Below are 56,361 nucleotides of genomic sequence, written 5' to 3' on the forward strand. Positions count from 1 at the left end.
AATTTCTTCTGCAGTAGTGAAGCCAGTAATGGTTTTATCTGCAATCAAATAATTTCCTGACGCATCTTTGACATTTAAAAGACCAGCAATTCCGTGACAAACAGAAGTTAGGTACTTGCCCTGTTCGTAAAGGCTACGAGTGATTGCTTGCAACTGAGGATTATCAGGAAAGTCCCACATAACGCCATGGCCTCCTGTAAAGTAAATCGCTGCGTATTCATCTGGCTCAATTTCTTCAAGAGAGAGGGAATGCGCTAGCGCTCGTTCTTGAAAATCGGCACTTTCATAAACCGCCATAATGGATGAATCTACATATTTCATACTCCGGGGATCCAAAGGGACATAGCCTCCTTGGGGACTAATATAGTCAACTGAAAATCCTGCTTTGGTTACTTCTTCCACGAACTCCGTGGCTTCACCTAGCCAGAGGCCCGTTGGTTCTTCGGTGCCGTGATAACGGGAGACGTTTGTGAGGACCACGAGAATTTTTTTCATGCTTGCTTCCTCCCTGGCATAATCGACGTAATGTGGGTCAATAGTTGTTGGAGTTGCTCAATTTTGGTGGTATCGTGAGAAAGTGAGTAATAATTTTTAGTTCCTTCACTGCGACAATCAATTAATTTGGCTTGTTTCAAAATTTTTAAGTGGTGAGAAACAGCGGGACGTGAGAGTTGTGTCGCCTCTGTTAACTCAGTGACACGACGGCCAACACAGGCCTGGTCTTCTAACAGTGCAATAATAATTGCTTGGCGTTTTTCATCACCCAATGCGATTAAAAAATCACTAAGCGCAGTAAATTCTGTTTGAATTTCTTCTAATTCTTTCATATTTTTTCGCCTCTTTGGTTCGTATTTTTAAACGATTAAACCATTTTTCGTGTTTTTTGTCAATAAAATACGCTGAGGGCTGAAACTTGACGTGAATCCCATTTTTCGTTAAGATACTAATTGATTAAAGGTTTAAACTTTTAAACCAACAAAGGGATAGAAAGAGAGGAAAGATTCAATGATGAAAGCCGCTTTAATTCATAAATACGGACAAAAAGAATTAGCAATCGAGGAGGTGCCCTTACCCACCATTCATGACAATGATGTTTTGGTCAAAATTATCGCTGCCAGTATCAACCCTATTGATTTAAAAACAAAAGATGGCAAAGTAAAGATGCTTTTAAATTATCAAATGCCACTGATTTTAGGCAGTGATTTTGCTGGGATTGTTGTTTCTGTTGGAAAAAATGTTCAAAATTTTAGGCTGGGCGATGCAGTTTACGGGCGAGTACCAAAAAATCGCGTGGGAACTTTTGCTGAATATATTGCAGTGGATCAAGCGTCTGTAGCTATGAAGCCGAAAAATTTAACGTTTGAAGAAGCTGCGGCCATTCCGTTAGTCGGTTTGACAAGTTATCAAGCGCTACATGATATTATGAATGTACAGCCAGGCCAGAAAGTCCTGATTCAAGCAGGTTCAGGAGGGATTGGAACCATTGCGATTCAATTAGCAAAACTAGCGGGCGCTTACGTTGCCACCACCACGAGTAGTAAAAATAAAGAATGGGTTCAAGCGTTGGGAGCAGATGAAGTGATTGACTATCGGACACAAAATTTTGAAGAAGTTTTATCCGACTACGATTATGTGTTTGATACAATGGGGGGTACAATCTTAGAAAAAGCTTTCTCAGTGGTTAAACCTCAGGGAAAAGTCGTTACATTGTCAGGCATTCCCAACGAACGTTTTGCTAAAGAGTATGGCTTGCCGCTTTGGAAACAATGGGCCTTTAAAATAGCCACTCGCAAGATTCATCGCTTGGAGCAAGCCACAGATGTTAGTTATCATTTTTTGTTTATGCGTCCAGATGGCGATCAATTAGCTTTACTCACTGAGTTCATTGAACAGGGAAAATTACAGCCGATAATTGACCGAGTCGTTCCTTTTAGCCAAATTCAAGAAGCGGTAGATTATTCACTGACAGGACGAGCACAAGGGAAAATTGTTGTGAAAATCGCCGATGTTGATCACGACTAAGTAAAGGAGACTTGCAAGAAAAACAGGCCTATTTTTCTTGCAAGTCTCAAAGTTTACCATTTAAACGCCGTCTAACAAAAGTGATTTTAGGCGGGAAAAGATTTTTATAGAAAATCCTCATTTTTCCAGTTTCTATTTTGCAAATTCGTTATTTTTTGTTATTCTATTGATGGTTGTGTATGCGCTTTCTTTTTAGGTGGATACACCAAAATGAACGGAGTGCAGAAAGGAATGGTGTTCAAAGTGGGGAACAATTTATCGACAAGAAGAGGAGAAAACAGAGAAACAATTGTCAGTTGGCTAGGTCTTTCGTTATTGGTTGGCTTGGCGTTTATCTTATTTAGTCTGTTTCATCAACCAATGGTCAGCCAAGCCAATGAACCGGACCAAGAGAAACATTTTATGGTTTACTATCGGGCTTGGCGTGACAAAACGATGCAAGGAGTTAATACAACATTGCCAGATGAAAATTGGCTAACGATGCACGATATTCCTTATGGTATTGACATTGTGAATGTCTTTAGTTATGTGCCAAAAGGACAAGAAGCACTTGCACAGCCATTTTATGATACGTTAAAAAATGAGTATGCGCCAGCATTACATGCACGAGGTGTTCGTTTAGTTCGTGGGATTGATTACAGCGAGCTATTAAAAGTTCCTTACGCAGGAACAACGCCTACAGAAGCAGAATTTGATGCTTATGCGAAAGAGCTGTTAACCAAATTTGTCGATGATTTAGGAATTGATGGGTTAGATATTGACATGGAAACTCGTCCAAGTGAAAAAGATATTGTTCTATCTAATGGTGTCATTCGTGCATTATCAAAATACATTGGACCGAAGTCGGGAACGGATCGTCCATTTTTGTATGATACCAATGCAGAATATTTACCACCTTTACAAGATGTCAGTGACTGTTTCGATTTTCTCGCTTATCAACAGTATGGCAGCGATGACCAACGCACGCAACGAGCATTAAATAATTTAAGTCCGGTTCTCAATGGGGAACGATTTGTTCCAGGATTAACTTTCCCAGAAGAGCAAGATCGCAACCGCTGGTATGACACAAAAGAGCCGTATATGGAAAGTAACATGTATAAAGTAGCTCGTTATTCTTATGAAAATAATTTAGGGGGCATGTTCCTCTATGCCTTAGATCGCGATGGTCGCACCTATAATGAAGACGATTTAAATCAGATAAAACCTTCTAATTTACTTTGGACAAAAACGGCCATTGCAGAGAGTAAAGGCGTTTCTCTTGGAGAGATGAAAGCGGCTGCGCAGCACTATTTAAAACGAATTAGCTACGCCAACACAGACCTTGAAGCACAAAATAAAGCCGCAGAAGCAGTGACACAAGCAACGACGCTTTATGATGTGAATAAAGCTATTTTAGGTGGCGATTATGGCCAAGGGATTTCAAATACCTATGATGCTGAATTAGAAAAAGGCCTGTTAGCCATTGACTTAACCACTTTATATCGTGCGTTGGATCAAGCAGTTGCAGCCATTGAAAAGGCAGAAAGCTATACACCAGAAACGATTCAAGCGCTACAAACAACAAAAGAGACAGTCGCAACAGAACTTGCGGGAAAAACGTATACAGCCGCGCAAGTGACTACTTGGCAAACGGAGGTCCAAACAGCTTTGGATAATTTAAAAGAGAAACAAACACAACCTTTAAAAAGTGTCTTTTCCATTGATGCGGGAAGAAAATATTTTTCCGTGGAGCAACTGGAAGAATTAGTGGCCAAAGCCAGTCAAAATGGGTACACAGATGTCCAATTAATTTTAGGAAATGATGGCTTACGGTTTATTTTGGATGATATGTCGGTCAATGTGAATGGTAAAAAATACAACCACAACCGGGTTTCAAAAGCAATCCAACGAGGCAACAACGCGTATTACAATGATCCTAATGGCAACGCGTTAACACAAAAAGAAATGGATCGGTTGTTGGCTTTTGCGAAAGCGCGCAACATCAACATCATTCCCGTGATTAACAGTCCAGGACATATGGATGCCTTGTTAGTGGCTATGGAAAAACTAGCGATTAAAAATCCCGCTTTTGATGGCTCAAAACGAACAGTAGATTTAGGGAACCAAAAGGCAGTGAATTTCACAAAGGCGATTATCAGTAAGTACGTGGCTTATTTTTCCGCGCATAGTGAAATTTTCAATTTTGGTGGCGATGAGTATGCAAATGATGTCGACACAGGCGGTTGGGCGAAACTGCAATCTTCTGGGCGCTACAAGGATTTTGTCGCTTATGCGAATGATTTAGCTAAAATAATTAAAGATGCGGGCATGCAGCCAATGAGCTTTAATGATGGCATTTATTACAACAGCGACGATTCTTTCGGTACATTTGACCCAGAGATTATTATTTCTTATTGGACAGCCGGTTGGAGCGGATATGACGTAGCCAAACCTGAGTACTTTGTTCAAAAAGGACACAAAATTTTTAATACCAATGATGCGTGGTATTGGGTAGCTGGCAATGTTGATTCTGGCATTTATCAATATGACGATGCTTTAGCAAATATGTCGAAAAAAGCATTTACAGATGTGCCAGCAGGTAGCCCAAATCTTCCAATTATTGGAAGTATTCAATGTGTTTGGTATGATGACCCTAGTCGTGACTATGATTTTGAACGAATTTATACGCTAATGGATACGTTCTCGGAAAATTATCGTGAGTATATGGTGGTTAAATAAAACTAGTTAAAGCTAACGAGGTATCTATAAAGACTGATCCTGGGACAAAAACCACTTTGGATTTTTGTCCCAGGATCAAAACCTGATAAACGGCGGGAACAGAACCAACTCCTTCGGAAATAAGCCGAAATTCTCCAAAAATTAAAGAGCAATTTTCGGAAATTTCTTCTTATTTCTCGGAGCTAAACGGTTCTTTCCCGACCTCAGCCTTCTTTAACGGAAGAAGATTTGTTTGAGGGCCAACAATCAATTTAGGAATGCCTTATTGAAATGTTCCTGTTCTTATTGTAGACTGAAAGAAGTGGTGGTGGAAAGCTATCACCATTAATAGAAAAGCAGGAAAATAAAAAGGATCTTGTTGGAAGTTTAATGCTTGAAAATGTAAGCGGAATCATTTTGTTGGAATGCTAAAAAAGGGAGTAGAGTTATGAGTAATGAAAATATCGTCTTAGCAAGAAATACAGAGCGTGCACCAAAGCATCCTCTCGCAGCCCAAACAGTCGCATTTTCCCACTATAATCATTTGTCGGCACAGTTACCTATTGAGCCAACCTCTGGACAATTGGTAGAAGGTGGCATTCGGGCCCAAGCGACACAATGTTTGAAAAATATCCAAGCGGTTGTTGAAAGTATCAACCATGTGATGAGTGACATTGTCAGAATGACCATTTTTGTCAAAGATATGCGGGATGCTGCCGCAGTTGAGGAGGTCTATGCGGCCTTTTTTACCCATTATTATCCAGCTAAAACAGTGGTCGCCGTCACAGATTTGCCGTTAGGCGCTTCCGTTCAAATGGAGGCACTTGTTTCAAATGGGGAAGGAACTATCCCTAATGCGCCTCAAGCTGGGGATTTAATTAAATTAACAAATCAGACTGTTCAGGCACCAATTGATGCTCTAGCCAGTCAAACGGTCGCGTTTTCTCACTATAACAATCTGTCTGCACAATTGCCTATAGATCCTCAAACGGGCAGAGTTGTGGCTGGCTGTGTTAAAACGCAAACAAAACAATGTTTGAAAAACATAAAAGCCATTTTAACCAGTATTGATGTGCCTTTTGATGATATTGTGAAGATCAACATTTATTTAAAAGATTTATCTAAGCTGGAAGCTGTCAATCAAGTATATGCTGCTTTTTTCCCAGATTCAGGAATTGCGCGCACGGTCAATTACATGCCAGCACGAACAGTGATTGCTGTTGCTGATTTACCAATGGGCGCGGCGGTGCAAGTAGAAGCGGTGGTTTCTCATGGGGATGGTACGCCACCACAAGCGATTGAAGATCGACATGGATTAATTATTGAAGCAAATAATACAGAGCACGCACCGAAGTGTCCATTTTCGACACAAACTGTTGCTTTTTCTCATTACAACCATCTATCAGCTCAGCTACCATTGGACCCTAAAACAAATGCGTTAGTCGCTGGCGGAATCAAGGAACAAACGACGCAATGTTTAGAAAATATTAAAGCGATTATTGAAAGTGTGGATCACAGCTTAGCTGATCTGGTGAAAGTGAACATTTTTGTGAAAGAGATTGAAGAGCTGGCGGCAGTAGATGACGTCTACCAAACGTACTTCCCTGAAGGCACGCCTGCCAGAAGAGTGATTGGTGTGACGGATTTACCAAAAGGTGCTCAGATTCAAATCGAAGCGATTGCTGGGAACGCAGAAGGTACGCCACCAATTGGTTAAACAGTAGAAGAAACAAACGTCAGCTGGCTTCTGAAGCCAGCTGACGTTTTTAGTATTTAGATAAATCAGTAAAGTAAGCTAGTTGCCATTTTTGTGTTTTTTTGGCGGTTTGATTAAGGTTTTGGCACCAAGAAGGATAAAAACGGGCCGCCATTTTGCCTTTTTGTTGATTCGTTTTGAGAATTTTTTGTTGGATTAAACATTCTTTCGGCAGAAGAAAGAGACCTTGCTTTTCTTGATCAGCAATGACAATTGCTAACATTTCAGGGGCTTCCGTTGCATCAAAGGCTTCGTTCTGATTTTGTTGATTTTTTTCCCAGAAGGCTGCAAAATAGCCTTCTTTTTTCGGCGTTTTTTTGGCTAAACGACTGCGGATAAGTTGTTGCGATTCATTAACTTGACATAAAAAGCCTTCATATTCGGCATTTTGTTTTTCTTCGGAAAGCAGGGTGATCGCGCCCACTGCTTTTTCAAGTATTGGCAATGAATTCATCATCTTCCTCCAAATTAAATAGAATAGTTGCGAGAAACAAAGGGAACTTCTTCACCATTTTCGAGCTGATTTAGGTACAAAGCTAACATGAAAAAGTAACCTGAGAGTAAGTTGACTACATCATACAGCTGCGGATCAATTTTTTTACCACCATAGTCCATGCGATAAAGCAAACGAACAATATCTTTGGCTTTGGCTCTTAAAATGTGTGCATAAGAGGAACAGATTGTGCCCATCGGTAAAACAAAAGGACGATTTTCTTCGTATGTCAGTTCATTCATAGTATTGACACGTTCCAAAAGCCAGGCTATTTCGTCCTCTGTGACTGTTAATTTTGTTCGGGTCGTTGGATTGACATGGTAGATTAACTCGCAAATTTTAGCTAGTTCTTCTGTTAGTGCAGGCTGTTCAGGGACGTCTAATTGTTGCACATATCCTCGTAGAAGACCTGTCATCGAGGCCAATTCATCAGTCATTAATTCAAAATCACATCGTAAATCTTCTGGTTTAGAAGATAGATACGGGTATGCTTCATACGGACTGCGGTACATTTTTTCCATTCAATTTCCCTACTTTCTAAAAATAAAAAGCCCTCAAAAAGAATGCACGAAAGCCAATCTTTTTGAGCGCCGTTGCTCGACTGTTCACAGTACACCATTGTACTTGCTAAGGTAATCATAGCCAAGAGTGAAGGGAGAGTCAAGGGGGAATCAAGGTTGGAGAAAGAAAATGAAGCTAAGAATTACCAGAAGTAAACCAATCAATAAACTGACAAGACCAGAGATTTGACCTAATCGTTGTTGGGTAGAAGAAGGCTGGTCGGTAACTGTGAGCAAACTTGAGAAAAAGTTCATTTTTTTCACGAGTATTAAATACGCAACAATAAGCAAAAGAATACCCGAAAAAAGGTACGAAAGGGGCTCAGAAATAAATTTTTGGGCACGAAGTAAAAAAATTCCTATGAAGAGGACAACAAAACCATTTAATTGATGAATTTTATTAATAGCCACTATTCTTATGATTAAATTATAGGACTTTGAGGGCGGTGGAGCAAAGGAAAAATGGAGAATGGTGGGAGGGAAGTGTGATAACACAAAAGAAAACCCGCTAGAAACACCTATAAAATAGGTTTTCTAGCGGGTTGATTGTTATTCCCACTCCACAGTTGCAGGTGGTTTTGAAGTAATATCGTACACGATACGGTTTACATGTGCAACTTCGTTCACGATGCGCACAGAGATTTTTTGTAAAACATCCCAAGGGATACGGGCAAAGTCAGCGGTCATGCCGTCGATAGAAGTCACAGCACGGATACCGACTGTGTAATCGTAGGTACGGCCATCGCCCATAACGCCTACTGAGCGGATGCCAGGTAAGACAGTAAAGTACTGCCAAATGTCACGATCTAAGCCAGCTGCTGCGATTTCTTCACGTAGGATAGCATCTGAATCACGAACGATTTGTAATTTATCTTCTGTAATTTCACCAAGCACACGAATACCTAATCCTGGTCCTGGGAATGGTTGGCGCCAAACGATTGCATCAGGCATGCCAAGTTCAGTTCCTAAGGCACGAACTTCGTCTTTGAATAATGTATTTAAAGGTTCAATTAATTCAAATTGCATGTCTTCAGGAAGACCACCAACGTTGTGATGTGATTTAATTGTTTGCGCAGTTTCTGTACCAGATTCGATGACGTCTGTGTAAAGAGTTCCTTGTGCTAGGAATGAAACGCCTTCTTCCCCAGCAAGTTTAGTTGCTTCGTCATCAAAAACATACACAAATTCGTTACCGATGATTTTACGTTTTTGTTCAGGGTCAGAAACGCCTGCTAATTTGCTTAAGAAGCGTTCTTTCGCATCTACTTTAATAATGTTTAAGCCAAATTTACCGCCTAAACTTTCCATTACTTGCTCTGCTTCACCTTTACGTAATAATCCATGGTCAACGAAGATACAAGTTAATTGGTCGCCAATAGCTTTTTGTAAAAGCACACCGACAACGCTTGAGTCAACGCCACCTGATAAACCAAGTAAGACTTTTTTATCGCCTACTTGTTCACGGATTTTAGCGACTTCCATATCGATGAAGTTTTCCATGCTCCAGTCACCAGTACAGCCACAAACATCAAAAGCAAAGTGACGTAATAAGTCGTTACCATATTCTGAATGACGAACTTCTGGGTGAAATTGTACGCCGTAGAATTTGCGGTTGGCATCTTCGATAGAAGCGATTGGACAATCGTTGCTTGTCCCAACTTTTTCGAATCCAGGAGCGATTTCTGTTACTAAATCACCGTGGCTCATCCAAACGGTTTGTTTCGCAGGTGTTCCTTGGAATAATGTCGCATCACCAAGGATTTCTAATTCTGCTTTTCCGTATTCACGGTTTGCGGCAGGTTCTACTTTTCCGCCTAAGTTATGAGTCATTAATTGCATACCGTAGCAGATGCCAAGAATGGGAATTCCTAACTCATAAATTTCTGGATCAATGCTAAAAGCATCTTTGTCATACACGCTGTTTGGTCCACCTGAGAAGATGATTCCTTTAGGCGCGATTTTGCGAATTTCTTCTGCCGTAGTTCGGTGGCTTAATAACTCAGAGAATACGCCAAATTCACGAATACGACGAGTAATCAATTGGTTAAACTGACTACCAAAGTCTAAAACAATAATTTTTTCGACAGATGTCAAATCGGCAACGTTAGTCACGTCTATTACCCCTTATCCATTTAAATTTATCTAAAGAAAAGGCGGTTAAAAAGTGGTCAGCACCAAGAATTAAGAAAGGATTTTCAAAAATTGTTTTACGATTTTTAGAAAATTTGGGCTTAATTCCGCAGGGGCTACTTTTAAACAGCCGAGAATCAGGCGATTAAAAAGTGGTTCACTTTTGTTCCGTACTCTTCTTTGTCTAGCTATACTTATTAAAACATTTTACTCCTTGAAAGTCATGCATTCTGCTGAAAATTTTCAAGGATATTTCTACAAAAGATACAGGATATTTCTTAGCTCGTCAACCCTTAATATTTACGTAGATAGATTTGGTCAATCAAATGATTTTCCGTTTTATGCAAAATAATGTCCGCACGTCCGCGCGTTGGCAAGATATATTCCTCCAAGTTCGGTAAGTTCACGGTTTTCCAAACATTCCGTGCCATGGCGAAAGCATCTTCTCGTTTGCCAATTGCATATTGGTAATAATAATTATTAGGATCTAAGAAAGCCGTATCTAATAAGGCCCCAAAACGTTCTAGGTACCATTTTTCAATTAAGGCTGGATCGGCATCCACAAAAATAGAAAAATCAAAAAAATCACTCACATAAATTTGTTGATTGGCGGGTAACTGTAATGTGTTAATGCCTTCAACAATCAGAATATCTGGTTGTTGTATCAACTCATATTCGCCTTCGATAACATCGTAGACACTGTGAGAATAGACAGGTGCTTTAATTTCGTCTTTGCCGCTTTTGACTTCGTTTAAGAAATTAATTAGCTTCTCCATGTCATAACTTTCAGGAAACCCTTTTCGGTCCATAATTCCCTGTTCTTCTAACACTTTATTGGGATACAAAAATCCATCCGTTGTAATGAGTTGAACGTTTCTTCGTTTAAACGTTCGGGCCAGAATTCTTTGCAAAAGACGAGCGGTGGTGCTTTTACCAACGGCGACACTGCCGGCAATTCCAATGATGAATGGTGGTACAGAGACATATTCATGTAGGAATAATCCTTTGCTAAGTGTTAGCGATTCAAATTCTTTCATGTATAAATGAATAAGATGCGTTAAGGGTACATAAATTTCTTGTACATCTTTTAGTGAAATTTGGTCGTTCACACTTTTAATGTTATCCAATTCTGCTTCGGTTAACGGTGCTTTGCCGTCATGATAAAACCCATGCCATTCTTCTCTGGAAATTGGGTAGTAATTCATTTTATCGTCCATTGTTCCTCCACCAAACCCTGTTCAATCTTTGTACATTTTACCATAATTTCACAAGGGAAACACAGGATTTTACAAAAGAATTCCCTTCTTCGCCAATTTATGATGAAAATGGTATCATGAAAAGAGAAAACTGTTAGAAAAGAGGGGAAAAGCCATGAGAAAAATTGTATTATTTGGTGATAGCATTACTGCTGGTTATTTAGACGAAGCCGTCTCACCTGTTCTTGTTGACTTAGTGAAACGGGATATTGCTGCGATGGGTCTAGAAGAAGTGGCTGTTATTAATGCTGGAATGCCTGGCGATACAACAGAGGATGGTTTAAAACGATTAAATAAAGAAGTACTAATTGAGAAACCTGATGAAGTGGTGATTTTCTTTGGCGCCAATGATGCGTCACTGGATCGAAATATAACAGTAGCCACGTTTAGAGAAAACCTTGAAACAATGATTCACGAAATTGGTTCAGAAAAGGTGATTTTAATTACGCCACCATATGCGGATAGTGGCAGACGTCCAGAACGTCCACAGACGCGTATCAAGGAATTGGTCAAGGTTGCACAAGAAGTCGGGGCGGCACATAACTTGCCAGTTATTGATTTGTATAAAGCGATGACTGTTTATCCTGGAACGGATGAATTTTTACAAGCGGATGGTTTGCATTTTTCACAAGTGGGCTATGAATTATTAGGTGCCTTGATTGTTCGAGAAATAAAAGGTAGACTAAAACCAAAACAAGCATAGATAGGAAGAACAAAATGGCGAATCATTATTATACAGAAAATCCAGAATTAGCACATGATTTAGAAAGCTGGTCTTTTCCATTACGTGGTCGGACCTTTCAGTTTACGACCGATAGCGGGGTCTTCTCAAGAGGAACAGTGGATTATGGTTCTCGTGTGTTGATTGATGCCTTTGAATGGGAAAATTTACCAGCAGGCCGTTTGTTAGATGTTGGTTGTGGCTATGGACCAATTGGGTTGTCCTTAGCAGCGGCGACTGGTCGACTGGTGGAAATGGTGGATGTCAACCAACGGGCGGTTGGGCTAGCTCAAATGAACGCCCAACGTAACCAAATTACTACTGTGGATATCCATTCTTCCAATGTGTATGAAACCTTAAACGAAATGACCTACGCGGCGATTGTTAGCAATCCGCCCATTCGTGCAGGCAAAAAAGTTGTCCATGGCATTTTAACAGGGGCTTTTCCGTTGTTGAAAGTTGGTGGCACACTAACGGTAGTTATTCAAAAGAAACAAGGTGCACCTAGTGCAGAAAAGAAAATGGCTGAAGTATTTGGCAATGTTGAAATTGTGACAAAAGACAAAGGCTATTATATTTTACGAAGTGTTAAAGAAGCAGAGTAAAAAAGAACCTCCACTTTAGTGGAGGTTCTTTTTTAGAATAGATATGCTTGATCAATTTTTTGGTTCAACAGTTTTTTTTCGTCTGGCGATAAAAAAGCACCTGCAAGCGCATTTTTAGTGAGTTGCTTCATTTCGTCATAACTTAATTGATACCAAGTGGCCAATTTCATGAATTCTTTCGTTAACGTAGTATCTGAAACAGTGCGATTATCGGTATTGATGCAGACGGCTAAGCCAGCCTCTATAAATTGTTGAAAAGGGTATTCAGCCAATGTTTTGACGGTGCCTGTTTGGAAGTTGCTAGTTGGACACATTTCTAAAAGAACCTTTTTTTCTTTTAAGAGCGCCAAATATTCGGGTGTATCTTTCAAAGCAATACCGTGGCCAATCCGAGTAGCACCTAAAGTGACAGCATCAGCGACATTTTTGCCACAGCCGCATTCCCCAGCGTGGAGTGTTAATGGAATTGACAATTGGTTGGCTAAAGCTAATACGTCTTCAAATGTGTATGGAGGGAAATCGACTTCATTGCCAGCTAAATCAAAGCCGACAACGCCTGTCTCTCTGAAATCATGCGCTAAGTGAACGATTTTTTCTATGGCTTGTTGTTGGTCATGCCGCATGCCGCATAACAGTGCATTGCTTTTTACACCAAAATCTTCTTCGCCTTGTTTTAAGCCAGTTAAAACAGCGGTCACGATTTCAGGTAACCGTAAGCCTTTTTCTGTATGTTGCGAAGGCGCAAAACGCACCTCTATGTATGCCACGCCATCTTCGGCAGCTTGGCTAATCACGTCATACGCCGCTGCTTGCAAAGCTTCAGCTGTTTGTAGACAGGTTAGCACGAAGTCGAACCGAGTTAAATAATCATTCAAATCGGTGCATTTTTCAGGGGCAACCACTAACTCTTTCAAGGCTTGTTCGTCTTGGGGTAATGGAATGTTTTGTTTTTCAGCAATGGTGCGTAAAGTGGTTGGTCGAATCGACCCATCTAAGTGACAGTGCAGCTCGATTTTTGGTAATTGACGGACACGGGATTCTTCCATGAAAAAAATAGCCTCCATTTTCTTTTGTTTTTTAATCTTTTTAGTCTATTTCTTTTGTCTTTTTTTTGTTAAAATGTAAAAGATTCGATAAGTATTTTGAAGACTGTAACACGTCTACAAATGTCTGTCAATGCAAAAGGAGACGTTGGGAGGGGCGCGATGAAACTAACGATTAAAGAAATTGCTGATATGGCTGGTGTTTCTGTCACAACCGTCTCACAAATTCTGAATAATAAAGGGAGTCGTTTCAGTGAAAAAACCCGCAACAAGGTGTTGGCGGTAGTCGCTGAAAATCATTACAAACCAGATTACTTTGCTTCGAATGTAATCAACCGTCATTCCAAAACCATTGGTATGATTGTGCCAGATGTGACGGATTTCTTTTTCTCAAAAGTGATTGAAGGTGTAGAAACATATTTAAATTCGTTAGGCTACATGATTTTGTTATGCAATTCAAAGCATGATTCCGAGCAAGCGATGCAATATGTTAGCGAGTTGATTCATCGGTCGGTGGATGGCATTATTTTTGCCACGCCGAATGTTTTGCCAGAAAATCATATTTTAAAAGACCGACGAGAACATCCGATTCCTGTCATTCTTGTCGATCGTGGGATTAATCCACGAGATAGTGGACGATTAATCGTTAAAGAGTACGAAGGTGCTTATCAAGCGGTCCATCATTTGATTCAACAAGGGCATCAGCATATAGGTATGTTGCGCGAAAGTGCCGGCTATTATCGTTTAACGGAACGAGTGACGGCGTATCAGCATGCGTTACAGGACAACAATTTACCTTTTCGTCCGCATTATGTTTGTGCTGGGGAATTGAACTTGCATGGCGGCTATGCTGCGGCGAAAGAAGTTTTGAAAAATGAAGAAATCACAGCAATTTTTTGTGGTAATGATGAAATGGCGATGGGAGCTTATCAAGCCATTGAAGAAGCGGGCAAGAAAATTCCTGACGATATTTCGGTGGTTGGCTTTGATGGCTTGGAAATTTCCGAATATTTGGTGCCGAGTTTAACAACCGTCTATCAGCCGAGTTTTGATATTGGCTATTATGCAGCAAAATTTTTGGTGGAAGCTATTGCAGATCCAACAGGGAAAGTTCCAAATAAAGTTTTTGATGCGACGTTTATTGCTAGAAAAAGCACAAAACCGATTTAAAAAACAGCTTAGAAATAGAATGTTCGTGTTGTTTGCGTTTTCAAAAGAAAAAAATAATAGTAAACTGGTTTACTAAATGGTTTAAAGCTGAACGATTTTGTTGTATAATACATTATCGGGAAATCGGAGGGAACGAATTCATGAGAATGGTAGACATTATTGAAAAGAAACGTGACGGGCATCAACTAACAAGCGAAGAAATTCAATTTATTATCAACGGATACACAGATGGTTCAATTCCAGATTATCAGGTAAGTGCCTTTTTAATGGCTGTTTTTTACCAAGATATGACAGACGAAGAAATTACACAAATGACGTTAGCAATGGTCCATTCAGGCGAAATTGTGGATCTTTCTTCTATAGAAGGAATCAAAGTCGACAAGCATTCTACAGGTGGCGTAGGCGACACTACGACGCTTATTTTAGCGCCATTAGTTGCTAGTGTCGGGGTCAATGTAGCAAAAATGTCTGGTCGTGGCTTAGGCTACACGGGCGGTACGTTGGATAAATTAGAAGCGATTCCTGGTTTTAAAGTTGAATTGACAGAAGAACGTTTTATTCAATTGGTGAACGATACAAAAGTGGCAGTGATTGGTCAGTCAGGTGATCTAGCACCAGCAGATAAAAAACTTTATGCGTTACGTGATGTGACCGCCACTGTTGACTCAATTCCATTAATTGCAAGTTCCATTATGAGTAAAAAAATTGCCGCAGGGGCAGATGCGATTGTCTTAGACGTGACTACTGGTGAAGGGGCCTTTATGAAAGACCTAGCAAGTGCTCGTCGATTAGCGGAAACAATGGTTCGCATTGGGAAACTGGCAAATCGCCAAACGATGGCAGTAATTTCAGACATGTCACAACCTTTAGGGGAGGCTATCGGAAATAGTTTAGAAATCGTTGAAGCAATCGAGACCTTGCAAGGAAATGGGCCAGAAGATTTAGTGGAGATGTGCTATGTCTTAGGAAGTCAGATGGTTGTTTTAGCTAAAAAAGCCGAGACGTTAGACGAAGCACGGGCTTTATTAGAAGAAGCATTAACAAGCGGTCGAGCGCTCGCAAAATTTAAAGAAATGATTGAAAATCAAGGCGGCGACAGTTCCGTTGTTGACCAGCCAGAAAAATTATTAACCGCAACTTATCAATTTGATTTACCTGCCAAAGAAACAGGCGTGGTACAAAAAATCGTTGCCAATGAAATTGGCGTTGCCGCAATGTTGCTGGGCGCTGGTCGGGCTACGAAAGAAGATACGATTGATTTTGCAGTTGGCTTGAAACTTCACAAAAAAGTAGGGAGCCCAGTTGAAAAAGGCGAATCATTACTAACCATTTATGCCAATCGTGAAGACGTGACAGAAGTCGAACAATTGCTTTATAAAAACATTGAAATTGGACCAACCGGCGAAGAGCCTATTTTGATTCACGATATTATTACGGAATAAAACAAAAAGAAAAGAGGAATTCTCATCATGGAATTAAACCGCATGATTGACCACACTATTTTGAAACCAGAAGCGACAGAAGCCGCTGTCCAAAAAATTATTGATGAAGCTAAGGAGTACAACTTCTTCTCTGTATGTATCAATCCTTGTTGGGTCGCTTTTGCTAGCGAGCAATTAGCAGATACCGACGTCGCTGTGTGTACCGTTATTGGCTTTCCTTTGGGGGCAAATACACCAGAAGTTAAAGCATACGAAGCAGCTGATGCGATTAAAAATGGTGCGAATGAAGTGGATATGGTGATTAATATTGGTGCATTAAAATCACAACAATACGATCACGTACGTCAAGACATTCAAGGCGTAGTAGATGCAGCCAAAGGAAAAGCGTTAGTCAAAGTGATTATTGAAACAGCATTATTAACAGACGAAGAAAAAGTTAAAGCTTGTGAATTAGCCAAAGAAGCAGGTGCCGATTTCGTTAAAACATCTACTGGCTTCTCAACAGGCGGCGCTAAAGTAGCAGATATTCGTTTAATGCGTGAGACAGTTGGTCCTGACATGGGCGTTAAGGCTTCTGGTGGCGTGCATAATGCAGAAGAAGCGCTAGCAATGATTGAAGCGGGGGCAACACGTATCGGTGCAAGTACGGGTGTAGCAATTGTTTCTGGCGCAACTGGCGAAGGGTATTAATTCGTATTTCAAATTAAACGAAGGTGTGGCGAAAAAGATGACAGTAAAACAAGAATGGCTTGATTGTGCCGTAGAAGCATTGGCACACGCCTATGTACCGTATTCTAACTTTCCTGTGGGCTCTTGCTTAGTGACTGCAGACGGGAAAATGTATCAAGGAGTCAACATTGAAAATGCCTCCTTTGGTTTAACAAATTGTGCAGAAAGAACGGCGATTTTTAAAGCCATTTCAGAAGATGAACGGACCTTCCAACATTTAGTTGTAGCAGGTAATACAGAGGCACCCATTTCTCCATGTGGCGCTTGTCGTCAAGTAATGGCTGAATTCTTTGATCCACAAATGCCAGTCACGCTAGTTGGTAAAGATGGCGCGACTAAAACAATGACAGTTGAGGCATTATTGCCCTATTCATTTACAGATAAAGATTTTTAAAAAAAGGACATAAGGTTTCGTTGGGCTCAAAGTAGATTTCAATAGCATAAATGCGAATGAAATAATAGATAAAATAGTAGGGGGCTTTTCGGAAAGTGAAACAAGCAAAATTTTTAGGTCTAGGATTGGCGGCAGTTGCCTTAACCATTGGGTTAGCTGCATGTGGTGGCAATAGCAAAAAGAACGCCAACACAAAAGGTGATCCACAACATAGTGTCGTAATGGTCACAGATACAGCCGGCATTGATGACAAATCTTTTAACCAATCTGCGTGGGAAGGAATGCAAGAGTGGGGCAAAGAGCACAAACTTCCAGAAGGACCTCAAGGGTATGCGTATATTCAATCAAATGAAGCATCTGATTATACATCAAACATTGACCAAGCCATTTCAAGTCAATTTAAAACGATTTTTGGCATTGGCTATTTACTAAAAAATGCAGTAGTAGATGCAGCGGACGCCAACCCAGAAACGAATTTCGTTCTAATCGACGATACAGTTAATGGGAAAAACAACGTCGCTTCTGCAACATTTAGAGATAATGAATCTGCGTATTTAGCAGGTGTGGCAGCAGCTAACACTACGAAAACCAACAAAGTAGGATTTATCGGCGGGGTTGAAGGACCTGTTATTGGCCGTTTCCAAGCTGGTTTTGAAAAAGGTGTAGCAGACGCTGGCAAAAAATTAGGCAAAGATATTCAAATTACGTCTACTTATGCAGGGACATTTGCAGACGCTTCAAAAGGACGGGCCTTAGCTTCTTCTATGTATCAAGCAGGTGCCGACATTATTTATCACGCAGCGGCGACTACAGGACAAGGAATCTTCCAAGAAGCCAAAGCGCTAAATGAAACAGGTTCAAAAGATAAAGTTTGGGTGATTGGTGTTGACCGTGACCAAAACGAAGACGGTAAATATACAACCAAAGATGGCAAGGATGATAACTTAACGTTAGCTTCAACCATTAAAGGTGTAAATATTGCTGTGAAAAAAATCTCTAATCTTGCATTAGAAGATAAATTCCCTGGCGGCGAACATTTAACTTATGGATTGAAAGATGGCGGTGTTGATTTAACAACAGAAGCCCTAAGCGATCAAGCCAAAACGGCAGTTAAAGAAGCCAAAGAACAAATCATCTCTGGTGACGTAAAAGTCCCAGACCAACCTTAGAAACAACTTAGTTGTTTAAATACATTAAACTATTTTTAGGAGGCTTTACAGAAATGAAAAAAGCAAAATTATTCGGTTTTAGTTTGATTGCATTAGGTTTATCAGTTTCACTTGCAGCATGTGGTGGTGGCAAAGGGAAAACCGCTGAAAGCGGCGGTGGCAAAGGGGATGCAGCGCATAGTGCTGTAATCATTACAGATACAGGCGGCGTGGATGACAAGTCGTTCAACCAATCTTCTTGGGAAGGATTGCAAGCTTGGGGTAAAGAACATGATTTACCAGAAGGTTCAAAAGGGTATGCATATATTCAATCGAATGATGCAGCTGACTATACAACAAATATTGACCAAGCGGTATCAAGTAAATTCAACACAATCTTTGGTATTGGCTACTTGCTAAAAGATGCAATTTCTTCTGCAGCAGATGCCAACCCTGATACAAACTTTGTTTTAATCGATGATCAAATCGATGGCAAAAAGAATGTCGTTTCTGCAACATTTAGAGATAATGAAGCAGCTTACTTAGCCGGTGTTGCTGCTGCAAACGAAACAAAAACGAACAAAGTCGGTTTTGTTGGTGGTGAAGAAGGGGTCGTAATTGACCGTTTCCAAGCTGGTTTTGAAAAAGGTGTGGCTGATGCTGCGAAAGAATTAGGTAAAGAAATTACTGTTGATACAAAATATGCGGCTTCATTTGCTGATCCTGCCAAAGGGAAAGCTTTAGCTGCTGCAATGTACCAAAATGGCGTTGATATCATCTTCCATGCTTCTGGTGCGACTGGACAAGGGGTCTTCCAAGAAGCAAAAGACTTGAATGAATCAGGTTCTGGCGACAAAGTTTGGGTAATCGGTGTTGACCGCGATCAAGATGCTGATGGCAAGTACAAAACAAAAGACGGCAAAGAAGACAACTTCACGTTAACTTCAACGCTTAAAGGTGTCGGCACAGCGGTTCAAGATATTGCCAACCGTGCGTTAGAAGACAAATTCCCTGGTGGCGAACATTTAGTTTATGGATTAAAAGATGGTGGCGTTGACTTAACAGACGGCTATTTAAACGACAAAACAAAAGAAGCTGTTAAAACAGCAAAAGATAAAGTAATCTCAGGTGACGTAAAAGTCCCAGAAAAACCAGAATAATTTAAGCTCCTAAATGAAAAAAGAAGGGCTCATTATTGTTCCTTCTAAAAATGAAGTGGTCCTTGGCAGCGACGGCTGCCAAGGAAACCCTTTATGATGTTTGGATTTTTAACTAAATAGTTGAGGTTCTTCAACTACTTAGTTAAGGGTCAAAATTACCCTCTAAAGTATTGCCAATATAATTTTGTTAGGAAGTGAATAGACCTTGTCTCAAGAAGAAAACGTAATTGAGATGCGTAAAATCACCAAAGAATTTGGGATGTTCAAAGCCAACGACCAAATTGATTTACAAGTAAAACCTGGTGAAATCCACGCACTGCTAGGTGAAAATGGTGCAGGCAAGTCGACCTTGATGAATATCTTATCAGGGCTATTGGAACCGACCTCAGGTGAGATTTATATGAATGGCGAAAAAGTCAACATTACAAGTCCTACTGCAGCCAATCGTTTAGGAATCGGAATGGTCCATCAGCATTTTATGTTAGTTGAAGCCTTTACTGTGACTGAAAATATTATCTTAGGTAGTGAACCTACCCATGGCGGTATTTTAGACCGGAAAAAAGCGAAAAAAGAGATTGAAGAAGTGTCTAAGCAATACGGGTTGGATGTAAATCCCAATGCCTATATTCGCGATATTTCTGTAGGTATGCAACAACGGGTTGAAATTTTAAAGACCTTATATCGTGGTGCGAACGTTTTAATTTTTGACGAACCAACCGCAGTATTAACGCCACAAGAAATTGATGAATTAATGATTATTTTGAAAGAACTAACCGATGAAGGCAAATCGATCATTTTAATTACACATAAGTTAGATGAAATTAAAAAAGTAGCGGACCGTTGTACGGTCATTCGCCGGGGGCAAAGTATTGGCACCGTCAATGTGAAAGACGTTTCTTCGCAACAGTTAGCCGATATGATGGTGGGCCGTTCTGTTTCTTTCAAAACAGAGAAAAAACCAGCGCAACCGAAAGAAACAATTTTATCAATTAAAGATTTAGTAGTGAAAGAAAGCCGCGGCTTAGATGCGGTGAAAAATCTTAGCTTAGATGTCCGAGCAGGGGAAGTTGTTGGGATTGCGGGGATTGATGGCAATGGACAAACAGAATTAATCCAAGCCTTGGCAGGATTAACCAAAGTCGAAAACGGGTCCATTCATTTGAATGAAAAAGAGATTACTAATCGCAAACCTCGTGAAATTACGGAAATGGGTGTCGCCCACGTTCCTGAAGACCGACATAAATATGGCTTGGTATTAGAGATGACATTGGCTGAAAATATTGGCCTACAAACGTATTACCAAAAACCATACAGTTCAACAGGTATTTTAAACTATCGAATGATTAACAAACACGCCCGTGAATTAATTGAAGAATATGATGTACGGACTCCTAATGAATTAGTACCAGCTCGGGCGCTTTCAGGTGGGAATCAGCAAAAAGCGATTATTGCCCGAGAAGTTGACCGCGATCCAGATTTGTTGATTGTTTCTCAACCAACACGCGGTTTAGATGTCGGAGCTATTGAATACATTCATCGTCGACTAATTGAACAAAGAGATAAAAATAAAGCTGTTTTATTAGTAAGTTTTGAATTAGACGAAATTTTGAACGTTTCTGATCGTATCGCTGTTATTCATGCGGGGGAAATTGTCGGAATTGTTGATCCGAAAGAAACGACAGAAAATGAATTGGGCTTGTTAATGGCTGGCTACTCATTGGAAGAAGCCCGTGCTGAGTTATCAAAAGTAGAGGCAGGTGAAACTGTTGAATAATCGTTCTGAAAAAATAAGAAATATTTTAGTCCCTGTGTTATCTGTTATTATGGGTTTCCTCTTAGGGGCAATTATTATGGTTATCTTTGGCTATGACCCAGTGGCTGGGTATCAAGCGATGTTTGAAACAGCTTTCCAAGGAAAGAAAAGTATTGGTGAGATTTTTGTCACCGCAGCACCGTTGATTTTTACCGCTTTAGGATTCTCGGTGGCTAATTCGGCTGGATTCTTTAATATCGGGCTTTCTGGACAAGCCTTATGTGGTTGGGTGGCTAGTATTTGGGTCGCTTTATCCATGCCTGATGCACCCCGGATGATTGCGTTGCCGGTGGCGATTATTGTTGGCGCGGTTGCAGGAGCTTTAGCAGCAGCCATTCCAGGTTTCTTGCGTGCCTATTTTGGAACGAGTGAAGTTATTGTTACAATTATGTTGAATTATATTTTATTGTACACAGGAAATCATATTGCTAATAATGTCATGAAACCAAGTATTATGGCGAACAAAGGGATCACCAAAATGATTGGTGCGAATGCATCATTACGCTCACCGTTTTTAACAAGTATCAGTGATGGCTCTCGTTTGAACATCGGCATTTTCTTGGCCTTCATTTTCCTTATCCTTGTGTGGTTCTTGATGAAAAAAACAACGCTTGGCTTTGAAATTCGGTCGGTGGGGTTAAACCCATTTGCTTCTGAGTATGCTGGAATGAGCAGCAAGCGAACAATTATTTTATCCATGATGATTTCAGGAACGCTAGCTGGCTTAGGTGGTGCGGTCCAAGGATTGGGAACTTTCCAAAACTTCTTTATTCAAAACACATCGTTGAGCATTGGGTTCGATGGTATGGCCGTGTCTCTATTAGGAGCAGGTAGCTCAATCGGGATTTTACTTTCCGCATTACTGTTCGGGATGTTAAAACTTGGTGGACAAGGAATGCCGTTGATAGCTGGTGTACCAACCGAATTAGTTGATGTTGTTATTGCAGCGATTATTTTCTTTGTGGGAATTAGTTATTTAATTCGTTTCTTGTTAGCAAAAGCGTCTGGTAGTAAAAAAGAAGTAGCGATTGTAGAAACAATTGAAGCGGCGCCAGACAAAAACAATCAAGAGGGGGGAGACATCTAATGGATTTAGCAACAATTTCCTCAATCATCACGCAAACATTAGTGTATGCAACTCCGCTCATCTTGACAGCATTAGGCGGAACGTTCTCAGAACGAAGTGGTGTGGTTAACGTTGGTTTAGAAGGTATTATGGTAATGGGCGCTTTCAGTTCGGTCGTTTTTAACTTGACGTTTGCTGATACATTTGGCGCGGCGACACCATGGATTGCTTGTTTAGTAGGAGGCGTTGTCGGGATTGTCTTTTCTCTCTTACATGCCGTTGCAACTATTAACTTACGAGCAGATCATATTATCAGTGGTACTGTCATTAACTTGATGGCACCGGCGCTAGGGGTTTTCCTAGTAAAAGTTATTTATCAAAAAGGACAAACAGATATGATTACACAATCATTTGGTTATTTTTCTTTCCCAGGATTGTCAAAAATTCCAGTGATTGGTGAACTATTCTTTGCAAAAACCTCTTTGCCAGCTTTCGTAGCAATTTTGATTGCGATTTTAGCTTGGTTTGTCATTTATAAAACACGTTTTGGCTTACGGTTACGTTCTGTGGGGGAACATCCACAAGCGGCAGATACATTGGGAATTAATGTCTACTTAATGCGTTATTCTGGCGTCTTGCTATCCGGCTTCTTAGGCGGTATGGGCGGAGCTGTCTTTGCTCAAAGTATTGCGGGTCGTTTTGGGATTACCACAATTGCAGGACAAGGGTTTATTTCAATGGCCGCAATGATCTTTGGTAAATGGAATCCACTTGGGGCAATGGGCGCAGCCTTATTCTTTGGTTTTGCACAAAACTTAAGTATTGCTGGGGAAAACTTACCAATTATTTCAGAAATTCCAAAAGTTTATCTACAAGCAGCACCATACGTATTGACCATTTTAGTCCTAGTTGTGTTCTTCGGAAAATCATCGGGACCAAAAGCGAACGGGAAAAATTACGTCAAAACGAAATAATAAAATAAATAGGCCCTCCGTCAAAGCGACGGGGGGCCATTTCTTTTCTTAGGATAATCAGTTGAACACAAGCGACATTAGGTACTGCTTCACTGCAAAAAAGCGAGTTGATAAAGGAGACTTAACTTTTTTCCTTTGGCTGTTTTTTACAATTCGAAGGAAGTGTCGAAATTTTGAAAAAAACCAACAGGTCTAGCAGCTTTTTTTCAAAAATCGTTGGTTTTTCTGCTATACTTTTGTTTGTAGTAAGCATAGGAAAAGTGGAGGACGTTCAATGAATAAAACACGCGTAGAAGCATTTAGTGATGCAGTCATTGCCATCATCATGACCATCATGATTTTAGAAATTAAAACCCCTCAAGTGGGTGTTTTGGCAGGTTTGATAGAAAATATCCCCTATTTTTTATCGTTTATTGTCAGTTTTATTTTTATCTGTATCGCTTGGTACAATCATCATTACATAATGTCCGTAACTCATTGGTTTTCTAAAAAAGCGTTTTGGGCAAATAATTTTTGGTTATTCTCCATGGCCTTCATTCCGGTAGCAACTGCTTGGGTGAGTGAATTTTGGTGGATGCGGGCACCTGTTTATTTTTATCTTGTTGTGTATACGGTTTGGGATTTTGCCTACTTCTTGCTAACAAGGATCATTTATGAAGACAATGTAGTGAAAGATCCACAAGGTGCAGCTAAGTTAAGAAAATCGAAATCTTATAGTAAGGCAACAAAAATCATTCATCTTTGTCTTTTCGCAATCGGATATATCGGCATTTATTTTTATCCGCCCATTGGCATTGGTGTGATTTTATCAGAAGCGGTTATCTGGTATTTAAATGTGCCAAAAGAGGGAGACCGCTTGGAGTGTTAAAAGTTTCGATTGTATAAAGAGTCGTGTTCTTTTTAAAGAGCAGGCTATTCGAAAAAAACAATAAAAAAGTTTCCTAATTACGGTGGGAGACTTTTTTTCTTTCAATTTTTAAGCCCTGCTAAAATCGAAGGAATCAGTGAAAATTTTAATGCTCTTTCAGGCAATAATAGCGGATTCATGGTATAATTGAAGAGCTGAGAATAAATAGATTATTCTGTTTGATTCTCGAGACTATTTAAAAGGCTAGCGTAAAATAATTGTCATTCTTGACGTATTTACGACCTTAGAGGAGGAAGCAAGTGTGTTTAAACGTGTTCATTTAATCGTACTAGATTCAGTCGGTATTGGTGAAGCACCAGATGCTGAAAAATTTGGAGATGTCGGCAGTGATACACTGGGTCATATTGCCAAAGAAGCGGGACTAACCATTCCTCATTTAGAAAAACTTGGATTGGGAACTATTGCTCCTTTAACAGGTGTCAAAGCAGTGGCAGACCACGATGGCTATGCCACCAAATTAGAAGAAATTTCTGTTGGAAAAGATACTATGACCGGTCACTGGGAAATTATGGGCTTGAACATCAAAAAACCTTTTCGAGTATTCCCAAACGGCTTTCCTGAAGAATTACTGAAACAAATTGAAGATTTTTCTGGGCGAAAAGTTGTTTGTAACAAACCATATAGCGGGACAGCAGTCATTGATGATTACGGCGAACATCAAATGAAAACAGGGGATTTAATCGTTTATACTTCAGCGGACCCTGTTTTACAAATTGCGGCGCATGAAGACATTATTCCATTAGAAGAATTGTATAAAATTTGTCAATATGTTCGTGACATTACGAAAGACGAACCTTATATGATTGGTCGGATTATCGCTCGCCCGTATGTTGGTGAACCAGGTAATTTCACTCGAACCAGTAACCGTCATGACTATGCTTTAGATCCTTTTGGCCATACTGTTTTAGATTCGTTGAAAGAAAACGGCAATGATGTGATCGCTGTTGGGAAAATTAACGACATCTTTAATGGACAAGGAATTACTGAAGCTATCCGCACGAAGAGCAATATGGATGGGGTGGATCAATTATTAACGGTCATGAACAAAGATTTCACAGGTTTAAGTTTTACTAACTTAGTGGATTTCGATGCGCTGTATGGCCACCGTCGTGATGTAAAGGGCTATGCAAAAGCCATCGAAGATTTTGATGGTCGTTTGCCAGAGATTATGGCAGCTATGGCCGAAGATGATTTGCTTTTAATTACAGCAGATCACGGGAATGACCCAACTTTCCCAGGAACAGACCACACACGTGAATATGTACCTTTATTGGCTTATAGTAAAAAAATGACAAAACAAGGCAGCTTGCCACAAGGATTTTATTCAGATATTTCAGCAACGATTGCTGAAAACTTTGAAGTTCCTGCAACGGAAAACGGTCAAAGCTTTTTAAATCAATTACAATAATTCGAGGAGGCAACACATGACAACGTTAACGAACCATTTAAACGAAACAACTGAGTTTTTGAAAGAAAAAGGGGTGCAACAAGCAGACTTCGGTCTAATCTTAGGTTCTGGGTTAGGTGAATTAGCTAATGAAATAACCGATGCGATTGCTATTCCTTTCTCTGAAATTCCCCATTTTTCTGTTTCAACAGTCGTTGGACATGCTGGACAATTAGTTTACGGAACGCTTTCTGGAAAAAAAGTTTTGGCGATGCAAGGACGTTTTCATTATTATGAAGGACATTCGATGCAAACGGTCACTTATCCCGTTCGTGTGATGGCTGCTTTAGGCATTCATTCAATGATTGTAACCAACGCAGCTGGTGGCGTAAATGAAACATATACACCGGGGAATTTGATGTTAATCAATGACCACATTAATTTTACAGGCGATAATCCGTTAATTGGTGAAAATGATGAAGAAATCGGGCCGCGTTTTCCAGATATGAGTCATGCTTACACGCAAGAATATCGGGAAGTGGCAAAAAAAGTGGCTGCGGAACAAAATATTGATTTAAAAGAAGGCGTGTATATGGGCTTTTCTGGCCCGACATATGAAACGCCTGCAGAAATTCGGATGTCACGGACGATGGGTGCGGATGCAGTTGGCATGTCAACTGTTTCGGAGGTCATTGTAGCTGTGCATAGTGGCATGAAAGTACTAGGCATCTCTTGTATTACGAATTTAGCAGCTGGTATGCAAAGTAGCTTAAATCATGCAGAAGTAGTTGAAACAACTGAACGCGTTAAAGGACAATTCAAAGAGTTAGTGAAAGCAACACTAGCAGCTTTATAAAAAAGGAGTAAACCAGAATGAGTGTGCATATCGAAGCAAAACCAGGTGAAATTGCCGATAAAATTTTACTACCAGGGGATCCCCTCCGAGCAAAATATATTGCGGAAACTTTTTTAGAGAATCCTGTCTGCTATAATCAAGTTCGTGGGATGTTAGGTTACACAGGAACGTATAAGGGACAGCGTGTTTCGGTTCAAGGGACAGGGATGGGGATGCCTTCAGCAGGTATTTATGCCCATGAGTTAATTAACTCTTACAATGTGAAGAAGTTAATTCGTGTTGGTACGTGTGGTTCTATTTCAGAAAAAGTCAACGTTCGTGAATTAGTTATCGCACAAGCAGCAGCGACACCTTCTTCCGCGATTCGCAATGATTTTCCTAAATATGATTTTCCACAAATTGCGAGCTTTGATCTTTTACTCAAATCTTACGAAATTGCTAAAGCAAAAGGCTTTACTACCCATGTTGGTAACGTATTGTCAGATGATGTTTTTTACAAAGATAGCTTAGATGATGTCTTTCGTTTAGGTCGATACGGGGTATTAGCGATTGAAATGGAAGCGGCAATGTTATATTATTTAGCAGCAAAATTTGATGTAGAAGCATTGGCGATTATGACGGTGAGTGATAGCTTGGTGACAGGCGAAGAAACAACGGCAGAAGAACGCCAAACGACGTTTAATGAAATGATTGAAGTTGGTTTAGAAACGGCAATTGCTAATTAAAAAATGCTTGGATGATTATTTTCATCCAAGCATTTTTTTTAATTTAAGAGCGCTTTTTTTACATCTTCAACAATTTGAGTATTCGCAATAGGTCCGTTGTATAACCAACTACTTTTTTTATCATAGGTATGAACTTGGTTATTTTTCACAGCAGGTAAGTTCTTCCAAATTGCTTCTTGGAAAAGAGGTGCTGATTCATCACTGTTTACAAGGAAAATGTGGTCTGCGTCAAGCTCAGCTAATTTTTCTAAAGAAACTTGATTCCAATCCGCAGTAGCATTTTTAGAAATTTCTTCCACTAATTTTGGAACTTGGAGGCCTAAGTCCTGATAGAGCACGGTTCCGCTTGAGCGATTATCGCTAACCATAAAGACTTGGTTGTTGGTTACCCATAAGACTGCCGCAGATTTGCCAGCATCTTTTTTGCCAAGGTCTTCTTGGACGCCTTTGGTTAAGGTATCATAATCTTCTAACACTTTTTTCGCTTGTTCTTTTTTATCTAAAACAGTGGCAATATCTTCCAATTGATCACGCCAGGTGACATTTTCGCCGTTTTTGACTACATAAGTTGGCGCAATTTTACTGTATTCTTTGTATTTACCGCCTTCAACTAGAGCAGATGAACTGATTAATAATAAGTCAGGTTCAAATTTTAGAACCGCTTCATATGGCAAGTCATAGGAAATAGTGGGGATATCTTTCAATTCTTTCGCTAAATAATCTTGAATGCTGCCTTGTCCAACTGTCCATTGTGCCACTGGTTTTTCTCCTAGTGCAACTAGATAATCTTCTAAATAGCTCGCAATAATCCGTTTGGGTTTCGCGGGGACGGTTACTTTATTGCCTAAGGTATCTGTTACTTCATGTGTTTTGTCAGCGTTATTGGCTTCTTTATTCGTATTACCACAAGCTCCGAGTAAGAATGAACCAAGAAGAAGGGTGGTACCAATTAGGACCGTCTTTTTTAAAAGTTTCATTGTGTAACTCCTTTATTTTTAGTTGATAACGATTCTCATTATCAATTAAAAACGACCGTTTGTCAATCATCGCTTGTTTTTTTGAGCAAATAAGTTGCATTTTTAGATAATTCGTTTTTTTGATTGGAAGAAACATTGCTTTTTAAGGAAGGGTCTTTTATAATCAAGGAACAATGAGTGAGAACGATTCTCAATAAATGTAAAATAACGACAGAAAAATTAAAGAGGAATGGTTATGAATTATTTAGAGGCAGAGGACTTAACTACAGGATATGGTCGTCAAGTGATTAGTGAAGCGCTGAACTGTTCATTTGAAGCGGGAACTATTACAAGTATTATTGGACCAAATGGTTGTGGCAAATCGACCTTGTTAAAAACACTTGCGCGTATTTTGCCAGCTGAGAAAGGCAAGGTGTTCATTAAGAACCAAGAACTTCAACATTTTTCTTCAAAAGAAGTGGCGCAAGAACTAGCGATCTTATCACAAACGCCAGAAAATACAATCGATTTATCTGTTTTTGACCTCGTCTCTTTCGGGCGATATCCTTATCAATCGGGCTGGAAAAGTGTCACCAAAGAAGATCAAGAGTACATACAATGGGCATTAGAATTAACAGGCTTAACTGAGTTAGCTAGAGAGTCTGTGGCAATTTTATCAGGTGGACAACGTCAACGGGTTTGGATTGCTATGGCGCTAGTGCAGGATACAGATATTTTAATTTTAGATGAACCGACCACCTATTTGGATCCAGCGCATCAGCTAGAAATTTTAAATGTGTTAAAACGAATTAATCAAGAACATCAAAAAACTATCGTGATGACGATTCATGATATTAATTTAGCTTCTCGTTTTTCTGATCGCGTGATTGCGATGAAAGAGGGAAAGATTATCAATGAAGGAACACCGCAAGAAGTGATTACTGTTACTGGCTTAGCAGATGTTTTCGCTATTCAAGCAGAAATTAGTTACCATAGTCAGACACAGCGGCCACTAGTGCTTTCTTATGAGTTGATGGAAATGGAGCTGGATGGATGAAAGGCATAAGCGGATTTTATAGACACCAATGGCAAGTGTTACTTGTCTGTCTTTTTTTGCTACTGGGGACAATGCTTCTGTCGCTGATGTTTGGTGCGACGTCGGTTTCGATTCAAACGATTATTGAATCATTTACGCACTTCGATGCGACCAATCAAGCGCATCAAGTCATCCAAACGGTTCGGTTGCCGCGGATTTTAGGGGCCGCTTTTGTGGGGGCAAGTTTAGCGGTGAGTGGGGCGTTAACGCAAGGGATTACGCAAAACCCATTGGCAGATTCTGGCTTGCTGGGTATCAATGCTGGGGCTGGCTTGGGCTTAGCGCTTGTTTTTGCTTTCCTCCCTCAGGCAAGTTATTGGTGGCTTTTAGTTGTTTCTTTTCTTGGTGCTGGCGTGAGTGTGGCACTGATTTATTATCTTTCTAATCATTCAATTCGAGGAGCAAGCCCCATGCGTCTGACCTTGGTGGGAGCTGGTATTAGTGCCCTTTTTTTATCATTTAGTCAATTCTTAGCCATTCAGTTCAATTTGAGTCAAGAGTTAACGTTTTGGTTTCTTGGCGGTGTCAGCGTTATTTCTTGGGCACAATTAAAAATAGTCGTCCCGATCTTTCTGGGCGCATTTGCATTAGCAGTTCTGATTAGTCCGTCGATGACTATTTTACGGTTTGGCGATGATGCAACAATTGGTTTGGGGCGAAATCCGCAGCGTATTCGGTTGTTTGCCAGTATAACGATTTTGCTTTTATCAGGATTGTCTGTGGCGCTGGTTGGCTCGGTCAGTTTTGTTGGTTTGGTGGTGCCTCATGTGATGCGAACAGTTTCTGGAGAAAATTACCGTCGCTTGATTCCGTTCTCGGCGTTAGGCGGTGCGCTCCTCGTTTTGGTGGCAGATTTAATCGCTCGAATGGTGAATCCGCCTTTTGAAACACCATTTGGGATTATCACGGCCTTAATTGGCATCCCATTCTTTCTTTATTTATTTCGTAAAGGAGGGCAACTAGGATGACACAGAAAAAAGTGTCCCGTTGGGTGGCTGTCTTAATAGTTGGGATTATCCTAACTGCTTGTATCAGTTTAACGCAAGGGGAATTATCTGTTTCCGTCATGGATTTAAAAGCCCTTCTTTTGGGACAGGGAAGTCAGGCCAAACAACTGTTAGTTTGGGATTTTCGGTTACCACGGATTGTGCTAGCGGTCCTTGCGGGCGCAGCTTTAGGCTTAAGCGGCGCTATTCTTCAAGGGATTACTCGGAATCCGTTAGCAGATACTGGGATTTTAGGCATTAATGCGGGTGCGGGTTTGGCAGTGATTTTGTTTATTAGTTTTGTTGAGACGACAAGTATCACAACGTTTGCACTTCCGCTCGTGGCCTTAGTTGGCGGCTTGCTAGCGGCTGTTGGGATTTTAGTAATCGCGTATCATCATCGTTTAGGATTGACGCCAGTTCGAATGGTCTTAGCGGGTGTCATTTTGAGTACGGGTATTTCAGCACTCACCTTATTAATTACATCAAAAATTGACACTGAAAAGTACCGTTTTGTTACAATGTGGCAAGCAGGCAGTATCTGGGGTAGTAATTGGTTCTTTGTGGGCGCTTTGTTGCCTTGGCTAGTCATCGGGTTCTTTTTTGCGATGAAGCGTCATCGTCTGTTGGATATTTTACAATTGGGGGACGAAACAGCTATTTCTGTAGGTGTTGCTGTGAAAAAAGAACGAATCGTTTCGTTGCTGTTAGCGGTGATGTTGGCGGCATCAGCGATTTCCGTTACAGGGGGAATTAATTTTTTAGGTTTACTTGCGCCACATATTGCTCGCAAATGTGGTTTTACGCAACAAAAACAGGTATTGCCATTGGCGGCGTTGTTTGGGAGTTTACTTTTGTTGGTTAGTGATACGATTGGTCGGCTATTGCCTGGCAATGGAGAAATGCCTGCAGGGATTATTGTTGCGATCATCGGTGCGCCTTATTTTCTTTATTTGTTAATCAAAACAAGCGATTCGTTATAAAAAAGAATCAAAAGCTGGGTCAATTGGTCGTTGTGAAAGCAACTGTCATTTGCTCGGCTTTTTGATTGGCGGATTTTTGAAAAAATAGTATGATAAATGCGTAAGAGCATTGAATGGAGGATGAAAGAATGGAAAACTTTAATTTTTATGTACCAACAGACATCCGTTTTGGGAAAGATCGTTTAGACGAATTACCTGCTGTGTTAGATCAATTTGGCAAAAATGTCTTACTTGTTTATGGTGGCGGTAGTATCAAACGTAATGGCTTGTACCAACAAATTACTGATTTGGCCCAAAAAAACGGGCATACATTGATTGAGTTGAGCGGTGTCGAACCAAACCCGCGCATTGAAACCGTTAGAAAAGGAATTGAGTTGTGTAAAGAAAACCAAGTCGATGTTATTTTAGCAGTTGGCGGTGGTTCAACCATTGACTGTTCCAAAGCAATAGCTGCGGGCTTTTATTCGGAAGAAGATATCTGGACAGTCATTGCAGCCAGAAAAGGGTATACAGGTCCTGCTTTACCAATCGTGACCATCTTGACTTTAGCAGCGACAGGTAGTGAAATGAACGCAGGTGCTGTCATTTCTAACTTAGAAACCAATCAAAAATTAGGCTTTGGTGGTCCGAATATGATTCCAAAAGTTTCGTTCTTGGATCCAACGAATACTTTTACGGTTCCTCAAAATCAAACAGCAGCTGGCTCAGCGGATATTTTCAGTCATTTGATTGAAAACTATTTTAGTATTTCGACAGGCACGGACGTCCAAGATTTTGTGTCAGAAGGCTTAATGCGAACGGTTATCAAAAATTGTCCTATTGCTTTAGAAAATCCAGAAGATTATGATGCACGTGCTAATTTAATGTGGGCAAGCAGTTTAGCCTTAAATGGTTTAACAGGGCGCGGCAAACAAGGTGTTTGGTCTTGTCACCCAATGGAACATGAATTAAGTGCGTTTTATGACATTACGCATGGGATTGGCTTAGCAATTTTAACGCCTCGTTGGATGAATTACGTTTTGTCTGAACAAACCGTAGGCAAGTTTGCGCAATTTGCTCGAAATGTTTGGGGAATAGTCGAACAAGAAGAGGAAGTAGCAGCGAAAAAAGGTATTCAAGCATTATATGATTACTTTGTGGCTTGTGGCATTCCAATGACATTACCAGAAGTTGGCATCGAAGCAGATAAATTTGAAGAAATGGCACAACAAGCTGTGGACCATAGTGCAATTGCCGAAAAGGCTTATATACCATTGGATGTAGCGGACATAGTAGCGATTTATAAAGATTGTTTAACCGAAAGTCAATTTATTTAATCCATAAAAAAGCGGTTTGCCAAGGCAAACCGCTTTTGTTAATAAGAAACAAGTTCTTATAAGTAGTATTTTTCTTTCACAGTTAAATCATCGTTTAATTCATAAACTAATGGTTTACCTGTTGGGATTTCAAGATCCATAATATCTTCATCAGAAATGCCTTCGATGTGTTTAGCTAAAGCACGTAATGAATTACCATGAGCCGCTACTAAGACAGTTTTGTTGTCTTTTAAAGCTGGCGCAATTTCATCTTGCCAGAATGGTAATGCACGTTCCAAAGTAACTTTCAAGTTTTCGCCACCAGGAATATCGCGTTGGTCTAACATTGCATAACGACGGTCGTTTGCTGCAGAACCTTCATCTGTTGCTTCCATTAATGGAGGAAGAGTATCGTAAGAACGACGCCAGATGTGGACTTGTTCGTCTCCGTATTTTTCAGCAGTTTCTTTTTTGTTTAGTCCTTGTAATTTACCATAGTGACGTTCGTTTAAGCGCCAAGATTTGATTTGAGGTACCCATAATTGATCTGAGTATTCTAGTAAATAGTTACAAGTTTTGATGGCACGAGTTAAAACAGAAGTATAAGCAACGTCGAATTCGATGCCTGCTTCTTTAATTTTACGGCCGCCTTCTTTTGCTTCTTCAACACCTTCAGGTGCTAAATCTACGTCAGCCCATCCAGTAAATTGGTTTAAGGCATTCCATTCGCTAAGTCCATGACGAGAAAAAACTAATTTTGGCATGTATAAGCTCTCCTTTGAGTTTAGTTTTCTGAAAATAAGATTTCCACGTTTATTGTACACCGTTTTGCGCAAGATTTCCAATGGAAAATAGTAAAAAAACGTGAAAGTTGCTGAAAAATTAGAGTGAAATCGAATCAAAAAAGAAGCCCCATCTGAAGGACTTCTTTTTTATTCTTAGGAATACAGCCGCTCGACATCTGTCTCAGGTAAATTGATGTACTTATAACAAGTGCCCACCGAAACGCCGCATTTATTAGAAATAAATTGGATTGTTTCTTTGTTTTCATAATATAATGCACGGATTTTGCGGACGGTACGTCCATCAATTTTTGGACGTCCACCTACTTTTCCGTTTTCACGAGCTTTGTGGAGCCCAACGAGTGTTCGTTCTTTAATTAGTGCACATTCCATCGCAGATAAGCTCTCCATTAATTGGAAATAGGCTTCACCTGTTGGAAGGTGAGTATCAATTCCTTCTGAAATGCTGACAAAATCAACTTGTTTTTTCTTTAACATTTTCATAAAGTCTGTTAATTGGCGGGTTGTTTTACCTAAATGGTGCAATTTACAAACAATAAGTGTATCCCCAGCAGAAAGAAGTTTTTCGACTTCGTCTAAGACACTGATCTCCGCTTGAGGATCAAATGTCTCTTGGAAAATATCATCACAACCAAACGATTGGAGAGTGGTTAGTTGATTTTTTAAATCGTCTTCAATAATAGTTGTGCGTGCATAACCAATTCGTTTCATATATTATCCTTCCTATATAAATAATCTTTTTTCACACATTCTTAACGTGCGGGAACATGTAAGGTTTTCGGTCCAGCTTCATAACCGACGATTACCATAGAAACCATATTTAAAAATAAGCCGTGTTCAACGACGCCAACCAAGTTGTCTAAATAAGAACCTAAAGCTTCTGGATCTGTAATTTTTTCTAAATGCAAATCGATGATATGGTGGCCTCCATCTGTTATTAATGTTTCGCCAGCAGCGTTTAAACGAAGTGTTGGGTGATAGCCTTTTTCTTCAAATAAATGCACTAGTTGGCGGCTGCCATAAGGAACAACCTCAACTGGAAGTGGGAAAGCTCCTAAATCGTCCACCATTTTTGATTTATCCACAATCCAAATACATTTCTTTGAATAAGTGGCCACAATTTTTTCAAAAAGTAAGGCAGCCCCACCGCCTTTGATTCCTTGAAAATCAGCGCTGATTTCATCGGCGCCATCAATCGTAAGATCCACATACGGAACCTCATCAATACTTTTTAAAGGAATGCCCAAGGCCAAGGCTTGTTTCTCTGTTTCTTTTGAAGTAGTAACCCCCACGATTGACAATCCTTCTTCTTTTATGCGACGACCAATTTCGTCTACCATAAATTTTGCTGTTGAGCCAGTACCCAAACCGACAATCATGCCGTCTTCTACATATTTTGCAGCTTCGATTCCTACCATTTGTTTCAGATTCATCGCTGTTTTCCGCCCCCTTCAATAGTCAAAGATATTGTACCGTTAATTAACTAAAAAAGATAGAAAGTTTTTGAAAAAGTCATAAAAATTTTTAAAGGAAAAGTGCGTTTAAATAGAAGGAAAAGCTTTTTTTCGAAAGGCGAAAGAAGAGGGTTGACAGCTGATACTTATCGTGGTATCCTAACAAAGGTGCTTTATCTACAGGTTCCTTATAGGGACGTGCTGACTGTCTATCAAAGCATATTTGATAAAGAGTGCAGAGATTGCATTATTTTTTATCGCGAAAAAAGAACCACCTGGATGTGTGGAACTAGAAGCGAAGTAAGGAAGGAGGAGAACAAGGAATGCCTACAATTAACCAATTAGTACGTAAACCTCGTAAATCTAAAGTAGAAAAATCTGATTCACCAGCCTTAAACAAAGGATATAACAGTTTTAAGAAAACTCAAACAAACGTTAACTCTCCGCAAAAACGTGGAGTTTGTACACGTGTGGGTACGATGACACCTAAAAAACCGAACTCAGCTTTACGTAAATATGCCCGTGTTCGTTTGTCAAACTTAATCGAAGTTACAGCTTATATCCCAGGTATCGGTCACAACTTACAAGAACACAGCGTGGTATTATTACGTGGTGGACGTGTAAAAGACTTACCAGGGGTACGTTACCATATCGTTCGTGGTGCGCTTGATACTGCCGGTGTTAACGACCGTAAACAAAGCCGCTCTAAATACGGTACAAAACGTCCTAAAGCTTAATTATAATAAGACAATAACAACTTGAAAAATCATATTTCGGAAGGAGGAGTTACGGATGCCTCGTAAAGGTCCTGTTGCAAAACGTGATGTTTTACCAGATCCAATTTATAACTCAAAATTAGTAACTCGCTTAATCAACCGTGTAATGGTTGACGGTAAACGCGGGATTGCTGCTAACATTATCTATAATTCATTTGATATCATCAAAGAATCTACAGGTAACGATCCATTGGAAGTTTTTGAACAAGCAATGAAAAACGTTATGCCTGTTCTTGAAGTTAAAGCACGTCGTGTTGGGGGTTCTAACTACCAAGTACCAGTTGAAGTTCGTCCAGAACGTCGTACAACTTTAGGTTTACGTTGGGTAGTTAACTACGCACGTCTACGTGGTGAACACACAATGGAAGAACGTCTAGCGAAAGAAATCATGGATGCTGCTAACAACACTGGCGCTTCTGTTAAAAAACGCGAAGACACACACAAAATGGCAGACGCAAACCGCGCATTTGCTCATTATCGTTGGTAAGATCCTCTCTGTCTGTCGCGTAAAGTGGCAGCAGAAAGTCAATTTACAATCGATTTAAATAAAGAGAGGAGTAAACATACAAAATGGCAAGAGAATTTTCACTTGAAAAAACTCGTAACATTGGTATCATGGCCCACGTTGATGCTGGTAAAACAACAACAACTGAGCGTATCTTGTACTACACTGGTAAAATCCATAAAATCGGTGAAACCCATGAAGGTGCTTCACAAATGGACTGGATGGAACAAGAACAAGAACGTGGTATCACGATTACATCCGCTGCGACAACTGCACAGTGGAAAGGCTACCGTGTAAATATCATCGATACTCCAGGACACGTGGACTTCACAATTGAAGTACAACGTTCTCTACGCGTATTAGATGGTGCGGTAACAGTTCTTGACTCTCAATCAGGTGTAGAACCTCAAACAGAAACTGTTTGGCGTCAAGCGACTGAATATAAAGTTCCTCGTATTGTATTCTGTAACAAAATGGATAAAATCGGTGCGGACTTCTTCTATTCAGTAGAATCATTACATGATCGTTTACAAGCAAACGCTCATCCAATTCAAATTCCAATCGGAGCTGAAGAAGACTTCACTGGAATCATTGACTTGATTAAAATGAAAGCTGAAATCTACACAAATGATTTGGGAACAGATATTCAAGAAACTGATATTCCTGAAGATTATTTAGAAAAAGCGCAAGAATGGCGCGAAAAATTAGTTGAAGCTGTTGCTGAAACTGACGAAGACTTAATGATGAAATATCTTGAAGGTGAAGAAATCACTGAAGAAGAATTAGTCGCTGGTATCCGTCAAGCAACAATCAACGTTGAGTTCTTCCCTGTATTAGCTGGTTCAGCATTCAAGAATAAAGGGGTTCAATTAATGTTGGACGCTGTTCTTGATTACTTACCATCTCCATTAGATATCGATGCTATCAAAGGGATCGATACTAAAACAGACGAAGAAACAACTCGTCCAGCTGATGACGAAGCACCTTTCGCTTCATTAGCATTTAAAGTTATGACTGACCCATTCGTAGGTCGTTTAACTTTCTTCCGTGTTTATTCTGGTGTCCTTGAAAGTGGTTCATACGTATTGAACGCTTCAAAAGGCAAAAAAGAACGTATCGGTCGTATCCTACAAATGCACGCCAACACTCGTCAAGAAATTGACAAAGTGTACTCTGGTGATATCGCTGCTGCTGTTGGTCTGAAAGACACAACAACTGGTGATACATTATGTGCATTAGATGCACCAGTTATTCTTGAATCTATTGAATTCCCTGATCCAGTTATCCAAGTCGCTGTTGAACCTAAATCAAAAGCTGACCAAGATAAAATGGGCGTGGCTCTACAAAAACTTGCTGAAGAAGATCCATCATTCCGCGTTGAAACAAACGTTGAAACTGGTGAAACAGTTATCTCTGGTATGGGTGAATTGCACTTAGACGTTTTAGTAGACCGTATGAAACGTGAATTCAAAGTTGAAGCTAACGTAGGTGCTCCTCAAGTATCTTACCGCGAAACATTCCGTGCTGCGACTAAAGCAGAAGGTAAATTCGTTCGTCAGTCTGGTGGTAAAGGACAATACGGTCACGTATGGGTTGAATTTACACCAAATGAAGAAGGTAAAGGCTTCGAGTTTGAAAACGCAATTGTCGGTGGTGTGGTTCCTCGTGAATACATCCCAGCAGTTGAAAAAGGGTTAGAAGACTCTATGAACAACGGTGTTCTTGCTGGTTATCCATTAGTTGATATCAAAGCAAAACTTTACGATGGTTCATACCACGATGTCGATTCAAATGAAACGGCCTTCCGTGTAGCTGCTTCTATGGCATTGAAAGCTGCGGCTAAAAATGCAAACCCAGTTATTTTAGAACCAATGATGAAAGTTACAATTACTGTTCCTGAAGATTACTTAGGTGATATCATGGGACACGTAACAAGTCGTCGTGGACGTGTTGAAGGTATGGAAGCACACGGTAACTCTCAAATCGTTAATGCGATGGTACCTTTAGCTGAAATGTTTGGTTATGCTACAACATTACGTTCAGCAACACAAGGACGCGGTACATTTATGATGGTATTTGACCACTATGAAGACGTACCTAAGTCTGTTCAAGAAGAAATCATCAAGAAAAACGGCGGCAACGCATAATTTTCCTTGAGAATAAAAGGTTTGTTTTTAGAACTATCCTTTTTTCAAGATTTCGTGTAAAATAGCTTATGATGATCAGACGATTTTTAGTAACGTCTATCACATATAAAACAAACAATAAAATTTATATTTTTAGGAGGAACATTCAAAATGGCAAAAGAAAAATTTGACCGTTCTAAATCCCATGTTAACATTGGTACTATCGGACACGTTGACCATGGTAAAACTACATTAACAGCTGCAATTGCTACTGTATTATCAAAACACGGTGGCGGGGAAGCACAAAGCTACGATTCTATCGATAACGCTCCAGAAGAAAAAGAACGTGGAATCACAATCAACACTTCTCATATCGAATATGAAACTGAAACTCGTCACTATGCACACGTTGACTGCCCAGGACACGCGGACTACGTTAAAAACATGATCACTGGTGCTGCTCAAATGGACGGAGCTATCTTAGTAGTTTCTGCTGCTGATGGTCCTATGCCTCAAACACGTGAACATATCTTATTATCACGTAACGTTGGTGTACCATACATCGTTGTATTCTTAAACAAAATGGATATGGTTGATGACGAAGAATTATTAGAATTAGTAGAAATGGAAGTTCGTGACTTATTATCAGAATACGATTTCCCAGGCGATGATGTTCCAGTTATCGCAGGTTCTGCTTTGAAAGCTTTAGAAGGCGACGAGTCTTATGAAGAAAAAATCTTAGAATTAATGGCTGCAGTTGACGAATATATCCCAACTCCAGAACGTGATACTGACAAACCATTCATGATGCCAGTCGAAGACGTATTCTCAATCACTGGACGTGGTACTGTTGCTACAGGCCGTGTTGAACGTGGTGAAGTTCGCGTTGGTGACGAAGTTGAAATCGTTGGTATTAAAGACGAAACATCTAAAACAACTGTTACAGGTGTTGAAATGTTCCGTAAATTATTAGACTACGCTGAAGCAGGCGACAACATCGGTGCTTTATTACGTGGTGTAGCACGTGAAGATATCGAACGTGGACAAGTATTAGCTAAACCAGCTACAATCACTCCACACACAAAATTCAAAGCTGAAGTATACGTATTATCAAAAGAAGAAGGCGGACGTCACACTCCATTCTTCACTAACTACCGTCCTCAATTCTACTTCCGTACAACAGACGTTACTGGTGTTGTAGAATTGCCAGAAGGTACTGAAATGGTAATGCCTGGTGATAACGTTGCTATGGACGTTGAATTAATTCACCCAATCGCTATCGAAGACGGAACTCGTTTCTCTATTCGTGAAGGCGGACGTACTGTAGGTTCAGGCGTTGTTACTGAAATCGTTAAATAATTAACTTTTTAACTATAGTTTTAACCAGCGTGAAAAACTGGGGTATTCGGACGTAAGACCAGAGAATTTATTCTCTGGTCTTTTTTTTGTTTAGGAATTGGCTGGCTAAAAAATAAGCCAATTGGCTGTTTTAGCAGACTTGTTTCTTCCGTATACTTGGAGAAAAAGGTTAGGTGATTTAATGGAAAAAGTATTGACGATTGCAGGCTCCGATTCAACTGGAGGGGCAGGGATTCAAGCAGATTTAAAAACATTTGAAGAGTATGGAGTTTTTGGATTTTCAAGTTTAACCTCGATTGTGACGATGGATCCTACGACAGGCTGGTCACATGAAGTAACTGAATTGCCAGAAACGCTCTTAGAAAAACAATTGATTTCGGTTTTTGCAGGCGGTCCAGTAGCGGCCTTGAAAACAGGGATGATGGGCAATGAACAAAATATTAAAATGGCTAGCAAATACATTAAACAAGAAAAAATTCAAAAAGTCGTGATTGACCCAGTCATTGCTTGTAAGGGAACGGCACAAATTCTGCAACCCAAAAGTGTGGAAGGCCTAAAAAACGATTTACTGCCATTAGCATTAGTTGCTACGCCTAATTTAATTGAAGCGGGCATCTTATCTGGTTTAGGCGAAATTTCTTCCGTGGCGGAGATGGAAGAAGCGGCAAAACGAATTGTACAAATGGGAGCCAAACATGTCGTGGTTAAAGGGGGACATCGCTTAGCTGGTGAAAAAGCACTGGACTTGTTTTACGATGGTCACACCGCGCATCTTTTGGAAAATGAATTATATCCTACTGATTATAATCATGGTGCAGGTTGTACTTTTTCAGCGGCGATCACAGCTGGCTTGGCGAAAGGTTATTCGGTGTTAGAAGCAGTAACTTTAGCAAAAAAATTTGTAGCGGCGGCGATTAAACACGGTATTCAAGTTAATCCTTATGTGGGGCACGTGTGGCATGGTGCATACACCCATGCGGAACAACGGATGCGTAAGAAAGCATAATGTTTAGAACTAGAGGAGTCTGTCAAGGACTGGCTCTAGTTTTTTTGTGATAAAGAATAACAATAGTAGGTATTACGTTAAAAGAATGTTCAAATTTTTAAAAGAGGAGTAGAATAGAACTGTAATTGCAAAAAAAGAAGCGGAACATAGAAGGGGTGTTAACTTTTCTGTGCTTCAGTTTAGAACGGACTGTGGTGTTTGTTTTGACGAACTACCGGAAAGCGACTTCTTTTTGTTTTGGCTTCAAATGGTATTTAATGGAGGGTATGCAATGTTAGAAAAAGAAACGTACAGTCAACTGTTTAAATGGTCTTTTTCAAAAAAGACACAAGTCACATACTGGGATGGTACCGTCAAAGAGTATGGGCAAGGGTCGGGGGATCCGGTTTTTAAAATTGTATTCAATGAAAAAATTCCTGTGAAGGATTTACTGAATAACGCTTCGTTAACTTTAGGGGAAGCCTACATGGATCGCAAAATTGAAATCGAAGGCGATATCCAAGCACTGATTTATGATGTGTATAACCAAAAGGATAGCTTTTTACACAATGCTAAATTTATTAAATGGCTTCCTAAAGAAAGTCATTCAAAAAAACGCTCGCAAGAGGATATTCACAGCCATTACGATCTAGGAAATGATTTTTACAAAAAATGGCTTGACCAAACAATGACGTATTCATGTGCTTATTTTAAAACGCCTGAAGATACATTAGAACAAGCGCAAGTGAATAAAGTGCATCATATTTTAGATAAATTGTTTATCAAAGAGGGCGACACTTTACTGGATATTGGCTGCGGCTGGGGCACGTTAATTTTAACTGCGGTGAAAGAATATGGAGCCAAAGCAACTGGGATTACATTAAGTGAAGAGCAATTTCATCATATTCGCCATATTATAGAAAAAGAAGGTCTACAAGATCGAATGACTGTCAAATTGATGGATTATCGTGATTTAAAAGGAGAGTCTTTTGACCATATTACGAGTGTTGGGATGTTTGAACATGTCGGTGCGGAAAATCTACATGAATATTTTGACGTCGTTCAACGAAACTTAGCGCCTAAAGGTACGGCGTTGATTCATGGGATCAGTCGCCAACAAGGTGGGGCTAAAAATGCTTGGATTAATCGTTATATTTTCCCAGGTGGCTATATTCCTGGTGTCACTGAGCTAGTCGGCCATATGACAGAAAACGACTTGCAAGTGATTGACTTGGAAAGTTTGCGCAGAGATTATCAATTGACGTTGGAACATTGGACAAAAAACTTCCATAATATAGAAACAGAAATTGTTGACGAAAAAGGCGAGCGCTTCTATCGAATGTGGGACTTATATTTGCAAGCATGTGCAGCCTCATTCCAAGCAAGCAATATTGATGTTATTCAATATTTATTGGTTCATCCAGATAACAATGATATTCCAATGCGCCGGATTGGTTAATAGAATAAAAAAGAAAGAATTTGAGATTCTGGTAAAAAAGGAATCCCAAATTCTTTTTTTATAAAAATAGAATGAAAAGAATTGAAAAACAAAACAAATGCTTTTCAAAACAAGAAAAAATTCTTTCAAAAAAACGCAGAAAATCCTTGCTAACACTATCCTTTCATAGTATAATCAAAAAGGTGCTGTTTACAGGAGTGTAAAAAGCATTGGTAGATCAACGATTTGATTTGCCGGCTGTGAAGCGAGAGGTTGCGACACGCTCGGACGCTTTGCCATGAACGAGCATGCCGGATAAATTTTCGTGGAGCTATGTCTACTTTTAAAATAGGCGAAGGAGGGAACAAGATGGCAAAACAAAAAATTCGTATCCGTTTAAAAGCGTATGAACACCGTATTTTAGATCAATCAGCGGATAAAATTGTGGAAACAGCAAAAAGAACTGGAGCTGACGTATCAGGTCCGATTCCATTACCAACAGAACGCTCACTTTACACAGTTATTCGTGCGACTCATAAATACAAAGATTCTCGCGAACAATTCGAAATGCGTACTCACAAACGTCTAATTGACATTGTGAACCCAACACCAAAAACAGTTGACGCTCTAATGAAGCTTGACTTACCGTCTGGTGTTAATATTGAAATCAAACTATAAAATTAAGATGGAGGTGTACTCATGACCAAAGGAATCTTAGGGAAAAAAGTGGGAATGACACAAATCTTTACTGAGTCTGGTGAATTAATTCCAGTAACAGTAGTTGAAGCTACGCCAAACGTAGTTTTACAAGTAAAAACTGTTGAAACTGACGGATACGAAGCTATCCAAGTTGGTTACCAAGACAAACGTGAAGTTTTATCAAACAAACCTGCGAAAGGTCATGTTGCAAAAGCAAACACGGCTCCTAAGCGCTTCATTAAAGAATTCAAGAATGTTGAGCTAGGAGAATATGAAGTAGGTAAAGAAATCAAAGTAGATGTTTTCCAAGCAGGAGACGTTGTTGATGTTACAGGTACTACGAAAGGTAAAGGATTCCAAGGGGCAATCAAACGTCACGGCCAAAGCCGCGGACCTATGTCTCATGGTTCTCGTTATCACCGTCGTCCTGGGTCAATGGGTCCAGTAGCGCCTAACCGTGTATTTAAAAATAAACGACTAGCCGGCCGTATGGGTGGCGACCGCGTAACAATTCAAAACCTTGAAGTTGTTAAAGTGGACGTAGAAAGAAATGTTATCTTAATCAAAGGAAACATTCCTGGAGCGAAAAAATCTTTAATCACAATCAAATCAGCTGTGAAAGCTAAATAAGTGTAGGGAAAGGAGGAACTAAGGAATGCCGAATGTAGCATTATTCAAACAAGATGGAACTCAAAACGGTGAAATCACTTTAAATGAAGAAATCTTCGGAATCGAACCTAATGAAAGTGTTGTCTATGATGCAATCATCATGCAACGTGCTTCATTAAGACAAGGAACACACGCAGTTAAAAACCGTAGCGCTGTTCGTGGCGGTGGCCGCAAACCATGGCGTCAAAAAGGAACTGGTCGTGCTCGTCAAGGTTCAATCCGTTCACCACAATGGCGTGGAGGTGGCGTAGTCTTTGGACCAACACCGCGTTCATACAGCTACAAACTTCCTAAAAAAGTTCGTCGCTTAGCAATGAAATCTGTATTATCAGATAAAGTTGCTGAAAATAACTTGGTAGCAGTAGAAGGTTTAAGCTTCGATGCACCAAAAACAAAAGAATTCAAACAAGTTCTTGCTAACTTGTCTATCGATACTAAAGTATTAGTTGTTTTAGAAAATGGTAACGACTTTGCAGCTTTATCAGCTCGTAACTTACCAAACGTTTCTGTAGTAACTTCTGATAACGTTAGTGTGTTAGATGTTGTGTCAGCTAACAAAGTCTTGGCAACACAAACAGCTCTTACTCAAATTGAGGAGGTGCTTGCATAATGGAATTACTAGACGTAATCAAACGCCCAGTGATCACTGAAAAATCCATGTTAGCTATGGACGAAAAGAAATATACTTTCGAAGTGGACACTCGCGCAAACAAAACTTTAGTAAAACAAGCTGTTGAATCAGCATTCGATGTTAAAGTAGCAAACGTAAACATCTTAAACGTGCGTCCAAAATTCAAACGCATGGGTAAATATGCAGGTTATACAAAAAAACGTCGCAAAGCGATCGTTACATTAACTGAAGATTCAAAAGAAATTCAATTATTTGAAGCTGCTGAATAAGCAGTCCTGAACAATATCAACGTAGGAGGGAAATAAGACGTGGCGATTAAAAAGTACAAACCTACCACAAATGGCCGTCGTAACATGACAAGTTCTGATTTCGCTGAAATCACAACTTCAACACCAGAAAAATCATTGTTACAGCCATTAAAAAACAATGCCGGTCGTAACAACAACGGTCGCATTACGGTTCGTCACCAAGGTGGCGGTCACAAACGTCAATACCGTGTGATTGACTTCAAACGTAATAAAGATAACGTCGCAGCGGTTGTTAAAACGATCGAGTACGATCCAAACCGTTCTGCTAACATCGCGTTAGTTCATTACGAAGACGGGGTTAAGGCATACATCTTAGCACCAAAAGGATTAGAAGTAGGCATGCGCCTAGTATCTGGTCCAGAAGCAGATATTAAAGTAGGTAACGCATTACCATTGGAAAACATTCCAGTTGGTACAGTTATCCACAACATTGAAATGAAACCTGGTAAAGGTGGACAATTAATCCGTTCAGCTGGAACAAGCGCGCAAGTACTTGGTAAAGAAGGCAAATACGTATTAATCCGCTTAAACTCTGGCGAAGTTCGTATGATCTTAGCAACTTGCCGTGCAACAATCGGTTCAGTTGGTAACGAACAACACGAATTAATCAACATTGGTAAAGCTGGCCGCTCTCGTTGGATGCGTAAACGCCCAACTGTTCGTGGTAGCGTAATGAACCCTAACGATCACCCACACGGTGGTGGTGAAGGTAAAACACCAATTGGACGTAAAGCGCCAGTATCTCCATGGGGTCAACCAGCAATTGGATACAAAACACGTAATAAAAAAGCTAAATCAGACAAACTTATCGTTCGTCGTCGTACTAAATAATTTTTTTGACCATGTGTCGTACATTTTGAGAGGAGGTTCACCATGGGTCGTAGTTTAAAAAAAGGACCTTTCGTCGATGATCATTTGATGAAAAAGGTCGAAGCACAACAAGGTGCCGAAAAGAAAAAAGTAATTAAAACTTGGTCTCGCCGCTCTACAATTTTTCCATCATTCGTAGGTTTCACAATCGCTGTATATGATGGACGGAAACATGTCCCTGTTTACATTCAAGAAGACATGGTAGGACATAAATTAGGTGAATTTGCACCAACTAGAACTTATCGTGGCCACGTTGCTGACGATAAAAAAACTAAACGCTAATTTTGAGGGGAGGATATGCAAATGTCAGAACAAATTACATCAGCTAAAGCAACTGCAAAAACAGTTCGCACTTCACCTCGTAAAGCACGTTTAGTAATCGATCTTATCAGAGGGAAAAGCGTTGCGGATGCAATTTCAATCTTGAAATTCACACCGAACAAGTCTGCTGGAATCATTGAAAAAGTTTTAATGTCAGCAGTTGCTAACGCAGAAAACAACTTTGACTTAGACGTTGAAAGCTTAGTCGTATCTGAAGCATTTGTTAACGAAGGACCAACAATGAAACGTTTCCGTCCTCGTGCAAAAGGTTCAGCTTCACCAATCAACAAACGTACTAGTCACATCACAGTAGTTGTAACAGAGAAATAAGTCTCATGAAATAGGCTGTTTTCTTTATGAAAACAGAGCTTAAACATTTAAGAGGAGGGACAATCAGTGGGTCAAAAAGTACATCCAATTGGAATGCGTGTAGGCATCATCCGCGACTGGGATGCGAAATGGTATGCTGAAAAAGAGTATGCTGAATTCTTACACGAAGATTTAAGAATCCGTAAATTTATCGCAACAAAACTTGCTGATGCTGCTGTATCTACAATTGAAATCGAACGCGCTGCAAACCGTGTTAACATTTCAATTCACACAGCTAAACCAGGTATGGTTATCGGTAAAGGCGGATCTGAAGTCGAAAACCTAAGAAAAGAATTAAACAAATTAACTGGCAAACGAGTTCACATCAACATCGTTGAAATCAAAAAACCAGATTTAGATGCAAAATTAGTAGGCGAAGGAATTGCACGTCAATTAGAAAACCGTGTTGCTTTCCGTCGTGCTCAAAAACAAGCTATCCAACGCGCAATGCGTGCTGGTGCTAAAGGAATCAAAACTCAAGTATCAGGTCGTCTAAACGGTGCGGATATCGCTCGTTCAGAAGGATACTCTGAAGGAACTGTACCACTTCACACATTACGTGCGGACATTGATTACGCATGGGAAGAAGCGGACACTACTTACGGAAAACTAGGAGTTAAAGTGTGGATCTATCGTGGAGAAATTCTTCCAACGAAAAAAAACACTGAGAAAGGAGGGAAATAATCATGTTAGTACCTAAACGTGTAAAACACCGTCGTGAATTCCGCGGAAAAATGCGCGGTGAAGCTAAAGGCGGAAAAGAAGTAGCATTTGGTGAATGGGGTTTACAAGCAACTGAATCTCACTGGATTACTAACCGTCAAATCGAAGCAGCCCGTATTGCAATGACTCGTTACATGAAACGTGGCGGGAAAGTATGGATTAAAATTTTCCCTCACAAGTCTTACACAAGTAAAGCTATCGGCGTACGTATGGGTAAAGGTAAAGGGGCACCAGAAGGCTGGGTATCACCAGTTAAACGTGGTAAAATCATGTTTGAAATCGCAGGCGTTCCTGAAGAAGTAGCTCGTGAAGCTCTTCGTCTTGCATCTCACAAATTGCCGGTAAAAACTAAGATCGTAAAACGTGAGGAAATGGGTGGTGAATCGAATGAAGGTTAAAGAAATCAGAGAATTAACCACTGCCGAAATGCTAGATAAAGAAAAACAATTAAAAGAAGAATTGTTCAACTTAAGATTCCAATTAGCAACAGGTCAATTAGAAAACACTGCACGTATTAAAGAAGTACGTCAATCGATTGCACGCATCAAAACAGTATTGCGTGAACAAGCTAACTAATAGTGGAAGGAGGCCAAACGCGTATGACTGAAGAAAGAAATCAACGTAAAGTTTACCAAGGTCGTGTGGTATCAGACAAAATGGATAAAACAATCACAGTTGTCGTTGAAACAAAGAAAAACCACCCTATCTATGGCAAACGTATGAAATATTCTAAAAAATATAAAGCGCATGATGAAAACAACACAGCGAAAGTTGGAGACATCGTAAAAATCATGGAAACTCGTCCATTATCAGCTACAAAACGTTTCCGTTTACTAGAGGTAGTCGAAGAAGCAGTTATTATCTAATAAAACGAGAATTTCCTAATAGATTGAAGCACAAAATCTGAAAGGGGGATACACATCGTGATCCAACAAGAAAGTCGTTTAAGAGTCGCTGACAATTCTGGCGCACGTGAAATTTTAACGATCAAAGTCCTAGGCGGATCTGGTCGTAAAACTGCTAACATCGGTGACGTTATTGTTGCTACTGTCAAACAAGCAACGCCAGGTGGGGTTGTTAAAAAAGGTGAAGTAGTTAAAGCCGTTATCGTTCGTACAAAATCTGGCGCTCGTCGTGCTGACGGTTCTTACATCAAATTTGATGAAAATGCTGCGGTAATTATCCGTGACGATAAAAGCCCACGCGGAACACGTATCTTCGGACCAGTTGCACGTGAATTACGTGAAAACAACTTCATGAAGATCGTTTCTCTAGCACCAGAAGTATTATAATCTCGAGCCCACGTTAAAGGAGGTGCGAAACAGTAATGTTTGTTAAAAAAGGCGATAAAGTAAAAGTTATCACTGGTAAAGATAAAAACAAAGAAGGCGTTGTCTTAGCAGCGTTTCCTAAACAAGATAAAGTTATCGTTGAAGGTGTCAACGTCGTTAAAAAACACCAAAAACCAAACCAAGCAGCCCCACAAGGTGGAATCCTTGAAGTGGAAGCGCCAATTCATGTTTCTAATGTAATGGTGATTGATCCTTCAAACGGAGAAGCTACTAAAGTTGCGTTTAAAGAAGTCGACGGCAAAAAAGTCCGCGTTTCTAAAAAAACAGGTGAAGTTTTAGATAAATAAAAATTGCGGAAGGAGGGCTTACTGAATGAACCGCCTGAAAGAAAAATATATTAAAGAAGTAACACCATCATTGGTGGAAAAATTTAATTACAGCTCAGTTATGCAAACACCTAAAGTTGATAAAATCGTTATCAACATGGGTGTGGGTGATGCAGTATCAAATGCTAAAAACTTAGACAAAGCTGTTGAAGAATTAGCATTAATCACTGGTCAAAAACCACTTATCACAAAAGCTAAAAAATCTATCGCTGGATTCCGTTTACGTGAAGGAATGCCAATCGGTGCGAAAGTAACGCTACGCGGCGAAAGAATGTACGAATTTTTAGATAAATTAGTAACAGTTTCTTTACCTCGTGTACGTGACTTCCACGGTGTCAGCAAAAAAGCTTTCGATGGTCGTGGTAACTATACTTTAGGTATTAAAGAACAATTAATCTTCCCAGAAGTTGATTATGATTTAGTAGATAAAGTACGCGGTATGGACATCGTAATTGTTACAACAGCGAACACTGACGAAGAGTCTCGCGAATTGTTGGCACAATTAGGTATGCCATTCCAAAAATAATATAAGGAGGCGAACTACGTGGCTAAAAAATCAATGATTGCTAAAAACAAACGTCCTGCTAAACATTCAACACAAGCTTATACTCGTTGTGAACGTTGTGGACGTCCACATTCAGTTTATCGTAAATTTCATCTTTGCCGTATTTGCTTCCGCGAACTTGCCTATAAAGGTCAAATTCCCGGCGTGAAGAAAGCTAGCTGGTAAACAAGTAAACTCGCATAAAGGAGGTAAATAGTTCAATGGTCATGACAGATCCAATTGCAGATTTTCTAACTCGCATTCGTAATGCGAACATGGTTAAACATGAAACTTTAGAAGTACCTGCTTCAAAAATCAAACGTGATATCGCAGAAATCCTGAAACGTGAAGGATTTATCCGCGACGTAGAATACATCGAAGATGACAAACAAGGCGTAATCCGTGTTTTCCTAAAATATGGTAAAAACGAAGAACGTGTTATCACAAACTTAAAACGTATTTCTAAACCAGGTTTACGTGCATACGTAAAAGCTGACGAAGTACCAAAAGTATTAAACGGTCTAGGAATTGCAATCATCTCTACATCAGAGGGTGTAATTACTGACAAAGAAGCTAGAGCGAAAAATATCGGCGGCGAAGTAATCGCCTACGTATGGTAATTCTAAAAAATACACAAGGAGGTGTCTCTAAGTGAGCCGTATTGGTAATAAAGTTGTTGTTCTTCCTGCTGGTGTTGAAATCAAGCAAGACGGAAACAACATTACAGTTAAAGGACCTAAAGGTGAATTAACACGCGAATTTTCTTCTGATATCAAAATGAACATCGAAGGAAACGAAGTGACATTCACTCGTCCAAACGATTCAAAAGAAATGAAAACAATCCACGGAACAACTCGTGCAAACTTCAACAACATGGTTGTTGGTGTTTCTGAAGGTTTCCAAAAAGCACTTGAACTTATCGGGGTCGGATACCGTGCCCAAGTACAAGGCAACAAATTAACTTTAAACGTTGGTTATTCTCATCCTGTCGAAATGACAGCACCAGAAGGCGTAACATTTGAAGTACCTGCGAACACACAAGTTATCGTTAAAGGCATCAACAAAGAAGTTGTTGGTGAATTAGCTGCTAACATCCGTGGCGTTCGTCCTCCAGAACCTTATAAAGGCAAAGGGATTCGCTATGTTGGTGAATTTGTACGCCGTAAAGAAGGTAAAACTGGTAAATAATAACAGCTGTGTAGAAAACAGAAGTCAACAACAAGCAACTGTCATTTTATGGGATTTTTCCAATAAAATGCTTTTGTCTTGTCTGCCAGCTTCTCTTTTCCGTAATCTGCTGACTGCTTGAAATATTAGTAGTAAACATTAAATCAAAGAGGTGAAAATTGTGATTACAAAACCAGATAAAAACAAAACACGTCAAAAGAGACATCGTCGTGTACGTAACAAAATCTCTGGTACTGCTGAGTGCCCACGCTTGAACATTTTCCGTTCTAACAAAAACATCTACGCGCAAGTCATTGATGACGTAGCGGGTGTGACGCTAGCAAGTGCCTCTGCCTTGGATAAAGAAATTTCAGGTGGAACAAAAACAGAAACAGCTGCAGCTGTTGGTAAACTAGTTGCTGAACGTGCCGCTGAAAAAGGCATCAAAAAAGTAGTCTTCGACCGTGGTGGATACCTTTACCATGGCCGCGTGCAAGCTTTAGCTGAAGCTGCTCGTGAAAATGGACTAGAATTTTAGGAGAAGGAGGAACACCATTCATGGTTTATATTGATCCAAAACATTTGGAATTAGAAGACCGCGTTGTAGCGATCAACCGTGTAACAAAAGTTGTTAAAGGTGGACGTCGTTTACGTTTCGCAGCTTTAGTTGTTGTCGGTGACAAAAACGGACACGTTGGTTTCGGTACTGGTAAAGCACAAGAAGTACCTGAAGCTATCCGTAAAGCAATCGAAGACGCGAAGAAAAACTTAGTTGAAGTGCCTATGGTTGGTTCTACTATCCCGCACGAAGTAATTGGCGTATTCGGTGGCGGCCGTATCCTTATGAAACCTGCAGTAGAAGGTTCTGGGGTAGCTGCTGGTGGACCAGTTCGTGCCGTATTGGAATTAGCTGGTGTAGCAGATATTACATCTAAATCACTAGGTTCAAACACACCTATTAACGTTGTTCGCGCAACTGTTGAAGGTCTAAAACAATTAAAACGTGCCGAAGAAGTGGCAGCACTTCGCGGTAAATCTGTAGAAGAAATTATCGGTTAAGGAGGACAAAAATAATGGCTGAATTAAAAATTACTTTAAAACGCAGTGTTATCGGACGTCCTCAAAACCAACGTGCTACAGTTAAAGCGTTAGGTTTAGGTAAAGTGAATAGTACTGTTACAAAACCTGCCAATGAAGCAATCAAAGGTATGGTTAACACTATTTCACATTTAGTGGACGTAGAAGAAGTTTAAGATTTATAGATTTGTAATAGAAGATTGCTTAAGGAGGTGCCAAACCTATGAAACTTCATGAATTAAAACCTGCTGAGGGCTCACGCCAAGTACGTAACCGTGTTGGACGTGGTACTTCATCTGGTAATGGTAAAACAGCTGGCCGTGGACAAAAAGGGCAAAAAGCCCGTTCAGGCGGTGGTGTTCGTTTAGGATTTGAAGGGGGTCAAACTCCATTATTCCGTCGTTTACCAAAACGTGGGTTTACAAACATCAATCGTAAAGATTACGCTGTTGTGAACTTAGATACTTTAAACCGTTTTGAAGATGGAACAGAAGTAACTCCTGTTGTCCTAAAAGAAGCAGGAATCGTTAAAAACGAAAAAGCGGGAATCAAAGTTCTTGCAGATGGTGAGTTAACGAAAAAATTAACTGTGAAAGCAGCTAAATTCTCGAAATCAGCACAAGAAGCTATCGAAGCTGCTGGTGGTTCAATCGAGGTGATCTAATTGTTCAAGCTATTAAAGAACGCCTTTAAAGTCAAAGACATTAGATCAAAAATCTTATTTACAGTTTTAATCTTGTTTGTATTTCGCCTAGGTGCGCACATTACTGTGCCCGGGGTGAATGCAAAGGGATTGTCTGATTTAAGTAGCTTACCCTTTTTGAATATGTTGAATATGGTGAGTGGTAGTGCCATGCAAAACTTCTCTATCTTCTCGATGGGGGTTTCGCCATACATTACAGCCTCTATTATTATTCAACTATTGCAAATGGATATTGTACCTAGATTTGTAGAATGGTCAAAACAAGGGGAAGTTGGGCGTAAGAAATTAAATCAAGCTACAAGATATCTAACGATTGTCTTGGGTGTGGCTCAGTCAATGGGGATCACTGCTGGTTTTAATAGCTTAAGTCAAACTGGGATTGTCAACAATCCAACCTTAGGTACCTTTGTGATGATTGCAGTTATTTTAACTGCTGGGACGATGTTTGTGACTTGGATGGGTGAACAAATTACAGAAAAAGGAATCGGAAATGGTGTTTCAATGATTATCTTTGCCGGGATTATTTCTCGTTTGCCAGGAGCAGTCAAAGAAATCTATGAAGATTACTTCGTCAATATCGAGTCTTCTCGTATTTGGCAATCTGTTATTTTCATTGCAATCTTAGTTATTGCTATTTTGGTGATTGTTACAGTCGTAACGTTCTTCCAACAAGCAGAACGTAAGATTCCAATCCAATATACAAAACGTGTTTCTGGTGCACCAACAAGTAGTTATTTACCGTTAAAAGTAAATGCTGCTGGGGTTATTCCAGTTATCTTTGCCAGCTCGTTAATTGCAACACCAAATGCCATTTTACAAGCTTTCTCATCAAAATTCGCTGGTGAAAATTGGTATGACATTATGACAAAAATCTTCAGTTATAACACAGTTCCAGGGGCAATCATCTATACTGTCCTAATCGTTGCGTTTACGTTCTTCTATGCATTTGTTCAAGTAAACCCTGAGAAATTAGCGGAAAACTTACAAAAACAAGGAAGCTACATTCCAAGCGTGCGACCAGGTAAAGGTACAGAAGAATATGTATCTGGCGTGTTAATGAGATTAAGTGTTGTCGGCTCAATTTTCCTAGGACTTGTTGCTTTACTTCCAATCATTGCGCAAATGGTTTGGAACTTACCTCAATCAATCGGTTTAGGTGGAACAAGTTTACTAATCGTTATCGGGGTTGCATTAGAAACAACGAAACAATTAGAAGGATTAATGATGAAACGTCAATATGTCGGCTTTATCAATAAGTAAGAATCGAGTGTTGAGGTTTTACCTCAGCACCATTCTCACATATGGCTAGCTTCATAAGCCGGTCTTTAAAATTAGGAGGAGAATATATGAACCTCATTTTAATGGGATTACCTGGAGCAGGTAAAGGCACCCAAGCAGAAAAAATCATTGATACGTATGGCATTCCACATATTTCTACTGGAGATATGTTCCGTGCAGCAATGAAAAATGAAACTGCCTTGGGCCTAGAAGCGAAATCTTATATCGATAAAGGTGAACTGGTTCCTGACGAAGTAACAAACGGAATTGTTAAAGAACGCCTTGCTGAACCAGACACAGACAAAGGATTCCTATTAGATGGTTTCCCACGTACACTGGATCAAGCAAAAGCATTAGATACAATGCTTAAAGAATTAAACAAAAAAATTGATGCTGTCATTGACATCCATGTAGAAGAAGATGTATTAATCGAGCGTTTAGCTGGACGATTCATCTGTCGCACATGTGGCGCAACGTATCATAAATTATTCAACCCGCCAAAAGTTGAAGGCACTTGTGATCGCTGTGGCGGACATGAATTCTACCAAAGAGAAGATGATAAGCCCGAAACGGTTAAAAATCGTTTGGCAGTCAACATTGAAAGTAGCGCACCAATCTTAGCTTTCTATAAAGAACAAGGCTTGATGCATACAATCGATGGCAATCGCGAAATCGATACTGTTTTTTCTGATGTGAAAAAAATCATTGACGAAAACTAATTTCCAATTGCCCGCAGTTTAACCCTGTTGTTGTATTCAGTTTCTCTTGCCAAAACATAACTAAATATGGTAGAATATATCAGTCCGACTTCTACAGTTTTGTGACATCAAAATGAATAACGAAGTTAGTTGAGAATTTCTAGGTGGGAGCTGGAGTTTCCGCCGTTTTATCGTGTGAAAACGCGAAACAAGTACAAGGAGGTACTGTGCGTGGCAAAAGAAGATATGATTGAAGTCGAAGGTACAGTCGTCGAAACTTTGCCGAATGCAATGTTTAAAGTCGAACTAGAAAATGGACACCAAGTTCTTGCTACTGTTTCAGGTAAAATCCGTATGCACTACATCCGTATCTTACCTGGTGACAAAGTAACAGTTGAATTATCACCGTATGATTTAACGCGTGGCCGTATTACTTATCGCTTTAAATAATTGTACTCCGTAAAACCACAGGAGGTATTATCATGAAAGTAAGACCATCAGTAAAACCAATGTGTGAACATTGTAAAGTAATTCGCCGTAAAGGACGTGTTATGGTTATTTGCCCAGCAAATCCAAAACATAAACAACGTCAAGGATAATTAGGAGGTGTAACGAATAATGGCTCGTATTGCAGGAGTAGACATCCCTCGTGACAAACGTGTAGTAGTTTCTCTTACTTACATTTATGGTATTGGTAACACTACAGCTAAAAAAGTTTTAGCAAACGTTGGCGTATCTGAAGATGTTCGTGTACGTGATTTAACAAACGAACAAACAGATGCGATTCGTGCGGAAATTGATAAGTTAAAAGTTGAAGGGGATCTTCGTCGTGAAGTGAACTTAAACATCAAACGCTTGATGGAAATCGGTTCATACCGTGGAATCCGTCACCGTCGTGGATTACCAACTCGTGGACAAAACACGAAAAATAATGCACGTACTCGTAAAGGCCCTACTAAAACAGTAGCAGGCAAGAAAAAATAATTCCTAAGTGAAGGAGGTTAGAACTTCATGGCAGCAAAAAAAGTTAGTCGTAAACGCCGTGTCAAAAAGAATATAGAATCAGGTGTAGCACATATCCATTCTACATTCAACAATACAATCGTAATGATTACTGATACACATGGTAATGCATTAGCATGGTCATCAGCAGGATCATTAGGCTTTAAAGGAAGCAAAAAATCAACTCCTTTTGCCGCTCAAATGGCTGCAGAAGCCGCAACTAAAGTGGCAATGGAACATGGACTTAAAACTGTAGACGTAACAGTTAAAGGACCTGGTTCTGGACGTGAAGCAGCAATTCGTTCATTACAAGCAACAGGTTTAGAAGTGACTGCAATTCGTGACGTGACTCCAGTTCCTCATAATGGATGCCGCCCTCCAAAACGCCGTCGTGTTTAATGAGCGCCACTCATTCTGAGTTTGAATTAGGAACGTCATTGAACAAGACACTTTTCGTTTTGAAAGGGGTATAGATAAGAATGATTGAATTTGAAAAACCAAGAATCGAAAAAATTGATGAAAATAGAGATTATGGTAAGTTCGTCGTTGAACCATTAGAACGCGGTTACGGAACTACTTTAGGTAACTCTCTACGTCGTATTTTATTGTCTTCTTTACCAGGAGCTGCAATTACGAATATTCAAATCGATGGTGTTTTACACGAATTCTCAACCATTCCAGGTGTACGAGAAGACGTAACACAAATTATTTTGAATATTAAAGGCTTAGCATTGAAATTATATGCTGAAGAAGAGAAAACCCTTGAGATCGATATTACAGGACCCGCTACCGTGACTGCCGGCGATATTATCGTGGACAGTGATGTTGAGATCCTAAATAAAGATTTAGTTATCTGTAGTGTTGCTGAAGGAGCTACTTTCCATGCTCGCTTAACAGTGAAACCTGGTCGTGGCTATGTTCAAGCAGACGAAAACAAAAAAGAAGATATGCCAATCGGTGTACTTCCAGTTGATTCCATCTACACACCCGTTCGTCGTGTTAACTACCAAGTAGAAAATACACGTGTTGGTCGTCGTGATGATTTCGACAAATTAACAATGGAAATATGGACAGATGGTTCAATCATTCCTCAAGAAGCACTAAGTTTAGCTGCGAAAATCATGACTGAGCATTTAGATATCTTTGTAAACCTTACTGACGAAGCGAAAAACGCTGAAATCATGGTGGAAAAAGAAGAAACTCAAAAAGAGAAAATGCTAGAAATGACGATTGAAGAACTTGATTTATCAGTTCGTTCATATAACTGTTTAAAACGTGCAGGCATTAATACTGTACAAGAACTTACAAACAAATCTGAACCAGAAATGATCAAAGTACGTAATTTAGGTCGTAAATCTCTTGAAGAAGTAAAACTTAAATTGCATGATCTAGGATTAGGATTACGTAAGGACGATTAAGACTTTTACGAAGTTTCCAGTCCTGCTTAACAGCAGTGGCTCGTGAGAACAGAAACGAAGGAGGGAACCCAACGTGAGTTACCGTAAATTAGGACGCACATCAAGCCAACGTAAAGCTATGCTACGTGATATTACAACTGATTTAATCATCAACGAACGCATCGTAACTACTGAAGCTCGTGCGAAAGAAGTACGTTCAACTGTAGAAAAAATGATTACTTTAGGTAAACGTGGAGATCTTCATGCACGTCGTCAAGCAGCTACTTTCGTTCGTAATGAAGTTGCTAGTGTTCGTGAAGAAGATGAGTCTATCGTTGTTGAATCAGCTTTACAAAAGCTATTTAACGATTTAGGACCTCGTTTCGCGGA

At 39.9% G+C, this 56,361-nt stretch carries 69 protein-coding genes (2 of these 69 only partly in view); 57 read left to right on the plus strand and 12 right to left on the minus strand.

Going from position 1 to position 56,361, the window contains the following annotated elements; translation table 11 throughout:
• Both IGK86_RS00495 and IGK86_RS00500 read right to left on the minus strand, forming a co-directional pair.
• A protein-coding gene (locus IGK86_RS00495) for a type 1 glutamine amidotransferase domain-containing protein (RefSeq protein WP_010707958.1) crosses the window boundary here: on the minus strand, positions 1-495 show its 5' portion. It extends 186 nt beyond the left edge of the window; the window shows 495 of its 681 coding nt (coding positions 1-495); its start codon is at positions 493-495; the stop codon falls past the left edge of the window.
• Positions 492-827 carry an ArsR/SmtB family transcription factor gene (locus IGK86_RS00500; RefSeq protein WP_002356136.1) on the minus strand — a complete coding sequence of 112 codons (336 nt, stop codon included), beginning with the start codon at positions 825-827 and terminating at the stop codon, positions 492-494. Before IGK86_RS00500 ends, IGK86_RS00495 begins: the two co-directional genes overlap by 4 nt.
• 178 nt (positions 828-1,005) lie before the next feature.
• On the opposite strand from IGK86_RS00500, the gene IGK86_RS00505 reads away from it, so the two are divergent.
• From IGK86_RS00505 to IGK86_RS00515, 3 genes are all read left to right on the plus strand, one after another.
• Positions 1,006-2,022: an NADP-dependent oxidoreductase gene (locus IGK86_RS00505; RefSeq protein WP_016616695.1), complete on the plus strand. Its 1,017-nt coding sequence runs from the start codon at positions 1,006-1,008 to the stop codon at positions 2,020-2,022.
• Positions 2,023-2,232: 210 nt separating this feature from the next.
• Positions 2,233-4,740: an EndoS/ChiA family endoglycosidase gene (locus IGK86_RS00510; protein WP_016616696.1), complete on the plus strand. Its 2,508-nt coding sequence runs from the start codon at positions 2,233-2,235 to the stop codon at positions 4,738-4,740.
• A 427-nt stretch (positions 4,741-5,167) separates the two neighbouring features.
• Complete coding sequence (locus IGK86_RS00515) at positions 5,168-6,436, plus strand: RidA family protein (protein ID WP_010713631.1); 1,269 nt, start codon at positions 5,168-5,170, stop codon at positions 6,434-6,436.
• 49 nt (positions 6,437-6,485) lie between these two features.
• On the opposite strand, the gene IGK86_RS00520 is transcribed toward IGK86_RS00515, so the two are convergent.
• The 5 genes from IGK86_RS00520 to coaA all read right to left on the minus strand — a co-directional run bounded on the left by IGK86_RS00520 (position 6,486) and on the right by coaA (position 10,875).
• The gene (locus IGK86_RS00520; protein WP_002356140.1) at positions 6,486-6,929 is read right to left on the minus strand and encodes a MepB family protein; all 444 of its coding nucleotides are present in this window, start codon (positions 6,927-6,929) and stop codon (positions 6,486-6,488) included.
• 14 nt (positions 6,930-6,943) lie between these two features.
• A complete protein-coding gene (locus IGK86_RS00525) occupies positions 6,944-7,489 on the minus strand; it encodes an ATP:cob(I)alamin adenosyltransferase (protein WP_016616697.1) in 546 nt (181 codons plus the stop codon).
• A gap of 150 nt (positions 7,490-7,639) precedes the next feature.
• The gene (locus IGK86_RS00530) at positions 7,640-7,939 is read right to left on the minus strand and encodes a hypothetical protein (RefSeq protein WP_016616698.1); all 300 of its coding nucleotides are present in this window, start codon (positions 7,937-7,939) and stop codon (positions 7,640-7,642) included.
• Between the two features lie 138 nt (positions 7,940-8,077).
• A complete protein-coding gene (guaA, locus tag IGK86_RS00535) occupies positions 8,078-9,640 on the minus strand; it encodes a glutamine-hydrolyzing GMP synthase (protein ID WP_002356158.1) in 1,563 nt (520 codons plus the stop codon).
• A gap of 311 nt (positions 9,641-9,951) precedes the next feature.
• Positions 9,952-10,875, minus strand: coding sequence for a type I pantothenate kinase (gene coaA, locus IGK86_RS00540; protein ID WP_002356160.1), 924 nt, complete (start codon positions 10,873-10,875; stop codon positions 9,952-9,954).
• 154 nt (positions 10,876-11,029) lie between these two features.
• Here coaA and IGK86_RS00545 point away from each other — a divergent pair, with 154 nt between their 5' ends.
• Positions 11,030-11,617, plus strand: a complete 588-nt coding sequence (locus IGK86_RS00545; RefSeq protein WP_002356161.1) for an SGNH/GDSL hydrolase family protein — start codon at positions 11,030-11,032, stop codon at positions 11,615-11,617.
• A gap of 14 nt (positions 11,618-11,631) precedes the next feature.
• Positions 11,632-12,240 (plus strand): class I SAM-dependent methyltransferase, encoded by a 609-nt coding sequence (locus IGK86_RS00550; protein WP_016616699.1) that lies wholly within the window; start codon positions 11,632-11,634, stop codon positions 12,238-12,240.
• Between the two features lie 32 nt (positions 12,241-12,272).
• On the opposite strand, the gene add is transcribed toward IGK86_RS00550, so the two are convergent.
• The gene (add, locus tag IGK86_RS00555; RefSeq protein ID WP_002356163.1) at positions 12,273-13,304 is read right to left on the minus strand and encodes an adenosine deaminase; all 1,032 of its coding nucleotides are present in this window, start codon (positions 13,302-13,304) and stop codon (positions 12,273-12,275) included.
• A gap of 141 nt (positions 13,305-13,445) precedes the next feature.
• On the opposite strand from add, the gene IGK86_RS00560 reads away from it, so the two are divergent.
• From IGK86_RS00560 to deoD, 13 genes are all read left to right on the plus strand, one after another.
• The gene (locus IGK86_RS00560; RefSeq protein WP_002356164.1) at positions 13,446-14,453 is read left to right on the plus strand and encodes a substrate-binding domain-containing protein; all 1,008 of its coding nucleotides are present in this window, start codon (positions 13,446-13,448) and stop codon (positions 14,451-14,453) included.
• A 140-nt stretch (positions 14,454-14,593) separates the two neighbouring features.
• Positions 14,594-15,895, plus strand: coding sequence for a pyrimidine-nucleoside phosphorylase (locus IGK86_RS00565; RefSeq protein WP_002356165.1), 1,302 nt, complete (start codon positions 14,594-14,596; stop codon positions 15,893-15,895).
• A 27-nt stretch (positions 15,896-15,922) separates the two neighbouring features.
• Positions 15,923-16,585, plus strand: a complete 663-nt coding sequence (gene deoC / locus IGK86_RS00570; RefSeq protein ID WP_002359333.1) for a deoxyribose-phosphate aldolase — start codon at positions 15,923-15,925, stop codon at positions 16,583-16,585.
• A complete protein-coding gene (locus IGK86_RS00575; protein ID WP_438741908.1) occupies positions 16,554-17,018 on the plus strand; it encodes a cytidine deaminase in 465 nt (154 codons plus the stop codon). Before deoC ends, IGK86_RS00575 begins: the two co-directional genes overlap by 32 nt.
• 95 nt (positions 17,019-17,113) lie before the next feature.
• A complete protein-coding gene (locus IGK86_RS00580) occupies positions 17,114-18,187 on the plus strand; it encodes a BMP family lipoprotein (RefSeq protein ID WP_438741910.1) in 1,074 nt (357 codons plus the stop codon).
• A 53-nt stretch (positions 18,188-18,240) separates the two neighbouring features.
• Complete coding sequence (locus tag IGK86_RS00585) at positions 18,241-19,326, plus strand: BMP family lipoprotein (RefSeq protein WP_002356169.1); 1,086 nt, start codon at positions 18,241-18,243, stop codon at positions 19,324-19,326.
• Between the two features lie 205 nt (positions 19,327-19,531).
• Positions 19,532-21,100, plus strand: coding sequence for an ABC transporter ATP-binding protein (locus tag IGK86_RS00590; protein ID WP_438741912.1), 1,569 nt, complete (start codon positions 19,532-19,534; stop codon positions 21,098-21,100).
• Positions 21,093-22,226: an ABC transporter permease gene (locus IGK86_RS00595; RefSeq protein ID WP_002356171.1), complete on the plus strand. Its 1,134-nt coding sequence runs from the start codon at positions 21,093-21,095 to the stop codon at positions 22,224-22,226. Before IGK86_RS00590 ends, IGK86_RS00595 begins: the two co-directional genes overlap by 8 nt.
• Positions 22,226-23,179 carry an ABC transporter permease gene (locus IGK86_RS00600; protein ID WP_002356172.1) on the plus strand — a complete coding sequence of 318 codons (954 nt, stop codon included), beginning with the start codon at positions 22,226-22,228 and terminating at the stop codon, positions 23,177-23,179. Before IGK86_RS00595 ends, IGK86_RS00600 begins: the two co-directional genes overlap by 1 nt.
• A 274-nt stretch (positions 23,180-23,453) precedes the next feature.
• The gene (locus IGK86_RS00605; RefSeq protein ID WP_002367631.1) at positions 23,454-24,047 is read left to right on the plus strand and encodes a TMEM175 family protein; all 594 of its coding nucleotides are present in this window, start codon (positions 23,454-23,456) and stop codon (positions 24,045-24,047) included.
• Between the two features lie 301 nt (positions 24,048-24,348).
• Positions 24,349-25,515 (plus strand): phosphopentomutase, encoded by a 1,167-nt coding sequence (gene deoB / locus IGK86_RS00610; protein ID WP_002356179.1) that lies wholly within the window; start codon positions 24,349-24,351, stop codon positions 25,513-25,515.
• A gap of 16 nt (positions 25,516-25,531) precedes the next feature.
• Complete coding sequence (locus IGK86_RS00615) at positions 25,532-26,350, plus strand: purine-nucleoside phosphorylase (RefSeq protein ID WP_002356180.1); 819 nt, start codon at positions 25,532-25,534, stop codon at positions 26,348-26,350.
• A gap of 17 nt (positions 26,351-26,367) precedes the next feature.
• The gene (gene deoD / locus IGK86_RS00620; RefSeq protein ID WP_002356181.1) at positions 26,368-27,075 is read left to right on the plus strand and encodes a purine-nucleoside phosphorylase; all 708 of its coding nucleotides are present in this window, start codon (positions 26,368-26,370) and stop codon (positions 27,073-27,075) included.
• A gap of 38 nt (positions 27,076-27,113) precedes the next feature.
• Here the strand turns inward: deoD and IGK86_RS00625 are convergent, their stop codons facing one another.
• Positions 27,114-28,052, minus strand: coding sequence for an iron-hydroxamate ABC transporter substrate-binding protein (locus tag IGK86_RS00625; protein WP_002373819.1), 939 nt, complete (start codon positions 28,050-28,052; stop codon positions 27,114-27,116).
• A 229-nt stretch (positions 28,053-28,281) separates the two neighbouring features.
• Here IGK86_RS00625 and IGK86_RS00630 point away from each other — a divergent pair, with 229 nt between their 5' ends.
• From IGK86_RS00630 to IGK86_RS00645, 4 genes are all read left to right on the plus strand, one after another.
• Positions 28,282-29,088 carry an ABC transporter ATP-binding protein gene (locus IGK86_RS00630; RefSeq protein WP_002373821.1) on the plus strand — a complete coding sequence of 269 codons (807 nt, stop codon included), beginning with the start codon at positions 28,282-28,284 and terminating at the stop codon, positions 29,086-29,088.
• Positions 29,085-30,095, plus strand: coding sequence for a FecCD family ABC transporter permease (locus IGK86_RS00635; protein ID WP_016616703.1), 1,011 nt, complete (start codon positions 29,085-29,087; stop codon positions 30,093-30,095). The genes IGK86_RS00630 and IGK86_RS00635 overlap by 4 nt, the downstream gene beginning before the upstream one ends.
• The gene (locus IGK86_RS00640; protein ID WP_016616704.1) at positions 30,092-31,096 is read left to right on the plus strand and encodes a FecCD family ABC transporter permease; all 1,005 of its coding nucleotides are present in this window, start codon (positions 30,092-30,094) and stop codon (positions 31,094-31,096) included. The genes IGK86_RS00635 and IGK86_RS00640 overlap by 4 nt, the downstream gene beginning before the upstream one ends.
• 128 nt (positions 31,097-31,224) lie before the next feature.
• Complete coding sequence (locus IGK86_RS00645; RefSeq protein ID WP_033627777.1) at positions 31,225-32,412, plus strand: iron-containing alcohol dehydrogenase; 1,188 nt, start codon at positions 31,225-31,227, stop codon at positions 32,410-32,412.
• Positions 32,413-32,468: 56 nt separating this feature from the next.
• Here IGK86_RS00645 and gpmA read toward each other — a convergent pair whose 3' ends face one another.
• The 3 genes from gpmA to rpiA form a co-directional block, all read right to left on the minus strand.
• Complete coding sequence (gene gpmA, locus IGK86_RS00650) at positions 32,469-33,155, minus strand: 2,3-diphosphoglycerate-dependent phosphoglycerate mutase (protein WP_002359343.1); 687 nt, start codon at positions 33,153-33,155, stop codon at positions 32,469-32,471.
• Positions 33,156-33,329: 174 nt separating this feature from the next.
• Positions 33,330-33,905: a recombinase family protein gene (locus IGK86_RS00655; RefSeq protein WP_010713621.1), complete on the minus strand. Its 576-nt coding sequence runs from the start codon at positions 33,903-33,905 to the stop codon at positions 33,330-33,332.
• A 41-nt stretch (positions 33,906-33,946) separates the two neighbouring features.
• Entirely contained in the window at positions 33,947-34,627 is a 681-nt protein-coding gene (gene rpiA, locus IGK86_RS00660) for a ribose-5-phosphate isomerase RpiA (protein ID WP_016616706.1), read from the minus strand.
• 344 nt (positions 34,628-34,971) lie between these two features.
• Here rpiA and rpsL point away from each other — a divergent pair, with 344 nt between their 5' ends.
• The 35 genes from rpsL to rplQ form a co-directional block, all read left to right on the plus strand.
• Positions 34,972-35,385, plus strand: a complete 414-nt coding sequence (rpsL, locus tag IGK86_RS00665; RefSeq protein ID WP_002356190.1) for a 30S ribosomal protein S12 — start codon at positions 34,972-34,974, stop codon at positions 35,383-35,385.
• A gap of 55 nt (positions 35,386-35,440) precedes the next feature.
• Positions 35,441-35,911 carry a 30S ribosomal protein S7 gene (rpsG, locus tag IGK86_RS00670; RefSeq protein WP_002356191.1) on the plus strand — a complete coding sequence of 157 codons (471 nt, stop codon included), beginning with the start codon at positions 35,441-35,443 and terminating at the stop codon, positions 35,909-35,911.
• Between the two features lie 83 nt (positions 35,912-35,994).
• On the plus strand, positions 35,995-38,076 hold the full coding sequence (gene fusA / locus IGK86_RS00675; protein ID WP_002356192.1) for an elongation factor G: 2,082 nt from the start codon (positions 35,995-35,997) through the stop codon (positions 38,074-38,076).
• 150 nt (positions 38,077-38,226) lie between these two features.
• A complete protein-coding gene (gene tuf, locus IGK86_RS00680; protein WP_002356194.1) occupies positions 38,227-39,414 on the plus strand; it encodes an elongation factor Tu in 1,188 nt (395 codons plus the stop codon).
• 181 nt (positions 39,415-39,595) lie between these two features.
• Complete coding sequence (gene thiD / locus IGK86_RS00685; RefSeq protein ID WP_002364530.1) at positions 39,596-40,420, plus strand: bifunctional hydroxymethylpyrimidine kinase/phosphomethylpyrimidine kinase; 825 nt, start codon at positions 39,596-39,598, stop codon at positions 40,418-40,420.
• 271 nt (positions 40,421-40,691) lie between these two features.
• On the plus strand, positions 40,692-41,858 hold the full coding sequence (locus IGK86_RS00690; protein WP_002389616.1) for an SAM-dependent methyltransferase: 1,167 nt from the start codon (positions 40,692-40,694) through the stop codon (positions 41,856-41,858).
• Positions 41,859-42,206: 348 nt separating this feature from the next.
• A complete protein-coding gene (gene rpsJ, locus IGK86_RS00695; RefSeq protein ID WP_002389727.1) occupies positions 42,207-42,515 on the plus strand; it encodes a 30S ribosomal protein S10 in 309 nt (102 codons plus the stop codon).
• A gap of 21 nt (positions 42,516-42,536) precedes the next feature.
• Complete coding sequence (gene rplC, locus IGK86_RS00700; protein ID WP_002356199.1) at positions 42,537-43,166, plus strand: 50S ribosomal protein L3; 630 nt, start codon at positions 42,537-42,539, stop codon at positions 43,164-43,166.
• 25 nt (positions 43,167-43,191) lie between these two features.
• Positions 43,192-43,815, plus strand: a complete 624-nt coding sequence (rplD, locus tag IGK86_RS00705) for a 50S ribosomal protein L4 (protein WP_002356200.1) — start codon at positions 43,192-43,194, stop codon at positions 43,813-43,815.
• The gene (locus IGK86_RS00710) at positions 43,815-44,105 is read left to right on the plus strand and encodes a 50S ribosomal protein L23 (protein ID WP_002356203.1); all 291 of its coding nucleotides are present in this window, start codon (positions 43,815-43,817) and stop codon (positions 44,103-44,105) included. The genes rplD and IGK86_RS00710 overlap by 1 nt, the downstream gene beginning before the upstream one ends.
• 39 nt (positions 44,106-44,144) lie before the next feature.
• On the plus strand, positions 44,145-44,975 hold the full coding sequence (gene rplB, locus IGK86_RS00715) for a 50S ribosomal protein L2 (protein WP_002356204.1): 831 nt from the start codon (positions 44,145-44,147) through the stop codon (positions 44,973-44,975).
• A gap of 42 nt (positions 44,976-45,017) precedes the next feature.
• Positions 45,018-45,296 (plus strand): 30S ribosomal protein S19, encoded by a 279-nt coding sequence (gene rpsS / locus IGK86_RS00720; protein ID WP_002356205.1) that lies wholly within the window; start codon positions 45,018-45,020, stop codon positions 45,294-45,296.
• A 21-nt stretch (positions 45,297-45,317) separates the two neighbouring features.
• Complete coding sequence (rplV, locus tag IGK86_RS00725; protein WP_002356206.1) at positions 45,318-45,665, plus strand: 50S ribosomal protein L22; 348 nt, start codon at positions 45,318-45,320, stop codon at positions 45,663-45,665.
• A 66-nt stretch (positions 45,666-45,731) separates the two neighbouring features.
• Entirely contained in the window at positions 45,732-46,388 is a 657-nt protein-coding gene (gene rpsC / locus IGK86_RS00730) for a 30S ribosomal protein S3 (RefSeq protein WP_002356207.1), read from the plus strand.
• 2 nt (positions 46,389-46,390) lie between these two features.
• A complete protein-coding gene (gene rplP / locus IGK86_RS00735; RefSeq protein WP_002356208.1) occupies positions 46,391-46,825 on the plus strand; it encodes a 50S ribosomal protein L16 in 435 nt (144 codons plus the stop codon).
• Positions 46,815-47,003 (plus strand): 50S ribosomal protein L29, encoded by a 189-nt coding sequence (rpmC, locus tag IGK86_RS00740; RefSeq protein WP_002383858.1) that lies wholly within the window; start codon positions 46,815-46,817, stop codon positions 47,001-47,003. Before rplP ends, rpmC begins: the two co-directional genes overlap by 11 nt.
• A 23-nt stretch (positions 47,004-47,026) precedes the next feature.
• Positions 47,027-47,293, plus strand: coding sequence for a 30S ribosomal protein S17 (gene rpsQ, locus IGK86_RS00745; RefSeq protein ID WP_002359348.1), 267 nt, complete (start codon positions 47,027-47,029; stop codon positions 47,291-47,293).
• Between the two features lie 57 nt (positions 47,294-47,350).
• Positions 47,351-47,719 carry a 50S ribosomal protein L14 gene (gene rplN, locus IGK86_RS00750; protein WP_002356211.1) on the plus strand — a complete coding sequence of 123 codons (369 nt, stop codon included), beginning with the start codon at positions 47,351-47,353 and terminating at the stop codon, positions 47,717-47,719.
• 35 nt (positions 47,720-47,754) lie between these two features.
• On the plus strand, positions 47,755-48,066 hold the full coding sequence (gene rplX, locus IGK86_RS00755) for a 50S ribosomal protein L24 (RefSeq protein ID WP_002356212.1): 312 nt from the start codon (positions 47,755-47,757) through the stop codon (positions 48,064-48,066).
• Between the two features lie 25 nt (positions 48,067-48,091).
• A complete protein-coding gene (rplE, locus tag IGK86_RS00760) occupies positions 48,092-48,631 on the plus strand; it encodes a 50S ribosomal protein L5 (protein WP_002356213.1) in 540 nt (179 codons plus the stop codon).
• An 18-nt stretch (positions 48,632-48,649) separates the two neighbouring features.
• Entirely contained in the window at positions 48,650-48,835 is a 186-nt protein-coding gene (locus IGK86_RS00765; protein ID WP_002356214.1) for a type Z 30S ribosomal protein S14, read from the plus strand.
• A 35-nt stretch (positions 48,836-48,870) separates the two neighbouring features.
• The gene (gene rpsH / locus IGK86_RS00770) at positions 48,871-49,269 is read left to right on the plus strand and encodes a 30S ribosomal protein S8 (RefSeq protein ID WP_002356215.1); all 399 of its coding nucleotides are present in this window, start codon (positions 48,871-48,873) and stop codon (positions 49,267-49,269) included.
• A gap of 31 nt (positions 49,270-49,300) precedes the next feature.
• Positions 49,301-49,837 (plus strand): 50S ribosomal protein L6, encoded by a 537-nt coding sequence (gene rplF, locus IGK86_RS00775; protein WP_002356217.1) that lies wholly within the window; start codon positions 49,301-49,303, stop codon positions 49,835-49,837.
• 160 nt (positions 49,838-49,997) lie between these two features.
• Complete coding sequence (gene rplR, locus IGK86_RS00780) at positions 49,998-50,354, plus strand: 50S ribosomal protein L18 (protein ID WP_002356218.1); 357 nt, start codon at positions 49,998-50,000, stop codon at positions 50,352-50,354.
• A gap of 20 nt (positions 50,355-50,374) precedes the next feature.
• The gene (rpsE, locus tag IGK86_RS00785; protein ID WP_002356219.1) at positions 50,375-50,875 is read left to right on the plus strand and encodes a 30S ribosomal protein S5; all 501 of its coding nucleotides are present in this window, start codon (positions 50,375-50,377) and stop codon (positions 50,873-50,875) included.
• A 14-nt stretch (positions 50,876-50,889) separates the two neighbouring features.
• A complete protein-coding gene (rpmD, locus tag IGK86_RS00790; protein ID WP_002356220.1) occupies positions 50,890-51,069 on the plus strand; it encodes a 50S ribosomal protein L30 in 180 nt (59 codons plus the stop codon).
• 47 nt (positions 51,070-51,116) lie between these two features.
• On the plus strand, positions 51,117-51,557 hold the full coding sequence (gene rplO / locus IGK86_RS00795) for a 50S ribosomal protein L15 (RefSeq protein ID WP_002356221.1): 441 nt from the start codon (positions 51,117-51,119) through the stop codon (positions 51,555-51,557).
• Positions 51,558-52,856, plus strand: a complete 1,299-nt coding sequence (gene secY / locus IGK86_RS00800) for a preprotein translocase subunit SecY (protein ID WP_002359350.1) — start codon at positions 51,558-51,560, stop codon at positions 52,854-52,856.
• Positions 52,857-52,942: 86 nt separating this feature from the next.
• Positions 52,943-53,593, plus strand: coding sequence for an adenylate kinase (locus IGK86_RS00805; RefSeq protein ID WP_002356223.1), 651 nt, complete (start codon positions 52,943-52,945; stop codon positions 53,591-53,593).
• A 210-nt stretch (positions 53,594-53,803) separates the two neighbouring features.
• Positions 53,804-54,022 (plus strand): translation initiation factor IF-1, encoded by a 219-nt coding sequence (gene infA, locus IGK86_RS00810; RefSeq protein ID WP_002356224.1) that lies wholly within the window; start codon positions 53,804-53,806, stop codon positions 54,020-54,022.
• 32 nt (positions 54,023-54,054) lie between these two features.
• Positions 54,055-54,171 carry a 50S ribosomal protein L36 gene (gene rpmJ, locus IGK86_RS00815; RefSeq protein WP_002288710.1) on the plus strand — a complete coding sequence of 39 codons (117 nt, stop codon included), beginning with the start codon at positions 54,055-54,057 and terminating at the stop codon, positions 54,169-54,171.
• A gap of 19 nt (positions 54,172-54,190) precedes the next feature.
• Positions 54,191-54,556: a 30S ribosomal protein S13 gene (gene rpsM / locus IGK86_RS00820; RefSeq protein WP_002356225.1), complete on the plus strand. Its 366-nt coding sequence runs from the start codon at positions 54,191-54,193 to the stop codon at positions 54,554-54,556.
• A gap of 27 nt (positions 54,557-54,583) precedes the next feature.
• The gene (gene rpsK / locus IGK86_RS00825; RefSeq protein ID WP_002356226.1) at positions 54,584-54,973 is read left to right on the plus strand and encodes a 30S ribosomal protein S11; all 390 of its coding nucleotides are present in this window, start codon (positions 54,584-54,586) and stop codon (positions 54,971-54,973) included.
• A gap of 80 nt (positions 54,974-55,053) precedes the next feature.
• Positions 55,054-55,992 (plus strand): DNA-directed RNA polymerase subunit alpha, encoded by a 939-nt coding sequence (locus tag IGK86_RS00830; RefSeq protein WP_002356227.1) that lies wholly within the window; start codon positions 55,054-55,056, stop codon positions 55,990-55,992.
• A gap of 73 nt (positions 55,993-56,065) precedes the next feature.
• On the plus strand, positions 56,066-56,361 hold the 5' portion of the coding sequence (gene rplQ, locus IGK86_RS00835) for a 50S ribosomal protein L17 (RefSeq protein WP_002356228.1). 88 nt of this gene lie beyond the right edge of the window; 296 of the gene's 384 nt are visible here — the first part of the coding sequence; the start codon lies at positions 56,066-56,068; its stop codon lies beyond the right edge, outside the window.

The organism is Enterococcus sp. DIV1206, assembly GCF_051712485.1.
Classification (GTDB): domain Bacteria; phylum Bacillota; class Bacilli; order Lactobacillales; family Enterococcaceae; genus Enterococcus; species Enterococcus faecalis.

Excerpts from the sequence above, each read along its gene's own strand:
- rpsJ (WP_002389727.1), top strand. The coding sequence starts at position 42,207 with ATGGCAAAACAAAAAATTCGTATCCGTTTAAAAGCGTATGAACACCGT.
- rpsG (WP_002356191.1), top strand. The coding sequence starts at position 35,441 with ATGCCTCGTAAAGGTCCTGTTGCAAAACGTGATGTTTTACCAGATCCA.
- IGK86_RS00585 (WP_002356169.1), top strand. The coding sequence starts at position 18,241 with ATGAAAAAAGCAAAATTATTCGGTTTTAGTTTGATTGCATTAGGTTTA.
- rpsK (WP_002356226.1), top strand. The coding sequence starts at position 54,584 with ATGGCAGCAAAAAAAGTTAGTCGTAAACGCCGTGTCAAAAAGAATATA.
- IGK86_RS00830 (WP_002356227.1), top strand. The coding sequence starts at position 55,054 with ATGATTGAATTTGAAAAACCAAGAATCGAAAAAATTGATGAAAATAGA.
- IGK86_RS00655 (WP_010713621.1), bottom strand. The coding sequence starts at position 33,905 with ATGAAACGAATTGGTTATGCACGCACAACTATTATTGAAGACGATTTA.
- rpsM (WP_002356225.1), top strand. The coding sequence starts at position 54,191 with ATGGCTCGTATTGCAGGAGTAGACATCCCTCGTGACAAACGTGTAGTA.
- rpsH (WP_002356215.1), top strand. The coding sequence starts at position 48,871 with ATGGTCATGACAGATCCAATTGCAGATTTTCTAACTCGCATTCGTAAT.
- rplX (WP_002356212.1), top strand. The coding sequence starts at position 47,755 with ATGTTTGTTAAAAAAGGCGATAAAGTAAAAGTTATCACTGGTAAAGAT.
- IGK86_RS00520 (WP_002356140.1), bottom strand. The coding sequence starts at position 6,929 with ATGAATTCATTGCCAATACTTGAAAAAGCAGTGGGCGCGATCACCCTG.
- deoD (WP_002356181.1), top strand. The coding sequence starts at position 26,368 with ATGAGTGTGCATATCGAAGCAAAACCAGGTGAAATTGCCGATAAAATT.
- IGK86_RS00805 (WP_002356223.1), top strand. The coding sequence starts at position 52,943 with ATGAACCTCATTTTAATGGGATTACCTGGAGCAGGTAAAGGCACCCAA.
- IGK86_RS00560 (WP_002356164.1), top strand. The coding sequence starts at position 13,446 with ATGAAACTAACGATTAAAGAAATTGCTGATATGGCTGGTGTTTCTGTC.
- IGK86_RS00690 (WP_002389616.1), top strand. The coding sequence starts at position 40,692 with ATGTTAGAAAAAGAAACGTACAGTCAACTGTTTAAATGGTCTTTTTCA.
- rplO (WP_002356221.1), top strand. The coding sequence starts at position 51,117 with ATGAAACTTCATGAATTAAAACCTGCTGAGGGCTCACGCCAAGTACGT.
- deoC (WP_002359333.1), top strand. The coding sequence starts at position 15,923 with ATGGAATTAAACCGCATGATTGACCACACTATTTTGAAACCAGAAGCG.
- IGK86_RS00600 (WP_002356172.1), top strand. The coding sequence starts at position 22,226 with ATGGATTTAGCAACAATTTCCTCAATCATCACGCAAACATTAGTGTAT.
- rpsS (WP_002356205.1), top strand. The coding sequence starts at position 45,018 with ATGGGTCGTAGTTTAAAAAAAGGACCTTTCGTCGATGATCATTTGATG.
- rpsE (WP_002356219.1), top strand. The coding sequence starts at position 50,375 with ATGGTTTATATTGATCCAAAACATTTGGAATTAGAAGACCGCGTTGTA.
- rplD (WP_002356200.1), top strand. The coding sequence starts at position 43,192 with ATGCCGAATGTAGCATTATTCAAACAAGATGGAACTCAAAACGGTGAA.
- rplE (WP_002356213.1), top strand. The coding sequence starts at position 48,092 with ATGAACCGCCTGAAAGAAAAATATATTAAAGAAGTAACACCATCATTG.
- IGK86_RS00635 (WP_016616703.1), top strand. The coding sequence starts at position 29,085 with ATGAAAGGCATAAGCGGATTTTATAGACACCAATGGCAAGTGTTACTT.
- gpmA (WP_002359343.1), bottom strand. The coding sequence starts at position 33,155 with ATGCCAAAATTAGTTTTTTCTCGTCATGGACTTAGCGAATGGAATGCC.
- rplP (WP_002356208.1), top strand. The coding sequence starts at position 46,391 with ATGTTAGTACCTAAACGTGTAAAACACCGTCGTGAATTCCGCGGAAAA.
- IGK86_RS00500 (WP_002356136.1), bottom strand. The coding sequence starts at position 827 with ATGAAAGAATTAGAAGAAATTCAAACAGAATTTACTGCGCTTAGTGAT.
- IGK86_RS00645 (WP_033627777.1), top strand. The coding sequence starts at position 31,225 with ATGGAAAACTTTAATTTTTATGTACCAACAGACATCCGTTTTGGGAAA.
- IGK86_RS00615 (WP_002356180.1), top strand. The coding sequence starts at position 25,532 with ATGACAACGTTAACGAACCATTTAAACGAAACAACTGAGTTTTTGAAA.
- IGK86_RS00525 (WP_016616697.1), bottom strand. The coding sequence starts at position 7,489 with ATGGAAAAAATGTACCGCAGTCCGTATGAAGCATACCCGTATCTATCT.
- IGK86_RS00515 (WP_010713631.1), top strand. The coding sequence starts at position 5,168 with ATGAGTAATGAAAATATCGTCTTAGCAAGAAATACAGAGCGTGCACCA.
- rpmC (WP_002383858.1), top strand. The coding sequence starts at position 46,815 with ATGAAGGTTAAAGAAATCAGAGAATTAACCACTGCCGAAATGCTAGAT.
- IGK86_RS00625 (WP_002373819.1), bottom strand. The coding sequence starts at position 28,052 with ATGAAACTTTTAAAAAAGACGGTCCTAATTGGTACCACCCTTCTTCTT.
- tuf (WP_002356194.1), top strand. The coding sequence starts at position 38,227 with ATGGCAAAAGAAAAATTTGACCGTTCTAAATCCCATGTTAACATTGGT.
- rpsL (WP_002356190.1), top strand. The coding sequence starts at position 34,972 with ATGCCTACAATTAACCAATTAGTACGTAAACCTCGTAAATCTAAAGTA.
- coaA (WP_002356160.1), bottom strand. The coding sequence starts at position 10,875 with ATGGACGATAAAATGAATTACTACCCAATTTCCAGAGAAGAATGGCAT.
- rpsQ (WP_002359348.1), top strand. The coding sequence starts at position 47,027 with ATGACTGAAGAAAGAAATCAACGTAAAGTTTACCAAGGTCGTGTGGTA.
- IGK86_RS00630 (WP_002373821.1), top strand. The coding sequence starts at position 28,282 with ATGGTTATGAATTATTTAGAGGCAGAGGACTTAACTACAGGATATGGT.
- IGK86_RS00710 (WP_002356203.1), top strand. The coding sequence starts at position 43,815 with ATGGAATTACTAGACGTAATCAAACGCCCAGTGATCACTGAAAAATCC.
- fusA (WP_002356192.1), top strand. The coding sequence starts at position 35,995 with ATGGCAAGAGAATTTTCACTTGAAAAAACTCGTAACATTGGTATCATG.
- rpiA (WP_016616706.1), bottom strand. The coding sequence starts at position 34,627 with ATGAATCTGAAACAAATGGTAGGAATCGAAGCTGCAAAATATGTAGAA.
- thiD (WP_002364530.1), top strand. The coding sequence starts at position 39,596 with ATGGAAAAAGTATTGACGATTGCAGGCTCCGATTCAACTGGAGGGGCA.
- IGK86_RS00605 (WP_002367631.1), top strand. The coding sequence starts at position 23,454 with ATGAATAAAACACGCGTAGAAGCATTTAGTGATGCAGTCATTGCCATC.
- rpmD (WP_002356220.1), top strand. The coding sequence starts at position 50,890 with ATGGCTGAATTAAAAATTACTTTAAAACGCAGTGTTATCGGACGTCCT.
- IGK86_RS00565 (WP_002356165.1), top strand. The coding sequence starts at position 14,594 with ATGAGAATGGTAGACATTATTGAAAAGAAACGTGACGGGCATCAACTA.
- rplV (WP_002356206.1), top strand. The coding sequence starts at position 45,318 with ATGTCAGAACAAATTACATCAGCTAAAGCAACTGCAAAAACAGTTCGC.
- rpmJ (WP_002288710.1), top strand. The coding sequence starts at position 54,055 with ATGAAAGTAAGACCATCAGTAAAACCAATGTGTGAACATTGTAAAGTA.
- IGK86_RS00550 (WP_016616699.1), top strand. The coding sequence starts at position 11,632 with ATGGCGAATCATTATTATACAGAAAATCCAGAATTAGCACATGATTTA.
- IGK86_RS00640 (WP_016616704.1), top strand. The coding sequence starts at position 30,092 with ATGACACAGAAAAAAGTGTCCCGTTGGGTGGCTGTCTTAATAGTTGGG.
- IGK86_RS00545 (WP_002356161.1), top strand. The coding sequence starts at position 11,030 with ATGAGAAAAATTGTATTATTTGGTGATAGCATTACTGCTGGTTATTTA.
- IGK86_RS00505 (WP_016616695.1), top strand. The coding sequence starts at position 1,006 with ATGATGAAAGCCGCTTTAATTCATAAATACGGACAAAAAGAATTAGCA.
- rplC (WP_002356199.1), top strand. The coding sequence starts at position 42,537 with ATGACCAAAGGAATCTTAGGGAAAAAAGTGGGAATGACACAAATCTTT.
- IGK86_RS00510 (WP_016616696.1), top strand. The coding sequence starts at position 2,233 with ATGAACGGAGTGCAGAAAGGAATGGTGTTCAAAGTGGGGAACAATTTA.
- add (WP_002356163.1), bottom strand. The coding sequence starts at position 13,304 with ATGGAGGCTATTTTTTTCATGGAAGAATCCCGTGTCCGTCAATTACCA.